This window comes from Stenotrophomonas sp. TWI377, assembly GCF_039674525.1.
Lineage (GTDB): Bacteria > Pseudomonadota > Gammaproteobacteria > Xanthomonadales > Xanthomonadaceae > Stenotrophomonas.
In genome coordinates, this window is record NZ_JBDJNT010000001.1 from 346,030 (window position 1) to 403,700 (window position 57,671).

Here is a 57,671-nt window from a genome sequence, read left to right on the forward strand (position 1 = left end):
GTTCGCCCTGCGACATCCAATTAGTTGCAAATATGGCGTGGCTGCCTGCCCTGATTGCGACGACAACCGCCCCTATCGCGAGAGACGGGGGGCCAGCCGCGGTCTACGCTTGCCTCCCGTCCGCTCCCGTGATGCCCATGCGGCTGATACCACACGCATCGGCACCCTCCCGTTCCCGATCCCGGCCCATGACCCCTGAAACCGCTGCCCCGCCCGTCATCCCCACCGAACCGCTCACCCCCGCCCCCCACCAGGGCTTTGCAATCCGCATCGTCGGTGCCGCAGCGTTCGCGCACCTGCTCAACGACATGATCCAGGCGGTGCTGCCGGCGGTGTATCCGATGTTCAAGAGCGAGTTTTCGCTCACCTTCGGCCAGATCGGCATCATCGGCCTGGTGTACCAGGTCACCGCCTCGCTGTTGCAGCCGTGGGTGGGCATGTACACCGACAAACGGCCGCTGCCGTATCTGCTGCCGTCGGGCATGATCGCCACCTTCGTCGGCATCGCCCTGATGGCGATGGCCACGAGTTACGAAATGCTGCTCATCGCCGCGGCCATCGTCGGGATCGGTTCGGCCACCTTCCATCCGGAAGCCTCGCGCGTGGCGCGGATGGCCTCGGGCGGTCGCTTCGGTACCGCACAATCCACGTTCCAGGTCGGTGGCAATACCGGCTCGGCGATCGGGCCGCTGCTCGCCGCCGTCATCGTGATTCCGCATGGGCAGCGTGCCATCGCCTGGTTCATGCTGGCGGCCGCGTTGGCCATCACCGTGCTGTTCCGCCTCACCGGTTGGACCGTGCAGCATGGCCAGGCCAAGATGAAGAGCCTGGCCAAGAGCCATGGCGTCGGGCTGAGCCGTGGCAAGGTGATCCAGGCCATCGCGGTGATCGCGGTGCTGATGTTCGCCAAGTTCGTGTATATCGCCTCGTTCACCAATTACTTCACCTTCTACCTGATCGAGCGCTTCGGCCTGAGCGTGCAGCAGAGCCAGATGTACCTCTTCATCTTCCTGGCCTCGGTCGCGCTGGGCACCTTCATCGGTGGCCCGGTCGGGGACCGGATCGGGCGCAAGGCGGTGATCTGGATTTCCTTCCTGGGCGTGGCGCCGTTCGCGCTCGCCCTGCCCTACGCCAACCTGATGGGCACGGCGGTGCTGGCGGTGGTGATCGGGCTGGTGATGTCCTCGGCGTTCGCTGCGCTGGTGGTGTATGCGCAGGAGGCCGTGCCGGGCCGCGTGGGCATGGTGTCGGGCCTGATGTTCGGCCTGATGTTCGGCATCGGCGGTATCGGTGCGGCCGGGCTGGGCAACCTGGCCGACGTGCATGGCATCGTATGGGTCTACCACTTCACCTCGTACCTGCCGCTGCTCGGGCTGGCGACGGCGTTCCTGCCGAAGACGACGATGCACTGAGGCGTTTGCCTCAGTGGAAGAACTGGCTCGGCAACTGGCCGAAGCGCTTCTTGAACATCGCGGTGAAGGCGCTCGGACTGGCATAGCCCAGCGCGAGCGCCACGTCGATCACCTTTTCGCCGTGCGCCAACTGTTCCAATGCACGCAGCAGGCGCGCCTGTTGCCGCCATTGCCCGAAGGTCATGCCCAGCTCGCGTGCGCACAGCCGCTGGATGGTCTTGACATCCACGCCGAGGCGGCCGGCCCAGTCCTGCAGGGTGGACGGATCGTCCGGCGTGGATTCCAGCTGCCGGCCAATCGCCTGCAGGCGTGGATCGGCAGGCTGCGGCAGGTGCAACGGCACTACCGGCAGCATCTGCAGCTCATCCAGGATCAACTGCATCAGCCGCCCGTCGCGCGACTGCGCTCGGTATGGCGTCGGTACGTCCATCGCTGCGTGGATCAAGGCGGCCAGCAGTGGTGTCACCGAGACCGTCGATGCGCTGGCCGGCGGCTGGGCGATCGCCCCCGGCAGGATGTACAGGCTGCGCATGCCGACCGCGCCGATGCAGCTGACCTTGTGGCCCGTACCGGCCGGGATCCAGATCGCGCGCGTGCTCGGGACGACCCAGCGCCCTGTCCCGGCCTGGACCACCAGCACGCCGGTTTCGGCATACACCAGCTGATGACGGTCCGGATGGTGATGCAGCGCGATGATCGTGCCGGCGCGATATTCGCGCGCCCGGCAGAATACGGGCGTCTCCGGGCCTACCGGCAGGCGTTTACCTTCGCCGAGACCCGGGGCGATGTCCCTTTTCCGATATGGCATGGCAATACCCTCGCAAACAACCTGCCGGGGGACTCTAGCGCGTCCGGCGTGTTTTCGATATCGGGCCGGCGCGGTTATCGGGGCTTGGAAGGCGCCACCACCTCGATCCACGTGGGCGCGTGGTCGCTGGGCTTCTCCAATGCGCGCACCCACCTGTCCACGCCGGCATCTTTCAGGCCGGGAGCAAGGACCGGATTGAGCAGCAGATGGTCGATCCTCAATCCACGGTCACGGGCGAAGTGCTCACGGAAGTAGTCCCAGAAGGTGAAGATCTGTGCGTCGCCGTGCACCGCACGCAGGCTGTCGGTCCAGCCTTGGGCGAGCAGTGCCTGGTAGGCCTCGCGCACCTCCGGCTGCAGCAGCGCGTCCTTCCGCCAGGACTTGGGCTCGTAGATGTCCGCATCGGTCGGGACAACGTTGAAATCGCCGATCAGTGCGACGGGATGCGGCAGCGCGACCAGGCTCTTGGCGTGTTTTTGCAGGCGCTGCATCCACTTCAGCTTGTAATCGAACTTCGGGCCGGGCTGCGGATTCCCATTGGGCAGGTACAGCCCGCCCACGATCACCCCGTGCGCGGCCGCCTCCAGATAACGGCTCTGGTCATCGTTCGGGTCGCCGGGCAAGCCGCGCCGGCTCTCGATCGGGTCCTGGCCGCGCGCCAGCAGCGCGACGCCATTCCATGAGCGCTGGCCGTGCCAGATGCAGCCGTATCCCGCATCGCGGATCGCTGTCTCCGGGAAGGCCTCTTGGGTCGCCTTGAGTTCCTGCAGTGCCACGATGTCCGGTTGTTCGCGCGCCAGCCACGCGAGCAGATGCGGCAGCCGGGTCAGCACGCCGTTGACATTGAAGGTCGCGATTTTCAGGCGCTTTCTGGCAGGCATGGTGCGTGCTGCATGGCGGCGGAGACAGGCCTCGAGGATTGCCCCGCGTCAATCAATCTGCCGCGAATGCCGGGCGAGCGTGGCGTGACGATGGCGGCGTTGATCGTGCATTGACCCTGGTCGCGTCACAGTAGGCGCTCGTTTCGGACTGGCAAAGGGTATCCATTGCGTGGAGGGTCATGAAAACGTGGACGGTTCTGCCGCGGCGTTTTTACCAGCGCCACCCGACCGAGGTGGCGCCCGAGCTGCTGAACAAGCTGCTGGTGCGCGATGACGGTCGCGCTGGGCGCATCGTGGAGGTGGAAGCATACGCAGGTGACCAGGACCCGGCGGCGCATTCGTATCGCGGTATGACCGCGCGCACCGCCACGATGTTCGGTGAAGCCGGTCATCTCTACGTGTATTTCAGCTACGGCATGCACTGGGGCTCGAACGCGGTGTGTGGCGAGATCGGTCAAGGCTGGGGCGTGCTGCTGCGGGCATTGGAGCCGGTGGCCGGACTGACGTTGATCCAGGAAGCGCGGCCGGCGATCAAGCGCGCGCGCGATCTGGCCAGTGGCCCCGGTCGGCTGTCGCAGGCGATGGGCATCACCAAGGCCTTGGACGGCGCGGATCTGGTGCGCAATGACCGCGGCATCCGCATCGTGTCCGATGGGATGGCGCCACCGCAGGACCCGGTGGTCGGGCCCCGGATCGGCATCAGCAAGGCAATCGAATTTCCGTGGCGGTGGCACGTGCCGGCGCATGTGCATGTGTCGGGACGCACGGCGGCTAAGAAGACGGGCGGGACAACACCGTGAGCTTTTCGCCGCCCGCCCCCTCCCCGGCCCGCCGCGTACGACGCTGGCTGGTGCGGCTGTTCATCCTTGTCGTCTGCATCGTAGTGGCAGGGGTGGTGTGGAACAGCCCCATCGCCGAATCACCGCGGGCACTCTGGCGCCTGTCACAGATGCCTGCACCCACCGCGCTGCCCGTCCCCGTGGCGGGCGTGGCCGCACGCCAGGTGGCCAATACGTTCGGCGCACCGCGTGGACGCGACCGCACGCACGCCGGCGTGGACATCTTCGCCAAGCGGGGCACCGAGGTGCGCAGCGCCACCCCGGGAATCGTTGCCGATATCCGCGAGAGCGGTCTGGGCGGGCGTCAGGTCTGGGTGATGGGGCCGGCACGCGAGCGCTATTACTACGCCCATCTGGATGACTGGCGCGAAGGCCTGGCGCGTGGCGACATCATCGAGCAGGGCGACGTGCTGGGCTACGTCGGCGATACCGGCAACGCGAAGGGCACGCCGCCGCATCTGCACTGGGGCATCTACGGTGCCGACGGCGCTTACGATCCGCTGCCCCTGCTGAAGGCGTGGCCCGACGCGCCCTGAGCGCGCGTGCAGGGGCCCTTCACAACAAAGCGCACCGGACTAACACCCACGCGCCTAGCGTCGGACACTCAAACCCACCGGCAGCACCTCCATGGCGATCAAGACCGCAGAAGACCTGTTCATCCACGAGCTCTCGGATATCTACAGTGCAGAGAAGCAGCTGACCAAGGCGCTGCCCCGACTGGCGCGCGCCGCCTCCAGTCCTGACCTGGCCGCCGCGTTCACGACGCACCTGGAAGAGACCCAGGGCCAGATCGAGCGCATCGACCAGGTGGTGGAACTGCTGGGGATCCGGCTCAAGCGCATCAAATGCGCCGCGATGGAAGGCCTGGTCGAGGAAGGCAAAGAGGCGATCGACGGTATCGAGGAGGGCCCGGTCCGCGATGCTGCACTGATTGGTGGCGCGCAGAAGGTCGAGCATTACGAAATCGCCTCCTACGGCACCATTGCCGCACTGGCCAAACAGCTGGGCTACAAGGCAGCCGTGCCACTGCTGCTGGAAACGCTCAAGGAGGAGAAGGACACCGACGAGAAGCTGACGCTGCTGGCCCTGGCCGGCGGCGGCAATGCCAAGGCCGCCGCGGCCTGACCTTCCCGTTTCCCCTCCGGCATTGCATTGTGCGGGGAGCCGTCCTCCCCGCGCAGCGCGTTGCCCTTTCCGCGCTTGATCGCCGCCGTTGATCACAACAGGAGCCTGCATGTCACTGCCCCCACCCGTTCTTTACCACGCCTCGCTCGAGCATGCCGACGAAGATGAGGCGACGCATATCCGTGAGTTGACCGAGGTGTTTGCGCGCATGGCGCTGACGGTGGCCGAGCAGGAAGGCCACGCCCACCGCGCGGTGCACGCCAAGGGCCAAGGGTTGTTGAAGGGCCGGCTGCGCGTACTGGACGGGTTGCCGGCCGAGCTGCGCCACGGCCTGTTTGCGCGGCCCGGCAGCTACGACGCGCGGGTGCGATTGTCCTCGCCGCCGGCCGAGCAGCTTCCCGATTCGGTCTCCACCCCGCGCGCGATGGCGCTCAAGGTGATCGGCGTGGACGGCGCGCGTGCGGAAGGCGCCGAGGAGCAGCACACGCAGGACTTCCTGATGGTCAACGGCCCCGCGTTCAACACGCCCGGTGTGGCCGGCTTCCTGCGCTCGGCCAAGCTGCTTGCCGCGACCACCGAACGGATGCCGCGTACCAAACGGATGATTTCCGCCACGCTGCGGGGTGCGGAGGCGGCGCTGGAGGCGGTCGGTGGCCAGAGCGCCCTGCTCAAAGGCATGGGCGGGGAGCCGCAGCACCATCCGCTGGGGGAGACCTTCTTCAGCCAGGTGCCGTTTCTCTACGGTCCGTACATGGCCAAGTTTTCGTTGGCACCGGTCTCACCTGCCCTGCTCGCACTGACCGGCGACAAAATCGGCTCGGACGAGGATGCGCAGCGCGACGCGGTGGTGGCCTTCTTCACCGACCTGCCCAATCCGGTCGAATGGGAGCTGCGCGTGCAGCTGTGCCGCGATGTGGAGCGCATGCCGATCGAAGATGCGTCGGTTGCCTGGGCCGAGGCGGACAGCCCGTTCCTGCCGGTTGCACGCCTGAGCGTGGCGCAGCAGGAGGCGTGGCAGCCTGACACCTCGCCGGGCGTCGAGGATGCGCTCGCGTTCGCGCCGTGGCACGCGCTGGCCGAGCATCGTCCTCTCGGCGGACTGAATCGTGCACGCCGCGTGGTGATGGCCGCCTCGCGTCAGTTCCGCTCCCGATTCAATGGATGCCCGATCCACGAGCCCGTCGGCTGAAACGCGCCGGCCCCGTTACGGATCGCGGAGCACCTTGCCTGCCGCGTCCCGCATGGCAGCCGTGATGCCCTGAAGCGTGGTCGAGCGGATCGCGGCGTGCTGCCAGTACAGCGGCACGTCGATCCAGCGCGCTGGATCAAGCTCGACCACGGCGTTTCTCTGCAGCGCAGTGGAGGCGAGCGACTCGGGCACCAGGCACCAGCCCAGCCCAAGTGCAGCGGCCTCGACAAAACCCGTCGACGTAGGCAGGTAGTGCACCGGCGGGGACAGCGTGGCGCGCGTAACGGTGCGTAGATACCGCGCCTGCAGCCGGTCCTTGCGGTTGAAGACGATCATCGGGGCAGTGGCCAGGGATGCCGCGCTCACGCCCACACCGAAATACGCCGCTTTGAATGCCGGCGCCGCGATCGCCAGATAGCGCATCGTGCCCAGCGGATGGACATTGCAGCCCTGCAGGGCCTTGGCATCCGCCGTCACCGCGCCCAGTGCCGAGCCGTCTCGCAGCAGATCCAGCGTGTGGTCCTGGTCGTCCACGCGCAGGTCGAAGGTATAGCCATGCGCAGCATGCAACGCGGCCAGCGCGGGAAGAAACCAGGTTTCGAGCGAGTCGTCGTTGACCGCCAGGCAGACGTTGCGATGCTGCACCTCCGCATCCGGCAGGAAATCGGCGAGCACCTCTTCTTCCAGGGTCTGCATCGGACGTACCCGGCGCAGCAGCTGCTCACCGGCAGGTGTGGGGCGGCACGGTGCCTGGCGCACGATCAGGACCTGGCCGAGACGGTCCTCCAGCGCCTTGATCCGCTGGGAGGCAGCCAGCTGCCGCCCTCGCCGGATTTCTCACAGGCGCCGGTCTCATCATCGCCATCGGCGCCCAGAACGCCTTCGTGCTCCGCCAGGGCCTGAAACAGCAGCGCGTCGCGCTGGTGGTCGCGGTCTGCGCAGCCGGCGACATCGCCCTGATACTGCTGGGGGTGGCCGGCATCGGCGCAGCCGTGGCGCGTTTCCCATTGCTGCTCGAGGTCCTGCGCTTCGGTGGGGCGGCCTTTCTCGCGGTATACGGCCTTATGGCAGCGCGCCGGGCCTGGTCCGGCGGTGGCGGGCTCGATGCAGCTTCTGACATGCAGGCGGGATGGCGGCGCACGCTGCTGGTCTGCCTGGCATTCACCTTCCTCAATCCGCACGTCTACCTGGACACGATGGTGCTGCTCGGCAGCCTCTCGACCCGCTACCCGGGCGACGCCCGCTGGCTGTTCGCGGCAGGCGCGTGCCTGGCCAGCGTGTCGTGGTTCACCCTGCTGGGCGTCGGGGCGCGCTGGCTGCAACCGTGGTTCGCGCATGCCAGGGCGTGGCGCTGGCTGGACGCGGGCATCGCGGTCTTCATGCTGACGCTGAGCGTGCTGTTGCTGCTCCGGCCCCTGCAGTAACGCTTACGCAGGGGTATGCAGCTCCATGGCCCGCATCACGATCGGCTTGGCCCAGTCCGGGGTCTGCAGCAGCTCGATCGCCGAGGCAGGATAGTGCAGCCCGTTGCGATCCAGCTGCAGCACCGGCAGCGGTTCGGCGCCATCGGCATCGGCCGGGGCGCTGTTGTCGTAGACATGCAGCTCGGCCAAGTGCGGCAGCAGGGCCAGCAGGTTTTCGCGCGAGGAATCGTAGCGGGCACGGATCTTGTCGGCGGGGATGTCATGCCCGCCGCGGCTGACCCGGGCCGCGACACGTTCCATGTGCAGCTCCACGCTCTGCAGGCCGCAGAACCAGATCGCCACGTCGTGCTGCTCGCACGCCTCACGCAGCAGACGCGGGATTGTGTTGCCGCCCAGCGTGGTTTCGAACGCGAAGTCGGTGCCCTCGTCGATCGCCTGCCGCAGCCGGCGCGCGCCTTCATTCCAGGCCGCAGCGTTGGCCTCGCCCAACGACCACCCCGTCTGCACCAGGCGGCGGGTGAACGTATCCGGGTTGAACCATGTCAGGCCTTCTTCTTCCAGCCACATGCCCAGCAGCGAACTCTTGCCGGCGCCATTGACACCGGCCAGCACCAGAATCCGTCCCATTGGTCAGAGCGGACTGCCGAGGGCGACCTTGCGGCCGCGTCGGATCGGCTGCCCCAGTACCTTGCCCAGCCCACCATCGCGGCCCAGGCTGGCGAGGGTGGTATCGAACGCGGCGCGCAGGCGTTCCAGCTCGCCCATGCGCTCATCGAGGTCGCCGCCGGCGGCCTTGGCCAGCAGTTCCTGGTAGGTCTTGATGTCCACTATCACCGCTTCGGGATGATTGTGGTTGGTGATCACCAGGGCCTGCTTTTCGCGAACGGTGCGCATCAGGCTGGGCCAACCGCGGGTTTTCACCGACGAGGCCGTGGCCTTCTCAAGGCCGGGCAGATCCAGTGGCAGGGTCATGGCACGCTCCAGGACGGGATGGGCCCACTATACCCCTTCTGGCCAAATTGGACATAAATCCCATTTTGGCCAGAAGGAGGGTCCAGAGGCTCGTCAGCGGGACATCGAGTACGGCTGCTCGGCGCCCTGCCCCGGCCAAGCCATGTTCGGCTCGGCCTGGAGCGTGAAGCGCAGCTCGCCGCCGGCCAGGATCTCGTCGTGGCGCAGGAAGGTGCGCTGCAGCGGGTGGCCATTGAGGGTCACCGAGCCGACGTAGTCATGGCCCTTGCCCAGCCCGTCGGTGACGATGGTGAAGGTCTTGCCGTTAGGCAGGTGCAGTGCCGCCTTGGGCAGGAACGGACGGCCGATGATGTATTCGCCGCTGCCCGGGGCCACCGGGTAGAAGCCCAGTGCGGTGAACACGTACCAGGCCGACATCTGGCCCAGGTCGTCATTGCCGGCCAAGCCATCGGGACGGTCGGCGTACTGGGTGTCCATGATCTGCTTCAGGCGCGCCTGGGTGCGCCACGGCTGCCCGGCATGGGCATACAGATAGGCCACGTGGTGGCTGGGCTCGTTGCCGTGCGCGTACCAGCCGATCAGGCCGGTGATGTCTTCCATATGCTCGAAGATCGAGGGGTCGACATTGGCCTCGAACACCTGGTCCAGACGGGCCAGCAGCGCGTCGCTGCCCCCGTGCGCGGCGGCCAGGCCGGCCACGTCGTGCGGCACATACCAGGAGTACTGCCAGGCGTTGCCTTCGGTGTAATCCGTGCCGTAGCCGCTGGCGCTCGGGTCGAACGGCGTGCGGAAGCTGCCATCGCGCTTGCGCGCCCGCATGAAGCCGGTGTCCTTGTCATAGGCATTGCGCCAGTTCGTGGCGCGCTTCTCGAACTCCCCGGCAACCTTCGTGTTGCCCATGGCCTTGGCCATGCGCGCGATGGTCCAGTCGTCGAACGCATATTCCAGTGTCTTGCTGGCGGCCTCGCCTTCTTCATCGATCGGCACCCAGCCCAGCTCGCGGTACTGCGCGATGCCATCGTACGGGCCGTAATTGGCGGTAGCCACCATCGCCGCCAACGCCTTGTTCTCATCGAACCCGCGGATGCCCTTGAGGTAGGCATCGGCGATCACCGGCACGGCGTGGTAGCCGATCATGCACCAGGTCTCCTGGCCGTGGAACGCCCATACCGGCAGCATCCCGTAGGCGCTGTTGTGCTGGTGCGCGAGCAGCGAATTGATGAAATCGCTGTTGCGCTTCTCCGGCTGCACCAGGGTCAGCAGTGGATGCAGGGCGCGGTAGGTGTCCCACAGCGAGAACGTCGAGTAGTTGGTATAGCCCTCGGCGCGGTGCACGGCATTGTCCGAGCCGCGGTACTGGCCATCGCTGTCCATGAACACGGTCGGCCCGAGCAGGCTGTGGTACAGCGCGGTGTAGGCGCTGCGGCGGTCGTGCTCGGGGCCGTCGATATCCAGTACCGACAGTGCCTGCGTCCACTGCGCTTTCGCCTCGGCGCGGACACGGTCGAAATCGAAGCCGGGCACTTCGCTTTCCAGGTTGGCGATCGCACCGGCCTCGCTGACCGAGGAAATCGCCACCGTCACCACCAGCGGCGTGTCCAGCGTGCCGAAATCAAACGTGCCGACCAGCTGGCGCCCTTCAATCTGCGCACGCTGCGCGGGGCTCTGGTGCCCCGGCGGCGGGAAGCCCTTGTAGGCGATGTCGGTCTCGGTGTTGTGGAATGCGTGACCGGTCAGCGGCCGCGAGAAGCGCATCGCGAAATACAGCTGCCGGCCCGGTGCCCAGCCGCGGGTCTCGCGGAAGCCGGTGATGGTGCCGTCCTCGCGGGCGCGCAGGCGTGACCACATGATCTTGCCCGGGTAGTCGTACAGACTGGTGCGCAGGTCCAGCAGCACGCGTGCGGGCTGGTTGGCCGGATAGGTATAGCGATGCACGCCGACGCGGGTGCTGGTGGTCAGCTCGGCGCGCACCTTCGGATCATCCAGGGTGACGGCGTAGTAGCCTGGTTCGGCGCGCTCGTCGTCGTGGCGGAAGCGCGAGGTATAGCCGCTGCCGGGTTTGTCGGGGTCGCCCCGCTCCAGGCTGGCATCGGTGCGCACCGGCATCAGCAGCACATCGCCCAGATCGGAATGGCCGCTGCCGGAGAAGTGCGTGTGCGAGAAGCCGACGATGCTGGTGTCGTCATGCCTGTAGCCGGCGGCCCAGCCATAGGCCTTCTCGCGCGGCTGGATACGGGTGTCCGGACTGAGCTGCACCATGCCGAACGGAACGGTCGCGCCGGGATAGGTGTGCCCCTCCCCGGCCGTGCCGATGAACGGATCGACCGCCGCATAAGCGCGTTCGCCGACCTTGGCCGGTGCCGCTGTGGCAGTGCTGGCCACCAACATCGCCCCTACCGCGAGCCCCAACCACCGCACCGTCCCCGTTTTTGTCATGGCGTTGAATTTAGATCGATTCAGGTGAAGTCGATCCTAGCACTGGCCGAGCGGGCTGACATGTTGCGGTGCGGGTGTTGCCGGCGCCGGGCCGATCGCCCGGCGCCATTGGTGCGCCGTTGATGATGGACGCGGACCGGCGTTACGCCGGACGCGCGTCCTCCGGCACGGCGGCCACCGGCAGCGTCGGCTGGGTCGCATCCACCGTGACCGGCTCGTCGCTGTGCATCAGCGCACGGGCTTCGGCCTCGCTGGCCACCGCCGGCGGCGAACCACGCAGCGGCATCCCGGCCGTCTCACGCACGAACAGCATGGTGATCACGCCGATCACCGCCGCGCCCATCAGGTAGTACGCCGGCACCAGCGGATCGCCGGTGCGCTCCACCAGCCAGGCGGTCACCAACGGCGTGGTGCCACCGAACAGCGAAACCGATACATTGAACGCGATCGACAGCGCGCTGTAGCGCACCGGCGTATAGAACAGCGCCGGCAGCGTGGACGGCATCGAGCTGGTGAAGCACACCAGCGCCACGCCGAGCAGCATCAGCCCGAGGAAGATCAGCCAGTCATTGCCACTGCCGACCAGCTTCAGGCACGGGATCGCGAGCAGGAACAGCGCGATGCAGGCACCGATGATCATCGGGCGGCGGCCCAGGCGATCGCTGAACAGCCCGCCCAGCACATTGAGCGGCATCATTACCAGCATCACGATGATGATCAGCAGCAGGCCTTTGCTCTCGGCATAGCCCATCGTGACGCTGAGATAGCTGGGCATGTAGGTGAGCAGCATGTAATCGGTGACGTTGAACACCAGCACCAGGCCGACACAGATCAGCAGCTGGGCCCAATGCACACGGAACAGCGCGCCCAGGCCGGGGCGTTCGTGATCGCGCTTCTCGGCCTCTTCGGCATACGCGCGGAACGCCGGCGTCTCTTCGAGCTTCATGCGCATGTACAGGCCAAGCAGACCCAGCGGACCGGCGACGAGGAACGGGATGCGCCAGCCCCAGTCCAGCATCTGCGTGCTGCTCAGGGCCATGTGCAGCGCGGTGACCGTGCCGGCACCGGCGATGTAGCCGCCCAGCGTACCGAACTCCAGCCAGCTACCCATGAGGCCACGATTGCGGTCGGTCGAATACTCGGCGATGAACGTTGCCGCGCCGCCATACTCACCGCCGGTGGAGAACCCCTGCACGATGCGGGCAAGCAGCAGCAGCGCCGGCGCCCAGATCCCGATGCGGTCGTACGAGGGAATCAGGCCGATGCTGAAGGTACCGGCGGCCATCAGGATCATGGTGGCCGCGAGCACCTTCTGCCGCCCGTACTTGTCGCCCAGCGGCCCGAACACCAGCCCGCCCAGCGGGCGCACCAGGAAGGCGACGGTAAAGGTGGCGAAGGTGGCGATCAGCTGTGCGGTCGGGCTGCTGTCGGGGAAGAACACCTGGCCAAGGGTCACGGCGAGGTAGCCGTAGACGCCGAAATCGAACCACTCCATCGCGTTGCCGAGTGCGGCGGCGCCAACGGCCTTCTTCAACATGGGACGATCAACGACGGTGACTTCGTCGACATGCATCTGGCGGCGGCGTTTGAACCAGCCGAAATGAGCGTGTGCGGCAGGCAGGTCCTGCATCTGCTTTCTCCTGGAAGCAGGCCATCACGGCGCCCGAGGTCCCGCGCACGGCACAGGAAATACCGCCTCTGATGACACAGCGCGATGCGCGAAGAGGGGTTGCAACAGACGATCCCGGACGGCCGCGTGGACTCAGCGACGCTGCGGGATGGATGACCAGGAAGCGGGCAATGGCCCGGGGGTGATCAAGCGAGCCATGTTACTACATTTGGCCAGCGCGAGCCCCGTACTGCCCTGTCTGGCAGCGTGGAACAGCGTGTTTCAAGCTGTTTGGGTACGCTTTTCACGCGATGCATACACGCCTGCGCAACGCGGGAAATGGATTGTACTGACTGTGATCGCACGGCGGTTGAGAGTGGGCCGTGTGTTACTGCCCGCTCTCAAGCGCATCGATCAGTGGCGCCAGATCCTCGCGCTCATGCGGTCGCACCGCCCGCGCGATTTCGTGGCCGTCGCGCAGCAGGATCACGGTCGGCCACAGCTTCACGGCAAAGGAGCGGCCCAGTGGCCGCCCCTTCCCGTCCTCGACCTTCAGGTGTGTCGCGTCGTAGCCACCCAGAAACTTCTGCAGCAGGGGCTGGGCGGCACTGCAATGGCCGCACCAACCGGTACCGAATTCCAGGAGCACCCATCCGCTGCCCGCATCGATGTCGGCACGGGTGATGTCCGATGGGCTGTACTCACGAACGAAGGTCATGGGCGATTCTCAGGACAGCGCGCGCTGGATATCCTCCAGCGGCGCGTTGGTGAAGTCCTTGGCCAGATCCTTGAGCAGACGCTCCTGGGTTTCCTTGTGCAGCAGCGGGCGGATACGGCCCAGGGTCTGCGGGTCGGCGATCAGGATCAGGTGCGCGTAGCGGTTCTTCAACGCGTCTTCGTTCAACTGCGCCGCCACCTGCTTGGCAAACGTCGCCTCGTTGAGCTGGGAAATCGACATTTCCTGGGGCACCGAGCCGGACGGCCCCTGCCCGGATGCGCCGGTATCGCTCACGGCCTGCAGCTGCAGTTCCCCCTCCTGCTTGAGTTGCAGCTTGTGCGCGGTGCCAACGTTGGTGAACACGCGGGCCGAGCCGCCATCGGCTACAACGACCAGGGTACCTTCGGGAATCTGCTGACTCATCATCTACTCCTTATGGGGAAAACCGAGCGCGGGTGCACTAGGGTTCCACCGTAGGCAACGGCATGTAAGCACCGTGCATACGGATGTATGCACAGCGTATGCAGGCCCTGTGCGCCCTACTCCCCCGGGGATGCCGGCAGCGGCATCTGCAGGTGCCTGGCGAAGAAGCGCGCCATCACCCGGTAGGCCTGCTGGCTTTCCGGCAAGCGCGCGTCCAGGTGGAAGGCGTGGCCCAGGCCGTCCCAGACGTGCAGGTCCGACTCGCGGCCGAGGTCCACCAGTCGGGAATGGGTGTAGGCGACGTTGCTCATTTCGGCCGCGCGGGTGGCGGTGATGAACAGCGTGGGCGGAAACCGGGCCAGTACCGCATCGGAAAACACCGGCGACACCAGTGGATCCCGGAAATCGACCTTGCCGTAGTACAGATCTTCCATGATCGGCAGCGTGCCATCGGCATGCGGCAGCAGGGCGTCGGTCACCGCTGCGGCCACATAGCGCGAGTCGCCGCCGTAACGGGCATCGCCGCCGGCGCAGAACAACCCGGCCGCGGCCGGCATCGGCAGCTTCTCCTTGTCGAACCACGCCAGCGATTCACCGGTCAGCACGCCGCCGGCCGAGCAGCCGAACAGGGCGATGTGCTGCGCGGGCATTTTCTCCAACGCGGCGCGATATACCGCCGCGACATCCTCGCTGGCGGCCGGAAAGTGGTGCTCGGGCCCCTGCCGATATTCCACCGCCACCACCGTGGCACCGGTCATTGCCGCCACCGGGATCGCCTCGAGCAGGCCGAGACTGTCGGCACGCCCGAAGACGAAGGCGCCGCCATGCAGCTCGATCAGCAGCCGCCGCTGCGCCGGGTCGGCGGGTGCACTGTGCGGCTCGACCCGCACCACCGGCACCCCGTTCCAGCGTTCATGGTGCAGCTCAACCGGATAGCGCTCGCGCAGCGCCTGGATTTCTCCGTAGGCCCACGCGTCCGCGCCCTTGCGGATCGCTGCCAATTCCTTGAGCACGGTGGCGTTGTCCATCTTTGCGACGGGATCACCGTTGACCACCGCGCTGCGCATCGCCGCCTGTGCTTCAGGGCTCAGATAGGGCGAGAGCGGTAAGGCAAAACCGGGGACGTTCCGCACGCCCTCCGCGGCTGAAGGTGCGGGCGTGGCCGCCATGACGGTCCCGCTGGCGGCCAACCACAGCGCCATCGGCGCGATCTTCCCGGTCCAACCCATCTTCCGCACTCCCCTGTGAGATCGGGTCACAGAGTAATCGTTGCCTCACCGCAGACGCTACGCAGCCGGGCCGGGATCCTTGCGCCCAGGGCAACTGTCTTTCGCCGCTGGACGGGTGTTTGCGGACCAACGCCGCGCGCAGACTGCCTGGCCTGCAACCTCGGACCCCACCGCATGCGCATTGATCTCCCCGGCCGCGTCGGCTTCGGCACCGCCCCTCTGGGCAACATGTACCGCGCCATCCCCGAACAGGAGGCACTGGACACCGTGCACGCCGCCTGGGACCACGGCATCCGCTACTTCGACGCCGCCCCCATGTACGGCGCCGGCCTGGCCGAACTGCGCCTAGGCGAAGCGCTGCAACACTATCCGCGCGATGCCTATGTGCTCAGCACCAAGGTCGGCCGTCGCCTGCTGGATGAAACCGAAGACACCGCCCAGCGTGATCTGGGTGAGAAAGGAGGCCTGTTCGAGCACGGACTGCCCAACAGAATCGTCTACGACTACAGCGCCGACGGCACGCTGCGCGCGATCGAAGAGAGCCTGAAGCGCCTGAAGACCGACCGCCTCGACATCGTCTGGATCCATGACCCGGCCAAGGATTTCCATGGCGATGACTGGCGCGCCGTGTTCCACCAGGCCATGTCCGGTGCCGCGACCGCGCTGACCCGGCTGCGCGAGGAAGGTGTCATCAAGGGTTGGGGCCTGGGCGTCAACCGCGTCGAGCCCTGCGTGATGGCGCTGCAGCAGGCCGACCCGGATGGCTTCGTGCTCGCCGGGCGCTACACCCTGCTGGATCACCACGAAGCGCTGGCCAATCTGATGCCGGCGGCCGAAGCGCGTGGTGCCAGCGTCGTGGTCGGTGGTCCCTACAACTCCGGCATTCTCGCCGGCGGCGCGCACTATGAGTACCAGAAAGCCGGCGCCGAGGTGCTGCATCGCGTGGGGCGCCTGCAGCAGGTGTGCGCGCAGTTCGGCGTGGATATCCGTGCCGCAGCGCTGCAGTTCTCGCTCGCCCATCCGGCGGTCGCGGCGGTGATCCCGGGCGCCAGCCAGCCCAGCCGTATCGCGGAGAATCTGGCGTTGGCCGAGGTCGCGATTCCGCCGGCATTCTGGAGCGCGCTGCGCGAGCAGGGCTTGGTCTCCCCGCACGCGCCGTTGCCGTGACTACAACTTCTGGCACCCGCATTCGGTCCTGCAGCCTGCCACCCTGCGCGAAACACCGTGTGCGCAGGAGCCGTAATGAACAGGATGTTGGTCGTGGGTGTGGTATTGGCAATGCTGTCGTTGCCTGCAAAGAGCGCGCCGCCTGAAACAGCAACACAGGTGATCGTGCTGGGCGTGGACCATGCCGCGCAGCTCGTGGCGCGTGAGGATCGACCCGCGGTGCTGGCGGCGTTCCTCGATCGCGCTGCGCCCGATGCCATCTGCATAGAGCGATCGCCGGAGGCATTTGCACGTAACGATTTCTATGAGTTCACCTACGAAGTGCAGGACGTGGTGGTGCCGTTCGCCCGGGAGCGCAACATTGACGTGTGCCCCTTCGACTGGCATCCCTCGACGGAAGACGCCCAACTGGGCTTCGGCATGGATCTGGAGGCGATTCCTGAAATCCGGCCGATCCGGGGCTTCCAACAGTTCCTGACCTTCCCCGAGCCGGCGCAATTGCACCGAACGCTTTTCCATGCCGACGATCCCCACAATGTGACGCGCTCCACGCAATGGAGCCTCACCCCAGCGGCACGTACCGCACAGGACCTGCCACGTCGCCTGTTCCTGTATCGCACCTTCCTGCAGGCCAAGCGCATCGCGGCCGCCGCGCGGGCGCATCCAGGCGGCACCGTGGTCGTGGTGGTCGGTGAGTTCCACAAGCGCGACATCGATGCTGTGCTGGCCGATGAGCCCGGCATCGTGGTGGTGCAACCGTCGAGCCTGGGTGCCCCGAACGATGCGGATGTCCACCAACGGGAACTGCCGGCGTACCGCTTCGCGGTCGCCAGCTTCAACCTGCTCGGCAGACAGGCAGAAACAGGCAACCGCGACGACGCATTCCTGCGCGAAACGGTGGACGCCCTGTCCGGGAGTGGTGCTGCCGCTGAGGTGCAGTTGCTGGCGACACGACTGGACCTGCTGCAGGGCCGCATCAGTCGCGCCGAGGCGATCGGGCGTTACAGACAGATTGCGGCCATCGCCGGCGAGGCACGATTCACCTGGACCGGGGTGAAGGATATCCGCCGTCTGGATTCCTGGTTCGACCCCTTCGGTAACCTCAGCGTGCGCCAACGCGCCCACCTGGAGCTGGCGCGTGAATCGATTCGGGCCGGCCGCCGCGCTGAAGCAGACCGGCTCAGGACGGCGCTGGGCGGTGAACTCACCGCCCGCCAGCGCAGGCAACTGGACGGTTACTGGCCCCTGCTGGCGAAGTGAGGGCCGGCCGAGCCTGAACCCCGGCGCCGGGCGGCTACCGGTCATTACGGTGTAAAATTCATCGTTTTAACCGGAACAATGGCCAAAACCGCGCAACGGACGCCTGTCCCGGGCCCGGCCTTCATCCGGCTGCTGGCCCGCCTCGCTGAGAGCAACCTGTCCTCGACGGGCCCTGCCCTGTCAGACCGGCTCAGCGAGTGGGTGGACTGGACGCGGGCGGTGACGTTGTCCAAGGCGCTCGATGGCCGGCTGCCGGCCGCGGTCGAGGGGCCGGACTTCGATGCCGACGAGGACGCCGAGTGCCAACGCCTTCGCGCGGCGCTGGAGGCGAGTATTGTTCAGGAACCTGAGACCACCAAGCCGCCTCGCCGGGTGGTTGACGCCGACGGTGCTGCCGCCGCTATCGAATACACCGTGTACGGCGAGCGCTATCTCACCCTCCAGCGCGCCATGCTCAGCGCCACCAGCCGTCTGCGCGGGCGCCTGCGCGACATGTTGACCCGCCGCTCGCCCGAGATGGCGCGGCTGGCCGAGGTGGACGCGCTGATGGAGCAGACCCTGAGCGCGCGGGAGTACAGCCTGCTGGCCAAGGTGCCGGTGCTGCTGAGGGTGCATTTCGAACGCCTGCGCGAGGCCGGCAGCGACGATGCCTGGCGCGAGGTGTTCCGCCGCGACATGCAGAGCCTGCTGTTGGCCGAGCTGGATATCCGTTTTCAACCGATCGAAGGCCTGCTTGCAGCGCTTCGCACCCACTAACCGGGACGTCATGTTCAGAACCAGTCTTCACTACGTTGTTTTCCTGCTTGGCCTTGTGGCGGTGTGCTGGATCGGGGCGGGCTATGCCAGCACCAATCCGGTCGGTTTCGCTGTCGCCGCGCTGATCGCCGTCTGCTACCTCGCCGGTGGCCTCGAGCTGTATCGCTACCGGCTGGCGACCGCCTCGCTGGCGGCGGCCAGCGCCAGTGCGGGCGCCGCCAGCGCCGGGCTCGCCACCTGGTTGGGCCAGCTGCATCCCAGCCTGCGCAATGCCGTGCGCCTGCGCGTGGAAGGCGAGCGCGTCGCCCTGCCCGGCCCGGTGCTGACGCCGTACCTGGTCGGCCTGCTGGTGCTGCTGGGCATGCTCGGCACGCTGCTCGGCATGATGGCGACGCTGCGCGGCACCGGACTGGCGCTGGAAAGCGCGACCGACCTGCAGGCGATCCGCGGCTCGCTGGGTGCGCCGGTGGAAGGCCTTGCGGTCGCCTTCGGCACCTCGATTGCCGGTGTCGCCACCTCCGCCATGCTGGGCCTGCTCTCGGCGCTGTGCCGGCGTGAACGGCTGGAAGCGGTGCAGCGGCTGGACGTGGAGATCGCCACCACCCTGCACACCCATTCCCAGTCCTGGCAGCGCAATGAAGCCTTCCGGCTGCTGCAGCAGCAGGCCGAGCTCATGCCCGCGCTGGTGGATCGGCTGCAGGCCATGACGGCCGCGATCGAGCAGCAGAGCAGCGCCTCGGGCGAGCGGCTGCTGACCAACCAGCAGAACTTCCATGCCAAGGCCGACGAAGAATACGCGCGCCTGACCGCCGCGATCGAGCAGTCACTCAAGGACAGCGTCGCCGAAAGCGCACGCACGGTTGGCGCGGCCTTGCAGCCGGTGATGGACACCACCCTGGCCGGCATCGCCCGCGCCAACGCCGCCATGCACGAGACGGTGACCGAGGCAGTACAGCGCCAGCTGGCCGGCCTGACCGAGGGCTTCGACGCCAGCCGCGTCGCGACCGCCGCGACCTGGCAGGCCGCACTGGACAGCCAGCAGCAGACCAACACCGCATTGACCGCCGACCTGCGCGTCGCGCTGGACGGATTCGCCGCGCAGCACGATCAACGCGCGCTTGGCCTGCTCGATGCGGTCTCCGCGAAGCTGGTCAGCACCGCTGACGGTTGGCAGGCGGCCCAGTCCGCACAGCAGCAGACCAATGAAGCCATGGCGACCGAGCTGCGCAATGCGCTGGCCACGTTCGCCGAGCAGCATGGCGAGCGCTCCAGCGCCTTGCTTGAGGCGGTCTCGGCCGAGCTCAACACGACCGCGACGCGCTGGCAGGATGCCCAGGCCGCGCAGCAGCAGACCCATGCTGCGCTGACTGCCGACCTGCGCAGCGCGCTGTCCCGCTTCACCGAAACGCATGACGCCCGGGCCGCCGGCCTGATCGACGCGGTCGGCAGCCGCATGGAGGCCACCACCGCGCAGATTGCCGATGCTTGGCAGCAGGCGCTGGCCCGCCAGGATGCCGCTGCGACCGCAGTGAGCGCGCGTCACCAGCACGCGCTGGATGCTGCCGCCGCGACGCTGCAGGCCCAGGCGGTGTCGCTCGGCGAGGCGATGCAGCAGTCCCATGCCCAGCTCCAGGACGCCTTGGAAGCGCGCGATCAGCAGCGTCTGACCGCGTGGACCGAGGCCTTCACCGGCATGAGCGCCAGCCTCGGCGAACGCTGGGAGCAGACCGGCGCCAGTGTCGCCAGCCGTCAGCAGGAGATCTGCGACACCCTCGCCCGCACCGCCAACGACATCACCCAGCAGGCACAGGCGCACGCCAGCGAGACGATCAGCGAGATCTCGCGCCTGGTCCAGGCGGCGTCGGAAGCGCCCAAGGCCGCGGCCGATGTGGTCGCCGAACTGCGCAGCAAACTGTCCGACAGTCTGGTCCGCGACACCGCCACGCTGGAAGAACGCAGCCGTCTGCTGGCGACCGTGGAGACCCTGCTGGATGCGGTCAACCACGCCGCCAACGAGCAGCGCGTCGCCGTGGATGCCCTGGTCTCGACCTCGGCCGAGCTGATGGACCGCGTTGGCACGCGCTTCACCGACCACATCGAAGCCGAGACCGGCAAACTCGGCAGCGTGGCCGCGCAGGTCACCGGCAGTGCGGTGGAAGTAGCGAGCCTGGCCGATGCGCTCGGCAGCGCCGTGCAGTCCTTCGGCACTGCCAGCGACGGCCTCAACGAGCGCCTGGCCCAGATCGCCGCCTCGCTGGATGGTTCGCTGGCCCGCAGTGACGAGCAGCTGGCCTATTACGTGGCCCAGGCGCGTGAGGTGATCGACCTCAGCGTGCTGTCGCAGAAGCAGATCATCGATGAACTGCAGCAGCTGGCGGGCCGCCGCAGCAGCAAGGCCGGGGCCGCCTCGGCATGAGCGACGAGATCGAAGTCGAGGCCGACGGAGGCGCGCCGATCTGGGCCGCCTTCGGCGACCTGATGTCGGTGCTGCTCGGCGCGTTCGTACTGATCCTGGTCGGCGTGGTCGCGCTGCAGTTGGAGCTGACCAACCGGCTGGATGAAGAGGTCAAGCAGCGCCAGGCCGAAGTGCAGCGCCGCCAGACGCTGGAGCAGGCCTTGGCCGGCCCGCTCGCGGCCGGGCGTGTGACGCTGGTGGATGGCCGCATCGGCATCCGCGGCAATGTGCTGTTCGCGTTGAACTCGGATCAGCTGCAGCCGGAAGGTGCCGACGTCCTCAAGAGTCTGGCCGGGCCGTTGAAAGGCTACCTGGCCGCGCGCGAGGAGATCCTGATGGTCAGTGGCTTCACCGACGACCAGCAGGTGCGCGATGGCAACTGGCGCTTCGCCGACAACTGGGAACTCTCCGCCGAGCGTGCATTGACCGTGACCCGCACCCTGATCGCCGAAGGCGTGCCGTCGGATGCGGTGTTTGCCGCAGCGTTTGGCTCGGAGCAGCCGGTGAGTTCCAACGCCGACGGGGATGGCCGCGCCAAGAACCGCCGCGTCGAAATCGCCCCGATCCCGAAACCCAAGGCGAGCAAGGCCGCGGATGCCCCGTAACCCTGTCGCAACCGCTGAGATTCTCGAGAACTGGCGAGCGGACAAGCTCGACGGGCTGGACCGCACGCGTTTTGCGATGATCGAGGCGTTGCATGCCCGCATGCAAGCGCATGACGGTGAGGTGCGGGCGCTGTTGCAACGGAAGCTGGATGCGTTGGTCGCGGGTTACGCCGAGCGGGTTGCCGAGGCGTCGGCATCGGTAGTGACCGCGCCGGGCCTGTCATCGGGACGCATCGGTCTGCAGGCGCTGGTCACGGAATTGACCGGGAAGCACAATGCTGCGTATCCGGATTTGCCGGTGCTGGGTGAGGTCCGGGCGACGTGGGCCAGGCTTCGCAATGCCAGCCAGCTCAAGCAATCGCTGGCCCAGATGCCCACCAATGGTGGGCCGTTGAACTCCGGTGTACTGGTCCATCGCGCCCTGACGCTGATGAAAGAGACCTCGCCCGGCTACCTGACGCATTTCATGGCGTACCTGGATGCGCTGTCGGGCATGGAGCACCTGCATCAGTGGGGCGTGCTGGTGGCGACGCCGAAAGTGGTGCCGCGGGGGGCGAAGCCGCGGCGGCCGCGTGCGGGAAAGGGAGCGGGCTGATCCAGGCGTTCCATCTGCGTGCCTTGATGGCCGCACGACATTGCCCCGAGCAACGCTGAGCCGAGGTCGCGCCAGCAAGGTATTGCCCGCTTTGAACAAACATGCCTGCGCGTTCGCCAGCCATCCCGCTCAGCAACGATGCCGCGACGCTCGGCGCATTGACGCTGAGGATGGCCAGGGGAGTCGGCTCTAACTGAATACGACAGGCCCAGAACTGGCCTCATCAGGCCTCTTGCCCCGGCCAAACTCGGGTGATAGCTTTGTAATTACAGCGTAATTATGAAGAGGCGGCAGATGGCTCGAGACTGGAACACGCTAGCGGATCGCCGCCAGGCAAGGCTGCAGCGGGCCGCCGATGCCGGGCTCGGGCGCTTGCTGCCCCATGCCGAGGTTCCCCGCCTGCTGCATACCGTGCTCGAACCCGGCGACCGGGTCTGCCTGGAAGGCAACAACCAGAAGCAGGCCGATTTCCTCGCCGAGTGCCTGGCCCAGCTCGATCCCGCGCAGGTCCACGGCCTGCACATGGTCCAATCCGTGCTCTCCCTGCCCTCGCACCTGGACGTCTTCGAGCGCGGGATCGCCCAGCGCCTGGACTTCTCCTTCTCGGGTCCGCAGAGCGGCCGGCTGGCCAATCTCGTCGCCGAGGGCCGGATCGAGATCGGGGCGATCCACACCTATCTCGAACTGTTCGGCCGCTACTTCATCGATCTCACCCCGCAGGTCGCACTGATCGCCGCCCAGGCCGCCGACCGTCACGGCAACCTCTATACCGGCCCGAATACCGAAGACACCCCCGTGATCGTCGAGGCCACCGCGTTCCGGGGCGGCATCGTGATCGCACAGGTCAACGAAATCGTCGACACCCTCCCCCGCGTCGACATCCCGGCCGATTGGGTCAACTTCGTCACCGAGGCGCCGCGCCCCAATTACATCGAGCCGTTGTTCACCCGCGACCCGGCGCAGATCTCCGAGATCCAGGTGCTGATGGCGATGATGGCCATCAAGGGCATCTACGCCGAGTACGGCGTGCAGCGCCTCAACCACGGCATCGGTTTCGATACCGCGGCGATTGAGCTGCTGCTGCCCACGTATGCCGAATCACTGGGGCTGAAGGGCAAGATAGGCACGCACTGGGCACTCAATCCGCATCCGGCACTGATCCCGGCGATTGAATCGGGCTTCGTCCAGTCCGTGCATTCGTTCGGCTCGGAGCTGGGCATGGAGCGCTACATCGAAGCGCGCTCGGATGTGTTCTTCACCGGCAGCGACGGCAGCATGCGCTCCAACCGCGCGTTCTCGCAGACCGCCGGTCTGTACGCCTGCGACATGTTCATCGGCTCCACGCTGCAGATCGATCTGCAGGGCAACAGTTCCACCGCCACCCGTGATCGCATCGCCGGCTTCGGCGGCGCGCCCAACATGGGCTCGGATGCCCGCGGCCGCCGCCATGCCAGCCCGGCCTGGCTCAAGGCCGGCCAAGAGGCGGCGCTGCCCGGGCAGATGCCACGCGGGCGCAAGCTGGTCGTGCAGATGGTGGAAACCTTCCGCGAGCACATGGCGCCGGCCTTCGTCGACCGCCTCGATGCCTGGGAGCTGGCCGAGCGCGCGCAGATGCCGCTGCCGCCGGTGATGATCTACGGCGATGACGTCACCCACGTACTGACCGAAGAAGGCATCGCCAATCTGCTGCTGTGCCGCAGCCCGGAGGAACGCGAACAGGCGATCCGCGGCGTGGCCGGCTACACCGCGGTCGGCCTGGGCCGTGACCGCGCGATGGTCGAGAACCTGCGCGACCGCGGCATCATCCGCCGCCCGGAAGACCTCGGCATCCGCACCCGCGACGCCAGCCGCGACCTGCTTGCCGCGCGCTCGGTCAAGGATCTCGTGCGTTGGTCCGGTGGGTTGTACAACCCGCCCAAACGCTTCCGCAACTGGTAAGGGGCACGCCATGGAAACCCTGCATTATCGCTTCCCCGGACAGCACGATCTCACCGAGCGCGACCATCTCGCGCTGGTCGGCGTGGTCGGCTCGGGCAATCTGGAAGTGCTGATCGAACCCACCCCGCTGGACGGTGCGATGGAGATCGAGGTGATCACCTCGGCCACCGGCTTCGACACCATCTGGCAGGCCGTGCTGGCCGACTTTGCCGCGCGCCACCCGCTGCGCAACGTGCGGTTGTCGATCAACGATGCCGGCGCGACACCGGCAGTGGTCAGCCTGCGGCTGCAGCAGGCGCTGGAAACCCTGCAGGAAGGAGACGCCGCGTGAGCAGTCACAGCTTTTACGAGGCCGATGCCCGCGAGCGTATCCACGGACTGCTCGATGCCGGCAGCTTCAGCGAGTTCGTGGGCCCGGCCCGCCGCATCATCAGCCCACACCTGGCCCAGCTGGATCAGCCCGGTGCCTTCGATGACGGCATCGTGGTCGGCACGGGCAGCTTGAGCGGTCGTCATGTCCTGATCGCTGCGCAGCAGGGCCAGTTCATGGGGGGTGGCGTCGGCGAAGTGCACGGCGCCAAGCTCACCGGGCTGCTGGAGCGTGCCGTTGCGGTGCGCCCGGAGGCGGTGCTGCTGCTGCTCGACAGTGGCGGCGTGCGGCTGCATGAAGCCAACGCCGGCCTGGTCGCCATCTCCGAGATCATGCGGGCGGTATTGGCCACCCGTGCCGCCGGGATTCCCGTGTTCGCCCTGATCGGCAGCGGCAACGGGGCATTCGGTGGGATGGGCATCGTTGCCCGCTGCTGCACGGCGGTGGTGATGTCCGAAGAAGGCCGTCTCTCGTTGTCCGGCCCGGAAGTGATCGAGACCGTACGCGGCGTGGAAGAGTTCGACTCGCGCGACCGTGCCTTGGTGTGGCGCGTGACCGGCGGCAAACACCGCTATCTGATCGGCGACGCGGTGCAGTTGGTGCCGGATCGCATCGAGGCCTTTGCCGATGCCGCAACGGCGCTGATGGTCTTACATGCCGAGGCGCAGGATCCGCTGGACGCGCTGGAACAGGCGCACGCCCGGCTCGGTGCACGGATCAACGCCTATGGCGGCTGCCGCGATGGCCTGGAGGTCTGGCGCCTGCAGGGCATTGCCGATGCCGACCAGCTGCCCGTGCTTGACACCGCTGACTTCCTTGACGCCGTCAAGAGCCGGAGCCTGCCATGGAACTGACGCCGCTGCTCGATGCCCTGTTCCCGCTCGGCCACGCGGTCACCCGCGAGGACGATGTACTGGGCGGCACCGCCACCACCGCCGCCGGCGACGTCACCGTCATCGGCACCGCCAACAAGCTGGAGGTGGGTGTCGATCACGCACTGGCGCTGGCCGCCACCGTGCTGGCCAGCACGCGCGCACATCCGCAGCGACCGATCGTGATGCTCGTCGATACCGCCGGTCAGCGTTTGGCGCGCCGCGATGAGATGCTCGGCATCAACAGCTACTTCGCGCACCTGGCGCGTACGCTGGATCTGGCCCGCCGCCGCGGTGCGCCGCTGGTCAGCCTGGTCTACGGTGAATCCGTCAGCGGCGGTTTCCTGTCGTTCGGGCTGATGGCCGACCGCATCTATGCCCTGCCCGAAGCGCAGGTGCGCGTGATGGATCTGCGCGCGATGGCACGCGTCACCAAACAGCCGCTTGAGAAACTGCAGGCGCTGAGCCAGAGCTCGCCTGTGTTCGCGCCGGGCGTGGAGAACTACGTACGCATGGGCGCGGTGGAGGCCGTCTGGGAGGGCGATCTGGCGCAGGCCCTGGTCGATGCGCTCCACGCGCCTGTCTCCGGCGATCAGCGTCGCGCCCGTGGCGCCGAGCGTGGTGGCCGCCTGTTGGCGCGCGATGTCGCCGCTGCCGTGGCCGCAGGCGAGGCCTGAACCATGCGCCGTCACGACCTGGTCTGGCTCGCTCCGCAGGCACCGTGGCAGGTGCTGACCCCGGGCGCGGATGCGCGCCTGCGGGCGTGGGCCCAAGCGCGCCTGCCCTTTGTCGTGGCGCGACGCGATCCGGTCACTGATGGCGATCAGCTGCGGCTGGGCGTGCCGTTGCCCTTGGTCGAGCGGCGCCAGCGGCTGTCTCTGCGGGTCGAACGCATCCACGTGCAGCGCACCGCACCGCCGCCGTTGCTGGCCGAGGTCGCCGAAGCACTCTCCGCCCCCTGGCGCCATGCACTGCTTCCTTTGCTGGCCGACCTGCTTGAACCCACCCGACCGCCCCGCGTGTTCGGCAGCTTCGCCTGGCAGAGCCTGACCGGCGTGCCGTATCTGCACGCCGGCTCCGATCTGGACCTGCTCTGGGAGATCACCGATCACGCGCATGCTGCGGCGCTCACCGAACGCATGCGGCGCTGGGAACGCGAGCACGGCCTGCGCATCGATGGCGAGCTGCGCTTGCCCGCCGGGCGTTCCGTGAGCTGGCGCGAGTACACCGGCGATGCCGCCCGCCTCCTCGTCAAATCGGATGACGCCTGCTGGTTGTCCACACGCGATGCCCTGCTCACGCAGCCGGTGGCCGCATGAACGCCGTGCCCCGCCCCGCCCCGTTGCCACCGCCCTCCCCCACGGCGGCTGCGCATCGGCTGGCCCGGATGGCGATCACCAGCCTGCATGCCGAACTGGCCTGCGCCCCCAAACCCGGGCTGGTCACGCCATGGAGCCGCGGCAGCCACGATGACATGGACGCGGCCACCTTCCTGCGCAGCCTGTTCGCGCTGCGTGGCTACTTCGTGGCGGTCGCCGCCGCCGGTGCGCACAGCGCGGCGTTCGATCATCTGCGCATGCTCGGCATCGAGGCGGAAACGGCAATGCTGCGGGCGACGGGTGGCATCAACACCCATCGCGGCGCGATTTTCAGTCTCGGCCTGCTGGTCGCCGCGTCCGCGCGTCTGCGTCATGTCGTGCATGCTGCGCCTCAAGGCACTGCGGTCTGTCATGCGGTACGCGGGTACTGGGCGCCCGCGCTGCTCGCCGCACCGTTGAACAGCGCCAGCCCTGGCCAGCGCGCCCGCCAGCGGCATGGCGTGCCCGGTGTGCGCGAACAGGCGGCGCAGGGATTCCCGCTGCTGCGCGAGGTCGCCCTGCCCACCCTGCAGGCCACCCTGCGCGCCACCGCTGACCGGCAGGCCGCGATGGTGCAGACACTGATGTCGCTCGTCGCGGTCACTACCGATCTCAACCTCCTGCATCGCGGCGGTGAACGCGGGCTGGCCTTTGCACAGCAGCAGGCACGTCGCTTCCTCGCCGAGGGCGGCGCGCTGGAATCCGGCTGGCGGGCACGGCTGGGGCCGGTGTGCGACGCATTCCAAGCACGTCGGCTCAGCCCGGGCGGCAGTGCCGATCTGCTGGCCTGCGCGTGGTTCCTGCACCTGCAGGAGCGCGCATGAGCCTGGTCCTGCTCTGTCCCGGTCAAGGCGGCCAGCATCCGGATATGTTCAAGCGGGTGCGCGGGAATCCGCAGGCGCAGCCGGTGCTCGATCTGGCCAGCGCGCTCCTCGGCGCACCGGTCGAACCATTGGCGGCCGACCCATCGCGCTTCCACAACGCAGTGGCCCAGCCGCTGGTCTGCGCCGCGGCGCTGGCACATTGGGCGGCGCTGCAGACGCAGCTGCCGCCCATCACCGCCGTCGCCGGCTACAGCGCCGGCGAGCTGGCCGCGCACGCGGTGGCGGGCAGCGTCGACACGGCCACCTGTCTGGCCCTGTCGCGCGAGCGTGCCCGGTTGATGGACGCTGCAGCGCCGGCCGATGCCGGCCTGCTGGCGATGATCGGGCTGGACGAACGTCGCATCGCACGTCTGTGCGCGACGCACGGGGTGTTCCTGGCCATCGTCAATGGGCCCGATCACGTGGTCCTCGGCGGCCTGCGGCCTGCGCTGGAGGCCGTCGCCGCTGACGTGGCTGCCCACGGTGCCCGGACCGTCCCGCTGCCGGTGGACGTGCCCGCGCATACCCCGTTGCTGGCCGCAGCGGCGCTGGGCTTTGAGAAGCCGTTGCGCGCACTCCCACTGCACGCACCCCGGCTGCGCCTGCTGGCCGGCATCGATGGCCGCCTGGTCAGTGACGTCAGCCGTGTCGTGGCGACGTTGTCGGCGCAGATCGCCCAGCCGGTGCAATGGCAGGACGTGCTGCAGCAGGCGGTCGAGCGCGGCGGGCGCGTCTTCCTGGAGCTGGGCCCGGGCGCGGCGCTCAGCCGCCGGGTTCGCGAACTGCACCCGCAGCAGGAGGCGCGTTCCGTCGAGGATTTCCAGACGCTGGAGGGCGTCCTGGAGTGGGTGGACCGCGCATGCGCACGCGCATGAGGGTCCGCCGGTAACCGTTGCACCCTGTAACCCTCGATGGCGGGTCGCCATCATGCTGCACGCGTATCAAGTGTCTCGGGAGGGCGCATGAGTCCGCAAATCGCAACGATCATCGGCTTGGTGATCATGTTCATCGTGGCCACGGCCCTGCCCATCAACATGGGTGCCGTGGCATTCGCGCTGGCCTTCATCATCGGCGGCCTGTTCGTCGGGATGGAGGGCAAGGAGGTGTTGGCCGGCTTCCCGGGCGACCTGTTCCTGACCCTGGTCGGCATCACCTACCTGTTCGCCATCGCGCAGAAGAACGGCACCATCGATCTGCTCGTGCACTGGGCGGTCAAGGCGGTGCGCGGGCATATCGTCGCCATTCCGTGGGTGATGTTCGTCGTCACCGCGGTGCTGACCGCCTTCGGTGCGCTCGGCCCGGCCGCAGTGGCCATCATCGGCCCGGTCGCGCTGCGCTTTGCCAAGCAGTACAAGATCAACCCGCTGATGATGGGCCTGCTGGTGATCCACGGCGCGCAGGCAGGTGGCTTCTCGCCGATCAGCGTGTATGGCGGCATCACCAACCAGGTGGTGCAGAAAGCTGGCCTGGAAGTCACGGAAATGGCCGTGTTCCTGACCAGCCTGGGCTTCAACCTGCTGATGGGGATCATCTGCTTCTTCGCCTTTGGCGGGCTGGCCCTGATGCGTCGCGCACCAACCGCGACCGAGCCGTTGATCGCCGGCAGCCAGGCGTCCTCGCGCCAGTTTGCGATCGAAGGCCACGGCGCCCTGGTCTCGGCGGGCGGTGGCACGCTCTCCAATGATCCGGATGCGCTGGATGACGTGCGCATCAACCGCGAGCGCGTGTTCACCCTGATCGGCCTGCTCGGGCTGGGCATCGCGGCCCTGGTCTACAACCTCAACGTCGGCCTGGTCTCGATCACCGTCGCGGTGGTGCTGGCCCTGCTCTCGCCGAACTCGCAGAAGGGCGCGGTGGATGGCATCAGCTGGTCGACCGTGCTGCTGATCAGCGGCGTGGTTACCTACGTGGCCGTACTGCAGCAGGCCGGCGCGGTGGACTACATCGGCCATGGCGTGGGTGCGATCGGCATCCCGCTGCTGGGCGCGCTGCTGGTCTGCTACGTCGGTGGCATCGTCTCGGCGTTCGCCTCCTCGGCGGCGGTGCTGGGCGCCACGATTCCACTGGCGGTGCCGTTCCTGATGCAGGGGCATCTCAGCGCTGCCGGTGTGATCTGCGCACTGGCGATCTCCTCCACCGTGGTGGATGTCAGCCCGTTCTCGACCAACGGCGCACTGGTGGTTGCCTCGGCGGCGAAGGAAGAGCGCGAAGCCCTGTTCCGTCGCTTCCTGGTCTACAGCGGCCTGGTGGTGGCCTTCGGTCCGCTGCTGGCATGGCTGCTGTTCGTCGTGCCGGGCTGGATGTAAGCGCACGGCGGGTCTGCACCGGCAGGCCCGCCATGACCCGGTAGAATGCTGCACACCTTCCCATGAAGCCCTGCCATGCCCCTGGCCCCTGGTCCCCGCCTGTCCAAGAAACGCGTGCCGCTTTATGAAGAAGTGGCCGAGCGGCTGCGCCAGAAGATCTACGACTACGAGCTGCCACCGGGTGAATGGATCGACGAGCCGCTGCTCGCCGAAGAACTGGGCATCAGCCGCACCCCGCTGCGCGAGAGCCTGAAGCTACTGGCTGCTGAAGGCCTGGTGCAGCTCGATGCGGGCCGCGGCAGCCGGGTCACCCGGCTGACCCTGGAAGACCTCAACCAGCTTTTTCCGGTGATGGCGATGCTGGAAGGCCGCTGCGTGCATGAGGCGGTCAAGCGCATCGATGAAGCGGGCGTGGTCCAGCTGCAGGCGCTGCACGATGCCATGGAAGTCGCCGCGGCCGCGGGCGACCTGGCCGAGTACTACCGCAACAACTATCTGATCCACGAAAGCCTGCAGACCCATGCCGGCAACCCGTGGCTGATCCGCGTCACCCACGACCTGCACCGCATCCTGAAGATGCATCGCGGCCGGCAGTTGCTCACGCCGGGCCGCATGGCCCAGTCACTGGCCGAGCATCGCGCCCTGATGGCCTGCATCCGCAACCGCGATGCCGAAGCCGCCGAGCAGATGATGAACCGCCATCTGCTCAGTCAAGGCGAAGCACTCGCGGCCTATGTGGCCGCCGGTGGCCAGCTGAACGTGCCTGCGCCGCTGCCTCGCCAGGGCGGGATCTGAGCGCTCAGGCCAGCTCCACCGTCAGCCGCGTCAATGATTGCCCCAGCAGGTGAAGCCGGATCTGGTCCAGGCTGGTGAAGTAGCACGCCGTATCGGCGCCGGCCAAGCGGTAGATGCCGCGCTTGCCGCCCAATAGAACGAATTTTTCCTGGTCCACCAGGTACTGGGCGACCGGCGGCACACCCTGTGCCTTGAGCGCATCGATATCGATGGGTTCAAGGGCGTCCAGATCATGTAGTGCTGTGGTCATGGGAAAAGAAACTTCGCGACGGGAATGCCAGCTTAGGTGGCGCACACGCAGCAACGCGTGGAACGATCGTGAGGACGGTGCGAGTGTCCAAGGTGATGCAGGCAGCTGACCGATCGCATCGTCGCCAGCTGCGCGATGCACGTTGATGAGCTTCGACTGCCATGCCGATCGAGCCAATCGCCGTGAAGGGCGCGTGGAGGCCTGCGAGACGCACTGCGCAGACCGAGCGCCTCGTGCCGGATACGACACCCCATCGTCGGAAACGCACATTGAGCGCCTCCTGGTGTCGTGCAAGGCTGGATTCGTGGCTGCGCGCACCAGCTTCCACAGCACCGTCGGCGCCTTGCCGGTGCCGTTCTTGTGCGTGGATCGGGTGCGAGCGTACTTACATGAAAAACATCGCGGGTAAACGTCGGGTCGCGTTGCAGGCCAGCCTGCTGGCGACCATCCTCCTCGCCGCCGGGGCGCTGCTGCTTACGCTGTTCCCCGCTCATTCGGATCGGCAGCCGCCCTTCGTGCTGGCCGCCGGCCCGCAGTTGGGCGGCCCGTACGGGCTGGGCGGGCCTTCCTCGCTGGGCGGTGCACGTGCCTACGTGGAGGCGGTGGAGGCACTCTCAGGCATCAAGATCCAGGTGGCCGGCGCCACCACCTTCAGCGACGCACTCGGCCTGCTTGCGCAGCAGGAGGTGGACGGGCTGGCGTTCGCGCTGCCGGGCACCACGGCACTGTTGCCCAGGGCCACGGTGATTTCACCGGTCTTCTATGCCGGCGACTCGGTCCTGCTCACCCGCAGCAGCTCCCCCGTGCGGGCCCTGTCTTCCCTGGAGGGCAAGCGTGTCACCGTGATCGGCAACGGGGAGTACCACGGCTATCTCGCCGCTCACCACCCCGCGATCGAGGTGATTCCTCTGCCTGCCGCGGCAGACATGGTGGCCGCGGTGGACAGCGGCACCGTGGACGCGGCGCTGGGCATGGACGCTATCCTGATTCCGCTCGCACGACGGGGCAACAGCACCACGCTGGCGGTGCATCCGGCCAGCGATGGCCCCTCCGTGCGAATCCGGGTCGCCTCCCATCCTGCGCGTGCCGCCGAGATGGACCGGGCCCATCAGGCGTTCCGCTCGTTGCCACTGGACACCCAGCAGGATCTGGTCGGCCGGTGGATGGATGCCCTGTATCGCTCGCCTCCCACTCTCCATGCCGTCCTCTCTTTCTATCGCACACCGATCATCGTGCTGGTGCTGTCCATCCTTGGTGCGGCCTTCGTGATCATCCAGGCCTACCGCAATGCGCGGGCGACCGCGGCGCTGCAGGCCAGCACGGCGCGCATGTTGACCCTGGTCAATCACGAAGTGCGCAATGGCGTGGCCTCGGTCATTTCCGCCATCGACCTGATTGAATCCACCGTCCCCACCCCGGCCGCCGCGCCCGTGATCGCATCCGCCCGCGCGGCCACCTCTTCCCTGCACCACACCCTGGCCAATGCGCTGGAATTCATGTTCCTGGATCGCCACAGCCATGCACCCGTGGAGTGGCAGCCCGGCGCGGCCACCGTACTGGCCGGCTGCCTGAGCGCATCCCGGCCGGTGGCCGCGGCCAAGGGCACCGCCCTGCTGTTCGATCTCGACCAGCCGGTGCTGGAGCACGCGAGCTGCGACACCCGCGCCCTGCGCCACATCGCCAGCAATCTGATTTCCAACGCCGTGAAGTTCTGCGATGCCGGAACCGTGTCGGTGCGCCTGAGATTCGAGGCGGGCGTGGGCGAGCGCGGCCGGATGGTGCTGCGTGTGAGCGATACCGGCGAAGGCATCAGCGCCGAAGATCTGAACGACATCTTCGGCGCCTTCAGCACCACCCGTGACGGCCGGCAGCGCGGCGGGACCGGGCTGGGGCTGTCCCTGTGTCGCCGCATCGCCACGGCGCAGGGCGGGCAGATCACCGTGCGCAGCCAACCAGGCGTGGGGTCCACCTTCACCGCCACCCTGCCCGCGCAGCGGCGCACGGAGCCGGCGCCGGCCCTGCCCGGCCACCTGTCCGACCACAACGGCCGGCCCGCGCGCGCCCTGGTCATCGAAGACCAGCCACTGATCGCCGACGTCATCAGCCACCGGCTGCGCGAGCGCGGGTTCGAGGTGCGCTGCGCCACCAGTCGCCATGAGGCACTGCAGCAACTGGCGCAGGCCGGCCCCTTCGACCTGATCACCCTGGACGATGCACTGCCGGATGCCAGCGGCCTGGAAACAATCGAGGCGATCCGCGCCCTGGAGCGGACGCGCGCGTGGCTGGGCGCCCGAGTGGTCTCGATCTCGGCATCACCCGACGTCACCCGTCCACTCCGCTACCGGGCCGCGGGCATCGCAGCGACGTTGTGCAAGCCCATCGACTGGCCTGCGTTTGATGTGGCCACGCACTGCACGGCGATGAATCCGGCCAGGGCCCTGCGGCCGGCGGCGGCGACGCCGTTGGATGTGCTGGCGGTGTATCGCACGCAGATCCCCCAGGATGTTGCCGCACTGCGCGAGGCCATCGTGGCCCACGAATGGCGGCGGGCGCTGGGGATGAGCCACCGCATCCGCGGGGCGGCCTCGATGGTCGGGGATGCGGCCACGCTGGTCACGCTGGACCAGATCGACGGCTGCTTGAAGCACCATGCCATCAACGGCGACCCGGGCGCCGCGGACCTGGACGAGATCGACCGCCTGCTGGCGCAGATGGACCCAGGCACCTGAGCCCACGGCGGCGTGGCACCTGCCCGCCCGGGCCCGCACGGCACGACACAAAAAGAAACTCCCCGGTCCGCAATGACGGACCGGGGAGCGCCGGTGTATCCCTGCAATGGGCCGGGAGGATTACCAGCCGATGCCTACACCCAGGCCCACGCTCTGCTCACCGCTGTTGGTGAACGCCCCGTTGAGGCTGAAGGTGGCCGAGCCACGCTCGTTGAGCACCCGCTGATAGCCGACCGCCAGTGCCGACTCGCCATCGCTGTAGCCCACGCCAGCGCCCAGGCGGTTGTACGTCGCCAGGCCCGCCGTGTTCATCGCCATCGCGCTCTGCGCACTGCTCATCGCCGCCATGCGGTTGAAGCGCTTGTCCATCTTGTCCAGGCGGCGTTCGAAATTGCTGATCGCCCCATCGGTGTACTCGTTGGCGCGGGCCAGCATCTTCTCCAGATCGGCGGTGTTCACCTGTGGGGTCGGCGCCGGCGCGTCGGCCGGCGCAGGCGAGCCACCACCATCAGCACTGGCGATGCCGCCACCGGCACGGCCTGCGGAAGCCGCCGCCGGTTCACCCGATGCACCGGCAGGGCCCTCGGCCTCCGGCGCAGCCGGCGGCGTGGGTGCACTGGCCGACGCCAGCGCCCTGCCCTCCGGCGTGGCATCAACGCGCTGCTCCAGCCCATCGATGCGACCGTCCAGGCGCTGCTCCATGGCATGCAGCTGACCGCCGTTGACCGCATCGCGGCTGCCCGGGGCAATCAGGCCGTTGGCCACGTTGCCCAGCACCATGCCGTTGGCGCCGGCGAGGTTGAGCTGGCCCAGACCATCGCTGCGGGTTGCGGGGCTTTCCTGGAACGCCGAGCGCAGTTGGTCTTCGACCCGATCAACCCGGGTGCCAGCGGTGAGCACCGCGCCGTCGAGAACATTAAGGGCGTCTTCAACGTTGTTCTGGCTTCCGCCCTGCATTCTGTAGGTTGGAAGGATAATGTTTCCGCCCGGATCAATGGCCGCCCCCCCTCCCAGTGCTGTTAATGAGTCACCGAGCTGCCCCACAGTGACGGCGTCTTCAGCCCCCCGCCCTCGAGCCAGATTGACGATTCGTCGCTTCCTAGTCAGGTTTCCAACAGAAACCACATTCTCTTCGGTCGCGGTCGATGATGCGCCCAATGCAACTGAATACTCTGCACCCGCCTCAATTCTTGCAAATCCGCCAAGCGCTACGCCTTCATTGCTATGAACCGATGACCCGATACCCAGAGCGAACCCATTTTCGGCAGAGCTATCGACGAACGACGCGCGCCCTAAGGCGACAGATCCCTTTCCTCTAGCTCTAGAGAAAGCTCCTATAGCAGTTGCTCCATCAGTGCCTTCACCAGCCTCAGCGCCATCACCAATGGCTACTGAAAACTCTCCTGCCTTGGCGTCAATACTTTCGTCATCCTGCCCGATAGCTATGTACCTAGCCGTCTCTTCAACCTGTGACAGGCGCTGATTGGTGACGAACAACTGCCCACCGTTCACAGCATCGGTGCTCCCCGCCGAACTGATATCGCCCGCTGCCACGCCGCGTACCTTGCCGCCGTCCATATCGATCGAACCGTCGGCTGCGTAACGGACCACGCCTTCCAGATCGGGATCGAAGTTGTCAAACTCGGTACGCAGGTCATCCAGATCCCGCCGGTTGCCGGCGATACGCGCCTCGTGTCCAGTCAGCTCGGTGGCGTGGCTGGCCAGCAGAGACTGATTCGCAGTGACCTTCTGATCGACGGCGAATACCTGTTTGCCCGTTACTGCATCGGTGCTGGTGCTGCTCAACGTGGCATCAGCCACGTTCACGAGCTTGCGCTTCAGTGTTGCGTTGCCAATGGAGACCTGATTGGTGCCACCGGTCACCGACTTTTCGCCCAATGCCACCGCATTTTCGTGCGTCGCCTTCGCGTTTCCACCCAGTGCAAGCGCGAACTGGCCCGTCGCACCGGAGGCGCTACCGATCGAGATCGCATTGGTGCCAACGGCATTGGCGTTGTTGCCCACGGCAACGGTCGCCACGCCATTGGCCTTGGCGACATTGCCCATGGCCATGGCCAGGTGCCCCGTCGCGGTGGCCTTGTTCGCGTCGCTCACCTCAGCGGCAGTGGCCACTGCGTTGCCCGTGGCGCGAGCTTTGGCGAAGGCGCTGTCCGCGGTCGTCTGCGCAACGTTTGCGCTGGTCTGGGCGTTGGCGGCGGCACTTCGAACCGAGGCCACTTCCGTGTTCGTGGCATTGAGCTGCTTGCCGCTCACCGCTTCGGTGCTGCTGGCGCTGAGCGTGGCTTCAGCAACGCCGGTGACCTTGCGGTTGGCGTTGGACTTGTTGCGCACATCCACCATGGTGCCGGTGTTCTCTCCGCCCAGACGTACGTTGCTGGTGGCCGAGGTCTGACTGACCAGACCGCCGAGCGCATTGGCCTTGGCCAGTGCATTGTCGGCGGCGGTCTTCGCAGCGCCCGCCGTCGTCTGCGCGCTGGTGGCCGTGGTCCGGACCGAGGCCACTTCCACGTTCGTCGCGTTGAGCTGCTTGCCGCTCACCGCTTCGGTGCTGCTGGCGCTGAGCGTGGCTTCAGCGACGCCGGTGACCTTGCGATTGGCGTTGGATTTGTTGCGCACATCCACCATGGTGCCGGTGTTCTCTCCGCCCAAGCGTACGTTGCTGGTGGCCGAGGTCTGACTGACCAGTCCGCCGAGCGCATTGGCCTTGGCCAGTGCATTGTCGGCGGCGGTCTTTGCAGCCCCAGCAGTCGTCTGCGCGCTGGTGGCCGTGGTGCGGACCGAGGCCACTTCCACGTTCGTGGCGTTGAGCTGCTGACCTGTCACCGCATCCGTGCTGCCGGTGCTCAGTACGCCATTAGCGATGTTCTGGATGCGGCGCTTCGTCCCTCCGGCGTTCGCCACGTCGATCACCGTACCGGTGTTCTCCGCGCCCATGCGGATGGCACTGCTGGGTGAACTCTGGGTCACCAGACGTGCTCCCGCTGCGGCCTCATCTGCCGTCCTTTGTGCGCGGGTAACGTTCTCGTTGGTGACAAACAATTGTCCACCCGTCACGGCATGGTCGCTGCCACGGAAAAGGCCGCCGTCCTCCATGCCGACGATACGACGCTTCCGGCTGCTGCTGCCAACGGCGACCTGCCAGTTGCCGGTGGTGACCGAGCCGCTGCCCAGGGCAATGGAGCTCAAATGCTGGGTGTTGGCGCCGCGGCCGATGGCAATCGAATCCTGGGCGAATGCGTCGGTGATCCGGGCGCCCTGCCCGATGGCAATGGAGCCCGTGGCCGCGGTCTGGGCATCGCGACCGACGGCAAGCGACGAGGCTGTCTGCGCTTTCGCCCCCTTGCCCATCGCCAGCGCATTGGCGGCGGTGGCCTGGGCACCACGGCCCATTGCCAAGGCACCTTCTGCGGTTGAGCGGGCCTCGTGCCCGACGGCTACCGCATCGTATTCCGCACGGCTGTTACCGCCCAGCGCTACTGCGCCAGACCACCCGGCCGTGCCTGCATATGCATTGCCACCGATGGCGATCCGGGACACGCCAGCACTGCTGTTGACCGTGTTGGCACCGCTGCCGACGGCAATCGAGTTCTCCGAATAGGCTTTCGCGTTGTTGCCGAGCACCGTGGTGCCGACACCAGACGCTACCGACTGTGCACCAACCGCCGTTGCGTAGCCACCATTGGTGATCTGCACGTTGTAGCCAATGGCAGTGTTGTTGGTCCCCCGGCTGGTGATCACGCTTCCGTAGGCCACAGAGCGGCTGCCGCTCAGCGCTGATCGCGAGCCCAGCACGGTCAGCAGGTCTCCATCAACAGTGGAGTCCCGATAGTAGTGATCTGTCGTCAGCGCGACCTGCCCTATGATCCGCTCAGCCAGCGCGTCTGCGAACGGCGCAGCACCTGCACCGCTGATGGCCGCCCGGCTTCCAAACGCGGCCTGCAATGCCCACGCGTCCAGCACTGGAACATCCACCGACTCATCGACCGAATCCTCCTCGGCAGCCCAGGCACCTGGAGATGACAGGGTAAGCGCCAAGGCGAGTGCACCGGCACCGACCAACTGGCTGGACTTGCCTCTGGCGGCGCTCAGTTCACTGGCCACCACCCAGCATTGCCGTGCGGTGGACCATAGGCGACGGTAGATCTTGTTCATCGAACTCTCCTTAACAGCGATGTCAACAACGCACCCGCCACGGAAATCTGCGTAGCGGGCGTGGAAAAATCAGGGCGTGAGGGTGGTCACGTGTTCCCGATAGCCATCGCGCGTGAGCCGATAGCGCAGCTGCACGGTATGGCCGGGCACCACCGTGAAGGGCAGCGCAAGGGAACTGCCGGGATACAGGCTGTGGGATACGTCATGGGCGGTGCAGCGGCTGCCCTCGCAATCGGCGATGCTGGTGATGCCGAGGCGCAGCGTGCCGTCGTTGTACAGCGCATCGCCCTGCACCCGCGGCTGCACGGTGCCTTCGGCCGGCAGCACATTGACCAGCGCACCCCAGACCAGATTCACACCGATACTGGCCTGCGCACCGTCACCGCCCTCGATGCTGGTTTCCTCGGGCCCACGCACGCCCTCGAAGTAGACGCGGTAGGCTGTCTCGGCCTCCACGGGCTGCAGCGGAATCAACCGGATCAACCGGTTGCCGCCGCCCGCCAGTGCGAACTTCCCGGGTGTGATGGCAATGGCCGCCTCGCCCGGCTCGACCTCCACCTCGTGCTCCTGGTCGCTGGCCGGATCTACGATGCGCCGCAACGAGGCCTGGATGTACTGCGGTTGGGTGGACTGTGAATAGATGCGCATCTGGGTGCTGCGCTTGCCATCCACCGAGGCGCGCATTGGATGCACGGTGAGATTGGCCTGGGCCGGCAATGCCAGCAGCAGCGTCAACGGGATGAGGCAGGCGGCGAGTCGTTTCATGCGGCTTCCTGGGGGGATCAGGGGGTGGTGGTGGGCACACGCAGCTCCACCTGCAGCTCGCCGAAATAAGTGCCGGCCTGCTGGGCGGAAATGGGGACGCGGGGAATATCGAAGGTGATCGGCGTGGGCACACAGAACACCGGCTGGCTCATGCCCGGCAGGATCACCAGCCGCAGCTGGGCGCTGTCGATGCCGTGCAGTTGCTGTTCCACGCCGTTGGGCATCCGCACCGTCGCGCCGCTATGGGCGAGGCTGACGGTGTAGTCCAGGCGCCGCGTGTCGTCGGTACCGCCATCGGTGTGCCAGAGCGAGTAGCCGCTGGGACCAGGGGGATGCCCGCCACGATCGCGAACCGTCACGCCGAGATACTGCGCCTGTGAACCGAGACCGTCGTACAGGCACATCTCCAGCACCGTGCGTCCACCCACGGTCTGCCCGATGGGATCATAGGCAGCGTTGAGCTGTACCAGCGGACTAACGTTGTGAAATGCGGGGAAGTAGATCGAGACGGCGTTTCGATCAGTGATAGTGAAGTCGAAGTTAAAGCGATAGGTCGCGACTGAACCCCCATCAGGTTCGTCATGCAAGGTCATCACTAAAACGGCGTCCCAGTGACCAGCCACCAGCCGAGAAAGCTCGTTCTCCGGCAAGACCAAACCAACGCGTGTTCCAACTGTGGGGTCGCCCCCGCAGGCATCTCCCACTGCTATCCAAGGCGGACGAATGGGTGAAAGCCAGTACGTTCCGCATACACGCGTATCCATCGCGCGATTAATCCACCCGCGCACGCTTATGTTCGTGGTCATGCCCGAGCGCCGTTCCCGCGCTTGAACGGAGATGAGCCCTGCGCCGTCGCCAATGGCGGATATCCCGCTTGTAGGGCACGCACCCGTGGCGGAGTCGCTGGACGACGCGCATGTGAGATGAAGTTGTCCGTACTTCAGTGACCTATCCACGCTGTAACCGAGAACGAATTCCGGAAGCCAGATCGACATGTCCCCAGGCATCGCCGAGCGATCCCACGTCATCACGATGTTCTGCGTGGCACTCACCGGATGGGTTTCCGGCGGCCGCTGCCCCCACGCCTTCGGCATCACCAGCAGCAACGCCAGCACCAGCATCACCGCCCATACGCCACGCCGGTTCATGGCGTACCTCCAGCGGCGGCGGTCTGCGGCACGGCGGCGATCAGCGCCTGTTCCTGCAGCAGGCGGGTGACCCGTGCCTGCTGGCGGATATCGGCGGGCAGCTGGGCCACGCTCAATGGCGCGCACTCCACCTGGCCCACCAGCATCACGACATTGCGGCGCTCGCGAACCTCCAGCGGGCACTGCAGCAGGCTGTCGTCCTGCAGCAGGTACAGCGTGCGTTCGCGGCGCGGGAAATCGGCGACGAAGCCGCCGTTGGCGCCGGTACCGGGCACCGGCGCGTTGAGGATGCGGGCGCCGCGCAGTGGCGCGCCGGCGATGTCGCGGGCGCTGCCGATGAAGGTGTAGGTCACCTCGATCGGTACCGGCACCTGCACCAGCCGGCCGGGAGAGAGGAACAACGGCCGTGCGCCGCCCACCCCGGTCACGCGGATGGCGGCATCGCTGGTCAGCGCGCTGGCATCCTGCACTTCGGCACGGTGGGTCTGGTAGGCCGGCAGCGGCAGCAGGCGGCGCTCGCCCAGCGCCAGGCGCTGCCGGCGCAATCCGCCCACCTGCAGCTCGGCGGCCACGCCGGTCAGTTCCAGGTCGTCGGTGTCATCCACCTGTACGGCCAGGCCGGCCTCGGCGCCCAGGCCGCCGCCCCAGTAGAAGCCACGGCGGCCCAGCGCCAGCCCGGAGCTGTGCGTGGCGCTGTAGGCCATCTCGTTGCCGCCGCGCTGCTGGTAGTGCGCCAAGGTGGCGCCGGTGTGGCCGATGCTGTTCTGCAGCTGGGCACTGAGCGCGGCGCTGTAGCGGTCGTTGTTGTTGCCGCGCACATCCAGCGAGGCCTCACGGTATTGCGTATCCACTTCCTGGCGCACGGTCTGGCCGGCGCTGTAGTTGATGTCCGGCCGCAGGTGCTGCGGCTGCCGGTAGTCGATGCCATAGCGGCGTTGCGAACTACCCCGGTTGCCGCGTTGCAGCCGGGTCAGGCTGACGTTGAGGTAGATGCCGCGGTCGCGACCGACACGCAGGCTGCTGCGCGTATCCTGCTGCCACAGGCCGAGCCGGGTGGACACGCTGAACTCCTGCCAGCGCTGCACGCGGCTGTAGCTGGCCTGCCAGGTGCGGCTGAGCTGCGGCTCGCGCGTGTAGCGCTGCTGCCACGGGGGCAGCAGCGGGTCGAGCCCGGCCATCGGATCGTCGATGTCGCCCGGCAGCAGCGAGCCACGGCCCCAGGTCTGGCGGCGGGTATAGGCCATGTAGGCGCTGCCACCGGCAACCGGCAGCGCAACCGATGCGCTCAGCGAATCGGCGCAGCCCAGGCGGTCGCGCGCATCATCCTCGAACACACAGGCCTTGCCGCGTACCCGCTGCTGATAGAGATTCCACGAGGCGTGGCGGCGATAGGACACCTGATGCTGCTGGCCGCTGCTGCCATCACTGCCCAGCAGGCCGCTGAAGGTGGCACGGATATCCTGGGTGTCGAAGGCATGGCGCAGGTCCACACGCAGTTCGCCATAGCTGAAGCCGCCGAGGTCGGCGACGCCCGCGGTGACCGCCGTGGCGCGGCCCAGTGGCACGCGCAGGCCGGCCATGGCGGCCATCTCGCCGTCGAAGCGGTCGCTGCGGCGCTCGTTGCGGCGGCCGCCCTGCAGGAACCACTGCACGCTGCTGTCGGTCCAGTCGCCGCCCTTATCGAACGGCGCGTCCTCGCTGCGCACCAGCTGGCCATCTTCGTAGACGCGCAGGGTGACGGTGTAGTTGCCGAACGGGAACCGGCGGGTGTCGAGCTGGTTGATGCCGGCCGGCAGGTAAAAGGTCTGCAGCAGGCGCTCGCCATCGAAGGCGTCCACCCGTGCATCGCGCGCCAGCAGCACGGTCAGTGGCAGCGCCTGCACGGCGGCATCGGCATCCACGTAGGCCTGGGTGGTACCCACGCGCAGGCCGGCGAAGCGATCCATCGGCAGCATGCTGAAACTGAAAGTGCCGCCCTGCGGGCTGGACAGGTTCCGGCGGTCCATGCGCCCGGCCTGCAGATAATGCTGCTGGCCCAGGTCATGGCGGTAATAGGCGCTGTCGAACTGGAAATCATCGTGGCGGCGGCCACCGCGGTACTGCTGGCTGTTGAAGTTCCAGTCCACGGCAATGTGGCCACGCTGCAGCACGCCCAGCGCACCCGCGCCTTGGGCGGTCAGTGCCTGGTAGCCGCGGCCGCCACTGAAATTGAGGGTCTGCTGGTGCAGGAACGCGTTCTCGGCGTTGGTGCTGACCTGATGGAAGCGCTCGGCGGCCGGCTCGGCCGCGATCCACTGGCGGGCGACGAACAGGCGCACGGCGCCCTCGCCTTCGTCATACAGGGCACGCACGGTGTTGGAGTCCTCGGGGGGATCGAGATAGCCACAGCCCGCACTGCCCCCGCCATAGCGGCAGGCGAGATGGCTGTTGCGCGGCAACGGCTGCGACAGCGCGGGCAGCAACGCCGCCTGCGCCTCGGGGGAAAGCTCCAGCGCCTGCAGCACCTGTGCCGGATCCTCCAGCTGCACGTGCTCCAGGGTCACGCGCACGGGCGACAGTCCGGCTGAAAGGCCGAACAGACGTACGTCGAGTTGTTCGATCTGGCCTTCGGCCAGTTCCTCGAAACCGACTGGAACGCCACGTGCCGTGGCCAGCGGGGTGGCCAATGACAAGGCAAGCGCGATCGCCAGCCGGGTGATGGCGGGTGCGTGAGCTTTCATGGGGGTTACTACCTGAAGCGGCCGGCCCGGGTGCCGGGCCGGCGCAGGGTGTTACGGGGTGCCGGTCTTCTGCACCATGGCGATGCTGACAATGCCCTCGTACTCGCCTGCCACGGTGATCGGCGCACGGGTGGCCTGGCCGATCTGCAGATCCATCACCACCGAGGCCCCCGGCAGCGCGCCGTCGTAGATATCCGAGGCGAGGAAGTCCTGTGCGGCAACCGTCAGGCGCTTCTTGTTGAGGCTGACTGCCAGCGGGATGGGCGTGCCGCCGCCGCTCCGCAGCACCAGCGACGGATCCGCGGTCAGGCGGACTGCGATGTCCTTGTCTTCATCGTTGGTGTAAATACGCACACGTTCGGTGTGGGCGTTCAAGCCCTGCCCCGGAATATGGGCAAGGGTGATCAGGTCCGGCAAGGCGCTGCCGTCAGCCTTCATCAGCGCCAGCGTGGTGTCCACATTGGTGTAGACCTTGATGTGGGATTCGGCGGCGTTGGCCGACAGCGAGACGGTGGCCAGCGCGGCGGCCAGGGACAGCTTCCTGAGCAGAGTCATTGCGATCTTTCCTTGCGTAATAAGTAATGAGACTGACCGCAGGCAAGGGAGGCCGAACGTCGGCGCCTGCGGACAGGACGCAACAGTAAAGATGCAAGCTGCGTTGCACCATGCAACAACTTGACAAAAATGGAATGCGTGCAGCATTGGACGATCGACTGGAAAAATGGGTGCAACCGCGTGCGCCGATCGCCCGCAGATCGACAGTGTCGCCGGGTCTCATCAGCGGCATTCCGGATGCACACCTGCTGCCACAACAGCGGCTCACTGCCCGCCGGGAGACAATCCAATGGACTTTGCGTAGTCGAGCAGCTCATAGTCCGAGCGCAGGCCCAGCCGACGCATCGCCGCGCCTTTCTGGCGGCTGATGGTACTGATCGTTCGCCGGTGCACATCGGCGATTTCCTTGACACTCAGCCCGTGCGCGAGCAGCCGGATGACTTCGCTCTCGCGCGAGCTGGGCCCGGTGCGGTTGCGACCGGAGCGCAAGCGTTGGGCAAGATCGCCGGAGAAATAGCTACGGCCGCCGAGGACGCAGTCCACTGCGGCCAGCAGGTCGGACAGGCCGCCGGTTTTCTCCAGGATGCCCTCCACGCCCAGCCGCACCACCGCTCGAAGCACCTGCAGGTTGGCGAAGGAGGTGACGACGATCAAGCGCACATGGCCGTGATCACGGCGGATGCTCTCCAGCATGCGCACGCCATCGGGGCGACCACCCCACGGCATGGACAGGTCGGTGATGACCAGGTCGCACGTCTTTTCCGCCAGCAGGGCTTCGAGTTGCCCGGGATCCGCTGCTTCGCCGATGACCCGTACCCCGGGGTGCCGGGCGAGCAGGCACTGGAGGCCCACGCGTACCACTGGATGATCGTCCGCAATCAGTATGTTTTTCATGCAAGAGCCCGTGAATTGAAGTTACACGCGCACGGCGCATGGCCTCGCCACACTGGGCGATGACGAATACGTTCTGAAACTCTCGCTCAACGGCCTGCCGGCAGGAACGCGGCAGGCCGTTGTGATTGTTTCGGGTGAACCTTAGGCGAAGCGCTGCACCCCAAACTATGAATCAACTTGCATAAACGTGAATCTGCGGCGTAGTTCCGTTCTGGCCGCCGTTCAACCGCGCAGCGTTGCGCCACCGTCGACGTAGAGATCGCTCATCGCGATATGACCGGCCTGGTCGGAGAGAAGAAACATGACCCCGTACACGATGTCATTCGGGCGAGCGATTTTCTGCAGGGGAATGCCTACCTTGTATGTTTCCAAACTCCCTTCAATCACGCGCTGCTCGCCCTCGGGTCCGGCCCACATCCCGGTCTGCATCGGGGTCAGGGTTGAGCCGGGCGCCACGATGTTGCAGCGGATGCCGAGCGGTGCCAGTTCCAGGCCGAGGCAACGGGTAAACATGGTCGCGGCCGCTTTGGATGCGGCATAGGCGGCCATGCCGTGCCGGGGTACGCCCGCGGCATTGGAGCTGACCGTGACGATGGCGCCTTTCCGCCGCGGCGACATCACCCGTGCGACGGCACGCGAGACGTGGAACACGCCATCGGTATTGACCGCGAAGACGCGGCGCCATTGCGCGTCATCCGTCTCCACGACCGTACCGGTCTGCAGGACACCGGCCACATTGATGGCAAAGCCGATCGCACCGATCCTGGCTTCGATCCAGGTAACCAGTGCCTCCACCGCAACTGGATCACTCACGTCGAGCGCGCAGGCGTGGATGCGCGGCTGCCCTGCCCGCGCGGCGAACACGGGGGCCTCAAGATCCGTCGCGATCACGGTGCAGCCGCTGTCGTGAAGGTGCTCGGCCAGTGCCGCGCCAATGCCGCCGCCCGCGCCAGTGACCAAGGCGATGGTGCCGTCGAATCCGGTGAGTTTCATGCGGGTGTCCTGATCGTTTCAGAGCGCTGAAGCTGCGCATCGAGCCATGGCGCGATCTGCGCCACGGCATCGCGGCCGGTGAGTTCAGCGTGCAGGAAAGGAAGTTCAATCGCTTCGACGCTGGCGGCATGCGCCTGCCACAGGGCCGATTGCAGCTGCGGGCGGTCGAGATGGTCGCGGCCGGCACGGACGTGCAGCAGCGGACCGTCGTAACGTGTGTGGTGATGGGCGCGGATCAGCCGGTTGGTGCCGGTGACCGCACGCACCACGCCATCGAGGACCACATCGGGGAGGTTGCCCAGCGCGCTGTCGCCCCGGCGCAGGAACGCCAGGATCCGCTCACGGCTGTCCAGCTCGGGATGCGCCTCCGGGTCATGGCCGGCGATGGCCAGCAGGGCGCGCAGCGCGGCGATCGGGTCCGGCTCGGGTTCGGCACGCCAGCACTCGCTGGGATAGGCATCCAGCAGCGCCAGTACCCCGACCTCGTGGCCGAGCGCGCGCAGGTGCACCGCCATCGCCTGGGCAAGGATGCCGCCGACCGACCAGCCAAGCAGATGCACCGGGCCGGGCCGGCCCAGCGCGAGGATGCGCTCGGCATAGCTGGCCGCCAGTGCCTCGATGCTGGCCGGCAGTGGCTGGGCAGGATCAAGCACGGGCGACTGCAGGCCCTGCACCTCGCGGGCCGGGGCGAGCGCCCGGGCCAGGTCACGATAATTCCAGGCGATACCACCGGCCGGGTGGATCACGAACAGCGGCGCCAGCGCCGGGTCACCCGCGGCCAGCTGGATCATCGGCGCCAGCCCGTGATCGGTAGCCGCTGGCGGTGCGTCGATACGGGCGGCCAGCGCCGCAACCGTGGGGGCAGCGAACACCGCGCCGAGGCCTAGATCGCAGCGCCAGCGCTGCTGGATCGCCAGCAGCAGGTGCACGGCGCCGAGCGAGTCACCGCCCAGGGCGAAAAAGTCGGCGTCGGCACCGACCGCCCTGCCCAGCCCCAGGGTCTCGGCGAACAGCTGCGCCAGCGCCTGTTCGGTGCCGGTGCGCGGCGCCACACCCTCGGATACACGCTGCGCCGGGGCGGGCAGCGCGGCACGATCCAGCTTGCCGTTGGCGGTGACCGGCCAGTGCTCCAGTACAACGAATGCGCTGGGCACCATGTAATCCGGCAGGCGGGTGGCCAGGTGGGTGCGCAGCTCATCCGCCTGCGGGCTGCCCGCATTGAGGTAGGCCACCAGCCGCGGCTCGCCGGGGCGATCTTCGCGCAGCAGGACGTCGGCCCGGCTGACGCCGGGTGCCGTGCGCAGGGCGGCGTCGATCTCGCCAAGTTCGATGCGCAGGCCGCGCAGCTTGATCTGATGATCGTTGCGACCGAGGTATTCCACCGCCCCATCCTCACGCCAGCGCGCCACATCGCCGGTGCGATACAGGCGGTTGCCGGGCACGAAGGGATCGGCCAGGAAGCGCTCGGCGGTGAGGTCGTCGCGGCCGAGGTAGCCGCGCGCCAGCTGCACGCCGCCCAGGTACAGATCTCCTGCGACACCGGGTGGCAGCGGCTGCATCCGCGCATCAAGTACGTACAGCTGCGTATTCCAGACCGGGAAACCGATCGGCACGGGCTGGGAGGCGTCGTCGCGGTTGGCCGGCCACCAGCTCACATCCACGGCAGCTTCGGTCGGCCCATACAGATTGTGCAGCTCGGCCTGGATCGTGGCATGGAAGCGGTCGCGCAAGGCGGCATCCAGCGCTTCGCCACTGGTGAAGACCCGGCGCAGTTGCAGCCCACGGGCCGCTGGCGCGGCCAGGAACGCGGCCAGCATCGACGGCACGAAATGCAGCGTGGTGATCGAGTGCTCGCGGATCAACGCGGCCAGGGCGAGCGGATCGCGGTGCGCCTCGGGCGGTGCGACCACCAGAGTGGCGCCGCTGATCAAGGGCAGGAAGAACTCCCAGACCGAGACATCGAAGGTGGACGGGGTTTTCTGCAGGATGCAATCGTCCGGCTGGATACCGTAATGCGTGCGCATCCATTCCAGGCGATTGACGATGGCGCGGTGCTCGATCAGCACACCCTTGGGCTCGCCCGTGGAGCCGGAGGTGTAGATGACGTAGGCGGCATCGTCCGGCTGCGGCACGGTGCCGAGGGCGCCGTCACTGGCGTGCGGCCACTGCGTCGGCGGGAGCACGGTCATCCCGGGGAACCGGTGGCGGTCCTGCTCCAGCGCCAGTACGCAGACCGGCCCGGCCGAGCGCAGGATCCGCGCCAGGCGCTCATCCGGGTGGGCCAGATCCACCGGCAGATACGCGCCGCCCGCGCGCAGCACGGCGACCAGGGCGATGACCAGTTCAAGCGAGCGCGGCAGTGCCACGACCACCCTCGCCTCGCGGCCGGTGCCCTGCGCCTGCAGGTGCAGCGCCAGCGCCCGGCTGCGTTGCTCCAGCTCGGCGAAGGTCAGCTGCTGCGCGCCGTAGACCACGGCCACGGCGTCGGGCGTGCGCGCCATGCAAGCGGTGATCAGCGCGGCGAGGCTGACCTCGGGCACCGGATGTGCGGTGGCGTTGACCTCGTAGAGATAGCGCTGGGCCTCCTGCGGCGTACACAACGGCACCGAGGCGATGGGGCCACCGGCAGCCTGCACGTCCAGTGCGGCCGACACGAAATGCAGCAGGCGTGCGGCATGGGCCCGCACCTGCGCGCGGGTATACAGCGCCGGGTTGGCCTCGATCTCCAGATCGAGCACGGCGGCGCCATCGCCACGAAAGCCCAGCGTCACGTCGTCAACCGGGCCGGTGGACAGAATCTCCAGTGTCGCGTGCACGCCGTCCAGCTGCAGCGGCCGATAGAACGGCTGCACATTGACCAGCGGGCCATGCAGGCGACGCTGGCCACCGATCAAGCCGAGATCGCGACGCAGTTGTTCACCTCGGTAACGTCCGTGGCGACGGCCGCGCATCAGCCGCAGGGCGACGTCGCGCACGAAGGTGTCCACGCTGCCCTCGCCGGCCGTGACCCGAAGCGGCAACACGTTCATCACCATCGCCGGCACACGGGCCGAGACGCTGCCGAGGCGGCCCATGAAGGGCACGCCGATGATGGCCTCGGCTTCGCCGCTGATCCGGCGGCAGTACTCGGCGCCGAGCGCCGTCAGCAGGTCCGGCCACGGCTGGCCGATCGCGGCCGCGGCACGGTGCAGACGCTCGCGCAGGCCCGGATCAACGGGGTGTACGTGGCGCAGGGCATCCGGCGCGGCGGCAGCGAGACCGGCCTGCAGACCGGTGGCGGCCGGCGCGTCGGCCATGTGCTCATGCCAGTACGCTGCGTCGCGCGTGCGGCGCTCGCCGCCACGGTAGGCGGTGTCTTCATCAAGCGCGGGGGCCAGTGGTGCCAGTGCGGCATGTTGCGGGGTGCCTGCATACAGCGCGCAGACCCGCTCGGTGAGCAGACCCATGCCGTAGCCATCGGTGGCCAGGTGATGCACACGCAGATACCAGACGCTGCGCGCCGGGCCGAGCAGGAACAGGCGCTGCTGACTGAGCCGGTCGCGGGCGGGATCGACGGGGGTGAGCCGGTCACGCCGCATTGCCTCGCACGCGGCGGCGGCCGGGTCCGGCTGATCGCGCAGATCCACCACCTGCACGGTCGGCGCGTGCTGCGGGTCAACCCACTGCTCGGGCAGACCTTGTGCGCTCTCGACGATGCGCAGCGCCAGCGCGTCGGCTTCGCGCGCGGCCTGATCGACCGCGCGGACGAACGCAGCGACCTCAAGCGCACCCTCGATCCACACCGCATGGGCGGTGTTGAACGCCGGATTGTCCGGCGCCAGGCGCTGCGCATACCACAGCCCCGCCTGCGCCTCGCTCAGCCCGCGCACGATGGGCTCGGCCGCACCCGGCACCGCACGGGCATTCATGCGCTGGCCGCAGCCTGTGCCTGCAGGCGTTGCACCACCATCCACCAGCCGCCCAGCGTGGCGTGCTCGGCCAGGTGGCTGAACTCCAGTGCGATGCCGGTGTTGCCCCACGCCAATACCAGTCCCAGCACCCGCATCGAATCCAGCCCGAGGTCCATCAGATTCTCATCGGTGCTGATGTCCTCGGGCGCTTCGCCGATCATCTCGGCGACATCGGCGCGCATGCGCTCCAGGGTAAGTACGGTCATGCCAGTGTCTCCAGCAGGTGATCGGTGGTCATCGCAACGCCGCAGGTACGGGCGATCCAGTGCAGGGCCAGGTCATGATCGGCACGCGAGAAGTCGGCGACGGCATCGGCGGCGATGAAGCTCTCGATGTCGCGCTGGAAGCCCTCGGCGACGGTGGCCGTGCAGCCGATGTGCGCGTACACGCCAGTGACCAGCAGCTGGTCGCGGCCACGGGCGCGCATCATCGTCTCCAGATTGCTGCGCTGGAACGCGCTGTAACGGTGCTTGACCAGCACATGGTCGCCTGGCGCCGGGGCCACGGCCTCGACGATGGCTTCGTGGTCCTCGGTGGCGGACATGCCCGGGCCCCACAGATCGGCCTGCAGGCCACGGTCGCGGCGATCCTGGTTGCCCCGCTGGGCGGTGTAGAACACCGGAATGCCACGGGCGCGGCAATGCACGAGCAGGCGGGCGATGTTGGCCACGGCCGGTGCCAGCGGCGCGGCATCCGGCGCGAAGGCGGCCAGGAAGTAGCGCTGCATGTCATGCACCAGCAGCGCCAGGCGCTCGGTCCGGGGCTGCCAGGCGCCGCGCGGCGTGGGCAGTTCGGCGTGGGTCGGCAGCGGGTACGGTTGGATCCTGGGCAGCGCCATCAGCGCGTTTCTCCTGTCTGTTGCATGAAACGTTCGCGCAGCTGCGCACGCAGCTCGCGGCGGCTGATCTTGCCGACCGCCGTGGTGCCGAAGGCATCGACGAACACGATCTGGTCCGGCACTTTGAACGCGGCCAGGCCGCGGCTGCGCACCCAGGCCTTGAGGCTGGCAGCCTTGGTCGGCTCGCCCTGGGCAATGATGAAGGCGCAGCTGCGCTCGCCAAGGTAGGCGTCGGGAATGGAGACCACCGCCGCATCGAACACGCTCGGGTGCGCCAGCAGATGGTCTTCGATTTCCTCCGCCGAGATCTTCTCGCCCGCACGGTTGATGTGGTCGGTGGCCCTGCCCTGCACCACCAGATAGCCACCGGGGAGGCGCTGCACCCTGTCGCCAGTGCGGTAGAAGCCATCCTCGGTGAAGGCGCGCGCGTTCGCGGCGGGATCGTTGTGATAGCCGCAGATGGTGTACGGGCCGCGGGTAAGCAGATGGCCGGTCTCACCGTCTGCAACCGGGTTGCCGTGGTCGTCGACCACCAGCACTTCGTCGTCTTCGCTGATCGGGCGGCCCTGGGTGGAGACGATGATCTCCTCGCTGTCGTGCAGGCGGGTGTAGTTGACCAGGCCCTCGGCCATGCCGAATACCTGCTGCAGGGTGCAGCCCAGCCCTGCGATCACCCGGCGCGCGGCTTCCGGGACCAGCTTGGCGCCGCCGACCTGCACCACCTGCAGGCTGGAGAGGTCCTGCGTGGTCGTTGCGGCGGCCTGCGCCCACAGCAGCGCCAGCGGCGGTACCAGGCCGACACAGGTCACCCGCTCGCGCGCGATCAGGCCGAACGCGGTCTCCGGGCCGGCGCCCGGGCTCAGCACCACGCGGCCACCGGCGTACAGCGTGCCGAAGAACCCCGGCGAGCTCATCGGGAAGTTGTGCGCGGCAGGCAGCGCCACCAGATAGACGCTGTCCTGGGTGATGCCGCAGATCGCGTTGCTGGCGCGGAAGGAATACAGGTAGTCGTCGTGCGTGCGCGGAATCAGCTTGGACAGACCGGTGCTGCCCCCGGAGATCTGCAGGAACGCAACGGATTGCGGGTCAGGATCCGGCGGCAGCTGTTCGAGATCGCCCGCCAGCACCGCCAGCGCGGTGAACCCGGCCGCGTCACCGGCGATGATGACGTGCTGCACGTCGGGTACCTGCGCCTGCAGTTCGCGCGCAAGGGTGCTGTAATCGAACCCCTCGTAGCTGGAGGCAGCGATATAGGCATTGGCCTCGGCCTTGCGCGCGAAGTGCGCAACCTCGGTGAGGCGATGCGCGGGCAATGCATACACGGGAATCAAACCAGCGCGGAACAACCCGCAGACCACGGTCACGAATTCCGGCACGTTGCCGAGCTGCACCACCACCCGGTCACCCGGGATCAAGCCCTGCGCGAGCAGGCCGGCGCCGATGCGACCGGCCTCCTGCCACAGCTGGGCATAGGTGAGGCGCGTATCGCCGCCGACCACCGCGATATCACCGGCGAAGCGCTCGGCGCGTTCGCGCAGGAAGCCCGGAAAGGTCTCGCCGCGCCAATGGCCGGCCGCGCGATAGCGCGAGACCAGGGCCGGCGGCCATACCTGGCGCAGCGGCACCCGGGAAGAAGAGAAGGATGTGTTCATGGACAGCTCCCGCACATCAGAAAGGACGAACGTCATGGACGCCGAGCGCGGTCAGCAGGGCCATGAACTTGGCAGCCGTTTCGGCCACCTCGAGATCGGGTTGGGACTCGGCGACGATGCCGGCACCGGCATACAGGCGCACCTGCGTGCCCTGCACGCGTGCGCAGCGGATCGCCACGTACCAGTCACCATCGCCCTGCGCCTCGGTCCAGCCGACGGCGCCGGCGTAGAAGCCCCGTGCGACCGGTTCGGCCTGACGGATCAGCGCCAGTGCCTGCGGACGCGGCGTGCCGCAGACCGCCGGGGTGGGATGCAGCAGCGCGACCAGGGCGGCCGAGGACACCGAGGCATCCTTCAGCGTGCCGTGGATGCGGGTCCCGAGATGCCACATGGTGGCGGTGGCGTGCAGTGTCGGGCGCGGCTGTGCCTCGACGTGATGGCACAGCGGGGCCAACGCGGCCACGATGGCCTCGACCACATGGCGGTGCTCGTCATGGTCCTTGGCCGACGCCAGCAGCGTCTGCGCGGCGCGTGCATCCTCGGCGGGATCGGCCGAACGACGCGCTGAGCCGGCCAGTGGATGCGAGAGCACACGATCACCGCGCTTGGAGACCAGCAGCTCCGGGGTGGCGCCGACCAGCCAGGCCGGATCGGCGGCGCCCGCTGCGGGTACCGGCACCACGTAAGTCGCCACGCTGGGGTCTTTCCCCAGGCGCGCGGCCAGCACGCGCGGATGCAGCGGCTGCGCGGTGGTGACCCGCAGGCTGCGTGCAAGCACGACTTTTTCCAACGGGCTGTCGGTGCGCTGCAGTTCCGTGACTGCGGTCGCCACCGCCTCTGCATAGGCCTCCGCGGATGGCTCGGCGAGCACATCGCCGACCAGCGTCGGTGTTTCCACGTGGATCACCGTGGGGTGGCCAGTCACTTGATCCGGCTGATAGAGCGCATCGCCCTGCTCGGGATCAAACGGCACCGCCCCCACCAACAGGCGCGGGCCGGAGCGCGGCGCGGCGAAGAACGCGGCGACGCGCTCGGCCAAGGTGGCGGTGGCACCGGACGGCAGCCGCGCACGCACACCGTGCGCTTCCATCGCCTGCTGCGGGCTGCGCAGCAGGAAGTACGGGGCGTCGGCCGCATCAACGGTGGCGGTCTCGGCCAGCGCATCGACCACGCCGCTGGCGAGCATCTCGTTCATGCCGCACCCCGCGCGCGATGCAGCGCGGCAGAGAGCGCCAGGATCAGCAGCACCGCGCCCACCAGCAGGTACGGTGCGCTCGGCGACCACCGATACAGCAGCGTACCGATCATCGGCCCGACCACCATGCCCATGCCCTGCACCGAGGCGACCGTACCTGCGGCAGCGCCCTGCTCGTGCGCCTCCACCGAATCGGCCGCCAGCGCCTGGAAATTGGGGAACACGAACCCCATGCCGAACGCGGCGATCGCATAACCGGCCAGCAGCTGCCACGGCACGCTGACCAGCGCGACCGACGCAAAGCCCAGCCCGGAGATCAGCGCGCCGACCAGGATCCAGCGCGTCGGGCGGATGTCCTTGAGCTTCATCACCAGGCCCTGCGCGAAGATCAGGCCGACGCCGACGGCGGTCAGGGCCAGCCCGGCCATGCGTGCGCCGTCTGCCGGGGAGAGCTGCAGGCGGTCAATCGCGAAGAAGCCGACCGTCACCTGCGCGATGGTCACCGAGATCATCGCGGCGAAGACCGCCAGCAACGGCAGGCGCAGGCGCGCATCGCCCAGGCCCAGCGTCGGTTTGGGGCCGGTGTGCGTCGGCGCGACGGGCGGCGTGTTCGGTAGTCGCCACCAGATCATCAACAGCGACAGCAGCGGCAGCAACGCGGCGACATACAGCGTGAGCGAGAGATTCTGGTAGGCGATCCAACCGGCAGCGGCCGGACCCAGCACCATGCCCAGCGCATTGGCCGTGCCAAGCTTGGCCATCACGCTGCCGCGCTGCCCCGGGGCGGCCTGGTCGGCGATGATGGCCGCAGCGGTTGGCGGGACGGCGGCGTAGAACAGCCCGACCAGGGCACGCGTGCCGACCAGTGCCAGCACGGATATCCAGACCGCCGGCGGCGAGGTCAGCGCCACATCCACGAACACCGCCAGCGCTACATAGATTACGGCATAGGCCGCCAGTGCGATCAGCAGCACGCGCTTGCGCCCGACGCGATCGCTGAGTGCACCCCAGCGACGTGCCGACAGCATCCACAACACACCCGCCGCGGTGACCGAGAGGCCAGCGTGCCACTCGGCCAGGCCCAACACCCGCACCACCGGGCCGATCACGGACACGAACGCCATCATCGCCATGGTGCCGAGCAGCGCGGCGGAAACGAGGGCGGGCAAACCGGAAACGACAGGACGTGAAGACATTGAACACCACAGCCAATAAGAAGTTGAACCACGCGGTGCGCTGACGCGCGCGGTTCCGCCATCCGGTTGCGAACGCATCACCGCCATGTGATCTATCAAATGATAACGGCTCGCATTTGCGTTTGATAGTGCAATCTGTATGGGATGTTCATGTGTACAGGAGAGCCCCCCTGCGACAAAAAAGCACTACATATCCGGTTGACGATCCACCTTAACCCCACTATGTTGTGCTCATCGGCTCCCCGCTTCCGCCAGGCCCGGTGCATCGTCGCAACGCCGCGTTGCTGTTTGACGCCCCGTTGCGCCCACCTGACCGGCGCCTGGAAGCATGGCCCGTCGCCACCGATGTGAGCCTGCGGCGACGTATTCCTGCACACGCAGGGCCTGCCCACCAATCACGCCTTCTGTCCGGCTGCCGCACGGCGCTGCCGCGCTGCCTGCCGGGCTCTGCGCCATGCATGGAGAACGCATGAACACCGACGACACCGTCGCTTCGACCCTCACCCCGCCCACGGACACCCCCGTTGATGCGGCCCCCGGCAGTGACACGCTGTGGATCACCAAGGAGGGCGGCAATCGACGCATGCCGTTCGACCAGGCGCGGCTGCAGCGCACGGTGCACAGCGTGCATGCCGAGTTCCCCCAGCTGGACGTGGCCGATTACCTGCGCAGCGTGCTGGGGCAGATCGCGCGGCGGCAGCAGCTCAGCGCCGATGAGATGGTGGACCTGCTGATCCGCGAGGCCGAATCGCGCATCGACCTGACCGCGCCGGACTGGGAGCACTTCGCCGCCCGCCTTTACCTGCGGCGGCTGTACAAGCGCGCCAGCAAGAACCGGTTCTACGATGCCACGCTGAAGTACGGCTCGTATGTGGGGCTGCAGGAGAGCCTGGCCGACCGCAACGTCTACTCGATCGACATCCTCAAGGCGTATTCCAAGGACGAACTGGACGAGGCCGGGCAGATGATCGAGCCCGAGCGCGACACCTTGTTCGCCTACAACGGCCTGTACCTTCTGGCCACCCGCTACCTCGCCACCGATCACTCGCGCGCCGTCTACGAGTTGCCGCAGGAGCGCTGGCTGACCATTGCGCTGTACCTGATGCAGCACGAACACGAGCACGGCGACCGCTCGCGGCGGCGGCGCATGCTGCTGGTGCGTGAGGCCTACTGGGCGCTGTCCAACCTGTACATGACCGTGGCGACGCCTACGCTTGCCAATGCCGGCAAGGTGGGCGGCCAGCTGTCGTCGTGCTTCATCGACACGGTGGACGACAGCCTGCAGGGCATCTACGACTCCAACACCGATGTCGCGCGCGTCTCCAAGCACGGCGGCGGCGTGGGCGCCTATCTGGGCTATGTGCGCTCGGCCGGTTCCTCGATCCGCGGGGTGGCCAATTCCTCCGGCGGCGTGGTGCCGTGGATCAAGCAGCTCAACAACACCGCGGTGAGCGTGGACCAGCTCGGCCAGCGCAAGGGCGCGATCGCGGTGTACCTGGATGTCTGGCATCGCGATATCGAGGCCTTCCTCGATCTACGCCTGAACAACGGCGACCAGCGCCTGCGCGCGCACGATGTGTTCACCTCGGTGTGCCTGCCCGACCTGTTCATGGAAGCGGTGGAGCGCCGTGGCGACTGGTATCTGTTCGACCCGTACGAGGTGAAGCGGATCAAGGGCTGGTACCTGCAGGACTTCCATGATGAGCAGCGCGGCCAGGGCAGCTTCCGCGAGAAGTACGAGGAGGTCGTGGCCGACGAACGGATCAGCCGGCGCACCATCAAGGCCATCGACCTGTTCAAGCGGATCATGGTGAGCCAGCTGGAGACCGGCAATCCCTTCATGTTCTACCGGGATGAAGCGAACCGGAAGAACCCGAACAAGCATGCCGGCAGCATCTACTCCAGCAACCTGTGCACGGAGATCCTGCAGAACATGAGCCCCACCCGCATGATCCAGGAGATGATCAGCGGCGACCAGATCGTGACGACAAAACAGGCCGGCGATTTCGTGGTGTGCAACCTGTCCTCGATCAACCTGGGCCGCGCGGTGACGGCCGCACCGGACCTGCTCACCAGTGACGTGCTGGAGCGCCTGGTGCCGATCCAGGTGCGGATGCTGGACAACGTGATCGACCTCAACCAGCTGCCGGTGCCGCAGGCCACCATCACCAACCGCAAGTACCGCGCGATCGGCCTGGGCACGTTCGGCTGGCATCACCTGCTGGCCCTGCAGCAGATCGAGTGGAACGGAGTCCAGGCCGAGGAGTACGCCGATACCCTCTACGAGCGCATCAACTACCTGACCATCCAGGCCAGTATGACGCTGGCCAAGGAAAAGGGGCGCTACAGCGCCTTCGTCGGCAGCGACTGGCAGAACGGCGAGTACTTCCGCGCCCGTGGTTATGACAGCCCGGCCTGGCGTGAACTGGCGGCGCAGGTGGGCGTCAACGGGCTGCGCAACGGCTGGCTGATGGCGGTGGCACCGAACATGAGCACCGCCCAGATCGCCGGCTCCACGGCCTCGATCGATCCGGTGTACGGCGCCTTCTACTACGAGGAGAAGAAGGACTTCCGCCGCCCCGTCGCTGCGCCGGGCCTGTCGCTGGAGACCTATCCGTACTACGAGAAAGGCGCCTACCGGGTCGACCAGTTCGCCAGCATCCGCCAGAACGCCCGCCGCCAGCGCCACGTGGACCAGTCGATCAGCTTCAACCTGTACGTGCCCAGCACCATCCGCGCCAGCACCCTGCTCGCGCTGCACATGAGTGCCTGGCGCGAGGGACTGAAGACGACCTACTACGTGCGCTCCAACGATATCGACATAAGCGAGTGCGAATGGTGCAGCAGCTGACGCACGTCAGCCCCTTGACCTGTAGTGCCGGCCGTTGGCCGGCAACTCGCACTGCCCGAAGAGAAACAAGGACACACCCCGATGGCCATCCCCCTCGAACGCATCAAGATCCTCGAACCGCGCCACCCCAACCGCTCCACCGGCATCATCAATGGCCGCACCAGCGGCATCCTCAACTGGAACGACATCCCCTACCCGTCCTTCTACCGGGCGTACAAGGAGCTCTCGACCAACTTCTGGATTCCCGACGAAGTCGACATGAAGGGCGACGCGCGCCAGTACGGCGAGCTCAATGCGCGCGAGAAGAACGCCTACGACTCGATCATCGGCCTGCTCGCCACGCTGGACTCGCCGCAGACGCGCTTCATCTACAACGTTGCCGAGTACATCACCGACCCGGCGGCGCACGCCAATGCGGCGATCATCGGCCAGCAGGAAGTGATCCACAACGAAAGCTACAGCTACGTGCTCGCCTCCATCGCCGGGCTGGCCGACCAGAACCGGGTGTTCGAGATCGCCCGCACGCACCCGACCATCCTGGCCCGCAACGCGCCGATCATGCAGTCCTACCATGACTTCATGCGCGAGAAGACCGCCGAGACGCTGATCCGCGCACTGATCCAGTCCTCGATCCTGGAAGGCATCAACTTCTACTCCGGCTTCGCGTTCTTCTACAACCTGGTCCGCCAGAACCGCATGACCGGTACCGGCAAGATCATCAGCTTCATCAACCGCGACGAGCTGGCCCACACCAAGTTCATCAGCGAACTCATCCGCGCCATCATCGGCGAGAACCCGGCGCTGCAGGGCGAGCAGCTGACCGCCTACGTGCATGAGGCCTTCGAGCACGCCATCCAGCTGGAAACGCGCTGGACCGGCGAAGTGCTCGATGGCATCGACGGCATCGACGTGGACGAGATGATCCGCTACGTGAAGTACCGCGCCAACAAGATGGCCGGCATGCTCGGCATCGAGAAGCTGTACAGCGAGACCAATGTCAACGTGATGCCGTGGATCAAGGCCTACGCCGACAACTTCACCGAGACCAAGACCGACTTCTTCGAAATGCGCAACGCCAGTTACAAGAAGACCAACGCGGACAACGGATTCGATGACCTGTAAGGAGGCATGGCGATGCACATTCTGCTGGCCTTCGCCTCGCTGAGCGGCAACACCCGCGAGGTGGCCACGTTGATCCGGGCGCGCTGCGAGGCACTGGGGTACCGGGTGCACTGGGTCGACGTGGATGCCGTTGACGCGGCCGTGGCGCTGGCGGGAGAGCCGCCTGCCCTGTGCCTGGTCGGTTCCTGGACGGACAACGCCGGGCGTACCCCGGCGGAGATGAAGGACTGCGTGG

Annotated in this window: 46 protein-coding genes and 3 pseudogenes (1 of these 49 running past the window's edge); 25 read left to right on the forward strand and 24 right to left on the reverse strand. The window is 67.3% G+C overall.

Annotated elements, in window-relative coordinates:
• Positions 1 to 188 precede the first annotated feature (188 nt).
• Positions 189 to 1,412 (forward strand): MFS transporter, encoded by a 1,224-nt coding sequence (locus tag ABE546_RS01470; RefSeq protein WP_313218466.1) that lies wholly within the window; start codon positions 189 to 191, stop codon positions 1,410 to 1,412.
• Positions 1,413 to 1,422: 10 nt separating this feature from the next.
• Here ABE546_RS01470 and ABE546_RS01475 read toward each other — a convergent pair whose 3' ends face one another.
• Positions 1,423 to 2,220, reverse strand: coding sequence for a helix-turn-helix transcriptional regulator (locus ABE546_RS01475; protein ID WP_346462430.1), 798 nt, complete (start codon positions 2,218 to 2,220; stop codon positions 1,423 to 1,425).
• A 104-nt stretch (positions 2,221 to 2,324) separates the two neighbouring features.
• Positions 2,325 to 3,101: pseudogene (gene xth / locus ABE546_RS01480) on the reverse strand (exodeoxyribonuclease III); the annotation flags it as partial.
• A 179-nt stretch (positions 3,102 to 3,280) separates the two neighbouring features.
• On the opposite strand from xth, the gene ABE546_RS01485 reads away from it, so the two are divergent.
• From ABE546_RS01485 to ABE546_RS01500, 4 genes are all read left to right on the forward strand, one after another.
• Positions 3,281 to 3,901, forward strand: a complete 621-nt coding sequence (locus ABE546_RS01485; RefSeq protein WP_346462432.1) for a DNA-3-methyladenine glycosylase — start codon at positions 3,281 to 3,283, stop codon at positions 3,899 to 3,901.
• The gene (locus tag ABE546_RS01490) at positions 3,898 to 4,476 is read left to right on the forward strand and encodes a M23 family metallopeptidase (protein ID WP_346462434.1); all 579 of its coding nucleotides are present in this window, start codon (positions 3,898 to 3,900) and stop codon (positions 4,474 to 4,476) included. The genes ABE546_RS01485 and ABE546_RS01490 overlap by 4 nt, the downstream gene beginning before the upstream one ends.
• A 91-nt stretch (positions 4,477 to 4,567) precedes the next feature.
• Positions 4,568 to 5,065, forward strand: a complete 498-nt coding sequence (locus ABE546_RS01495; RefSeq protein WP_313209899.1) for a ferritin-like domain-containing protein — start codon at positions 4,568 to 4,570, stop codon at positions 5,063 to 5,065.
• A gap of 109 nt (positions 5,066 to 5,174) precedes the next feature.
• Positions 5,175 to 6,254: a catalase family protein gene (locus ABE546_RS01500; RefSeq protein ID WP_313209901.1), complete on the forward strand. Its 1,080-nt coding sequence runs from the start codon at positions 5,175 to 5,177 to the stop codon at positions 6,252 to 6,254.
• A gap of 15 nt (positions 6,255 to 6,269) precedes the next feature.
• Here the strand turns inward: ABE546_RS01500 and ABE546_RS01505 are convergent.
• Positions 6,270 to 7,061 (reverse strand): annotated as a pseudogene (locus ABE546_RS01505) (ArgP/LysG family DNA-binding transcriptional regulator); the annotation flags it as partial.
• A gap of 47 nt (positions 7,062 to 7,108) precedes the next feature.
• On the opposite strand from ABE546_RS01505, the gene ABE546_RS01510 reads away from it, so the two are divergent.
• Complete coding sequence (locus ABE546_RS01510; protein WP_313209926.1) at positions 7,109 to 7,678, forward strand: LysE/ArgO family amino acid transporter; 570 nt, start codon at positions 7,109 to 7,111, stop codon at positions 7,676 to 7,678.
• 3 nt (positions 7,679 to 7,681) lie between these two features.
• Here ABE546_RS01510 and ABE546_RS01515 read toward each other — a convergent pair whose 3' ends face one another.
• The 7 genes from ABE546_RS01515 to ABE546_RS01545 form a co-directional block, all read right to left on the reverse strand.
• Entirely contained in the window at positions 7,682 to 8,305 is a 624-nt protein-coding gene (locus ABE546_RS01515) for an AAA family ATPase (protein WP_346462436.1), read from the reverse strand.
• Positions 8,306 to 8,308: 3 nt separating this feature from the next.
• Positions 8,309 to 8,650 (reverse strand): type II toxin-antitoxin system prevent-host-death family antitoxin, encoded by a 342-nt coding sequence (locus tag ABE546_RS01520; RefSeq protein ID WP_261996700.1) that lies wholly within the window; start codon positions 8,648 to 8,650, stop codon positions 8,309 to 8,311.
• A gap of 93 nt (positions 8,651 to 8,743) precedes the next feature.
• Positions 8,744 to 11,038, reverse strand: coding sequence for a GH92 family glycosyl hydrolase (locus ABE546_RS01525; protein ID WP_346462438.1), 2,295 nt, complete (start codon positions 11,036 to 11,038; stop codon positions 8,744 to 8,746).
• 190 nt (positions 11,039 to 11,228) lie between these two features.
• Positions 11,229 to 12,716 carry a glycine betaine/L-proline transporter ProP gene (proP, locus tag ABE546_RS01530; protein ID WP_313212147.1) on the reverse strand — a complete coding sequence of 496 codons (1,488 nt, stop codon included), beginning with the start codon at positions 12,714 to 12,716 and terminating at the stop codon, positions 11,229 to 11,231.
• 367 nt (positions 12,717 to 13,083) lie between these two features.
• A complete protein-coding gene (locus tag ABE546_RS01535) occupies positions 13,084 to 13,413 on the reverse strand; it encodes a thioredoxin family protein (protein ID WP_313212148.1) in 330 nt (109 codons plus the stop codon).
• 9 nt (positions 13,414 to 13,422) lie between these two features.
• Positions 13,423 to 13,836: a host attachment family protein gene (locus ABE546_RS01540; protein ID WP_313212149.1), complete on the reverse strand. Its 414-nt coding sequence runs from the start codon at positions 13,834 to 13,836 to the stop codon at positions 13,423 to 13,425.
• A 116-nt stretch (positions 13,837 to 13,952) separates the two neighbouring features.
• Complete coding sequence (locus tag ABE546_RS01545) at positions 13,953 to 15,005, reverse strand: alpha/beta hydrolase fold domain-containing protein (protein ID WP_313212181.1); 1,053 nt, start codon at positions 15,003 to 15,005, stop codon at positions 13,953 to 13,955.
• 234 nt (positions 15,006 to 15,239) lie between these two features.
• On the opposite strand from ABE546_RS01545, the gene ABE546_RS01550 reads away from it, so the two are divergent.
• The 15 genes from ABE546_RS01550 to ABE546_RS01620 all read left to right on the forward strand — a co-directional run bounded on the left by ABE546_RS01550 (position 15,240) and on the right by ABE546_RS01620 (position 30,405).
• The gene (locus ABE546_RS01550) at positions 15,240 to 16,232 is read left to right on the forward strand and encodes an aldo/keto reductase (RefSeq protein ID WP_313212150.1); all 993 of its coding nucleotides are present in this window, start codon (positions 15,240 to 15,242) and stop codon (positions 16,230 to 16,232) included.
• A gap of 75 nt (positions 16,233 to 16,307) precedes the next feature.
• A complete protein-coding gene (locus tag ABE546_RS01555; RefSeq protein ID WP_313212152.1) occupies positions 16,308 to 17,492 on the forward strand; it encodes a hypothetical protein in 1,185 nt (394 codons plus the stop codon).
• A 78-nt stretch (positions 17,493 to 17,570) separates the two neighbouring features.
• Positions 17,571 to 18,248, forward strand: a complete 678-nt coding sequence (locus ABE546_RS01560) for a DUF3348 domain-containing protein (protein WP_313212153.1) — start codon at positions 17,571 to 17,573, stop codon at positions 18,246 to 18,248.
• 10 nt (positions 18,249 to 18,258) lie between these two features.
• On the forward strand, positions 18,259 to 20,664 hold the full coding sequence (locus ABE546_RS01565) for a DUF802 domain-containing protein (protein WP_346462440.1): 2,406 nt from the start codon (positions 18,259 to 18,261) through the stop codon (positions 20,662 to 20,664).
• Positions 20,661 to 21,308 carry an OmpA family protein gene (locus tag ABE546_RS01570; RefSeq protein ID WP_346462442.1) on the forward strand — a complete coding sequence of 216 codons (648 nt, stop codon included), beginning with the start codon at positions 20,661 to 20,663 and terminating at the stop codon, positions 21,306 to 21,308. The genes ABE546_RS01565 and ABE546_RS01570 overlap by 4 nt, the downstream gene beginning before the upstream one ends.
• A complete protein-coding gene (locus tag ABE546_RS01575; RefSeq protein ID WP_313218475.1) occupies positions 21,298 to 21,903 on the forward strand; it encodes a DUF2894 domain-containing protein in 606 nt (201 codons plus the stop codon). Before ABE546_RS01570 ends, ABE546_RS01575 begins: the two co-directional genes overlap by 11 nt.
• A gap of 294 nt (positions 21,904 to 22,197) precedes the next feature.
• Positions 22,198 to 23,841: a malonate decarboxylase subunit alpha gene (gene mdcA / locus ABE546_RS01580; RefSeq protein ID WP_346462444.1), complete on the forward strand. Its 1,644-nt coding sequence runs from the start codon at positions 22,198 to 22,200 to the stop codon at positions 23,839 to 23,841.
• A gap of 10 nt (positions 23,842 to 23,851) precedes the next feature.
• Positions 23,852 to 24,172 (forward strand): malonate decarboxylase acyl carrier protein, encoded by a 321-nt coding sequence (gene mdcC, locus ABE546_RS01585; protein ID WP_346462445.1) that lies wholly within the window; start codon positions 23,852 to 23,854, stop codon positions 24,170 to 24,172.
• Complete coding sequence (locus tag ABE546_RS01590) at positions 24,169 to 25,065, forward strand: biotin-independent malonate decarboxylase subunit beta (RefSeq protein ID WP_313212162.1); 897 nt, start codon at positions 24,169 to 24,171, stop codon at positions 25,063 to 25,065. The genes mdcC and ABE546_RS01590 overlap by 4 nt, the downstream gene beginning before the upstream one ends.
• Complete coding sequence (gene mdcE, locus ABE546_RS01595; RefSeq protein WP_346462447.1) at positions 25,056 to 25,760, forward strand: biotin-independent malonate decarboxylase subunit gamma; 705 nt, start codon at positions 25,056 to 25,058, stop codon at positions 25,758 to 25,760. The genes ABE546_RS01590 and mdcE overlap by 10 nt, the downstream gene beginning before the upstream one ends.
• Before the next feature lie 3 nt (positions 25,761 to 25,763).
• A complete protein-coding gene (mdcG, locus tag ABE546_RS01600) occupies positions 25,764 to 26,402 on the forward strand; it encodes a malonate decarboxylase holo-[acyl-carrier-protein] synthase (RefSeq protein ID WP_346462449.1) in 639 nt (212 codons plus the stop codon).
• Positions 26,399 to 27,265: a triphosphoribosyl-dephospho-CoA synthase MdcB gene (gene mdcB, locus ABE546_RS01605; RefSeq protein ID WP_346462451.1), complete on the forward strand. Its 867-nt coding sequence runs from the start codon at positions 26,399 to 26,401 to the stop codon at positions 27,263 to 27,265. The genes mdcG and mdcB overlap by 4 nt, the downstream gene beginning before the upstream one ends.
• Positions 27,262 to 28,179, forward strand: a complete 918-nt coding sequence (gene mdcH, locus ABE546_RS01610; protein WP_346462453.1) for a malonate decarboxylase subunit epsilon — start codon at positions 27,262 to 27,264, stop codon at positions 28,177 to 28,179. The genes mdcB and mdcH overlap by 4 nt, the downstream gene beginning before the upstream one ends.
• A gap of 87 nt (positions 28,180 to 28,266) precedes the next feature.
• Positions 28,267 to 29,610 (forward strand): SLC13 family permease, encoded by a 1,344-nt coding sequence (locus ABE546_RS01615; RefSeq protein ID WP_123729373.1) that lies wholly within the window; start codon positions 28,267 to 28,269, stop codon positions 29,608 to 29,610.
• Positions 29,611 to 29,685: 75 nt separating this feature from the next.
• A complete protein-coding gene (locus ABE546_RS01620; RefSeq protein ID WP_019184590.1) occupies positions 29,686 to 30,405 on the forward strand; it encodes a GntR family transcriptional regulator in 720 nt (239 codons plus the stop codon).
• A 4-nt stretch (positions 30,406 to 30,409) separates the two neighbouring features.
• Here the strand turns inward: ABE546_RS01620 and ABE546_RS01625 are convergent, their stop codons facing one another.
• Complete coding sequence (locus tag ABE546_RS01625) at positions 30,410 to 30,655, reverse strand: hypothetical protein (protein WP_019184591.1); 246 nt, start codon at positions 30,653 to 30,655, stop codon at positions 30,410 to 30,412.
• Positions 30,656 to 31,044: 389 nt separating this feature from the next.
• Here ABE546_RS01625 and ABE546_RS01630 point away from each other — a divergent pair, with 389 nt between their 5' ends.
• Positions 31,045 to 33,384, forward strand: a complete 2,340-nt coding sequence (locus ABE546_RS01630; protein WP_346462455.1) for an ATP-binding protein — start codon at positions 31,045 to 31,047, stop codon at positions 33,382 to 33,384.
• Between the two features lie 120 nt (positions 33,385 to 33,504).
• Here ABE546_RS01630 and ABE546_RS01635 read toward each other — a convergent pair whose 3' ends face one another.
• From ABE546_RS01635 to ABE546_RS01695, 13 genes are all read right to left on the reverse strand, one after another.
• Complete coding sequence (locus ABE546_RS01635; RefSeq protein ID WP_346462457.1) at positions 33,505 to 37,557, reverse strand: ESPR-type extended signal peptide-containing protein; 4,053 nt, start codon at positions 37,555 to 37,557, stop codon at positions 33,505 to 33,507.
• 69 nt (positions 37,558 to 37,626) lie between these two features.
• Positions 37,627 to 38,322: a giant cable pilus chaperone protein gene (locus tag ABE546_RS01640; protein ID WP_019184595.1), complete on the reverse strand. Its 696-nt coding sequence runs from the start codon at positions 38,320 to 38,322 to the stop codon at positions 37,627 to 37,629.
• Positions 38,323 to 38,339: 17 nt separating this feature from the next.
• Positions 38,340 to 39,470 (reverse strand): CfaE/CblD family pilus tip adhesin, encoded by a 1,131-nt coding sequence (locus tag ABE546_RS01645; protein WP_313212172.1) that lies wholly within the window; start codon positions 39,468 to 39,470, stop codon positions 38,340 to 38,342.
• Positions 39,467 to 42,190 carry a TcfC E-set like domain-containing protein gene (locus ABE546_RS01650; protein WP_346462459.1) on the reverse strand — a complete coding sequence of 908 codons (2,724 nt, stop codon included), beginning with the start codon at positions 42,188 to 42,190 and terminating at the stop codon, positions 39,467 to 39,469. The genes ABE546_RS01645 and ABE546_RS01650 overlap by 4 nt, the downstream gene beginning before the upstream one ends.
• A gap of 51 nt (positions 42,191 to 42,241) precedes the next feature.
• Positions 42,242 to 42,745, reverse strand: a complete 504-nt coding sequence (locus ABE546_RS01655; RefSeq protein ID WP_070425221.1) for a CS1 type fimbrial major subunit — start codon at positions 42,743 to 42,745, stop codon at positions 42,242 to 42,244.
• A 264-nt stretch (positions 42,746 to 43,009) separates the two neighbouring features.
• Positions 43,010 to 43,639 (reverse strand): response regulator transcription factor, encoded by a 630-nt coding sequence (locus tag ABE546_RS01660; RefSeq protein WP_313212175.1) that lies wholly within the window; start codon positions 43,637 to 43,639, stop codon positions 43,010 to 43,012.
• A 222-nt stretch (positions 43,640 to 43,861) separates the two neighbouring features.
• Entirely contained in the window at positions 43,862 to 44,632 is a 771-nt protein-coding gene (locus ABE546_RS01665; RefSeq protein WP_313212176.1) for a 2,3-dihydro-2,3-dihydroxybenzoate dehydrogenase, read from the reverse strand.
• The gene (locus tag ABE546_RS01670; RefSeq protein ID WP_346462461.1) at positions 44,629 to 48,540 is read right to left on the reverse strand and encodes an amino acid adenylation domain-containing protein; all 3,912 of its coding nucleotides are present in this window, start codon (positions 48,538 to 48,540) and stop codon (positions 44,629 to 44,631) included. The genes ABE546_RS01665 and ABE546_RS01670 overlap by 4 nt, the downstream gene beginning before the upstream one ends.
• Entirely contained in the window at positions 48,537 to 48,788 is a 252-nt protein-coding gene (locus tag ABE546_RS01675) for a phosphopantetheine-binding protein (protein WP_313212178.1), read from the reverse strand. Before ABE546_RS01675 ends, ABE546_RS01670 begins: the two co-directional genes overlap by 4 nt.
• Positions 48,785 to 49,420, reverse strand: coding sequence for an isochorismatase family protein (locus ABE546_RS01680; protein ID WP_313212179.1), 636 nt, complete (start codon positions 49,418 to 49,420; stop codon positions 48,785 to 48,787). Before ABE546_RS01680 ends, ABE546_RS01675 begins: the two co-directional genes overlap by 4 nt.
• Entirely contained in the window at positions 49,420 to 51,072 is a 1,653-nt protein-coding gene (locus ABE546_RS01685) for an AMP-binding protein (RefSeq protein WP_346462463.1), read from the reverse strand. Before ABE546_RS01685 ends, ABE546_RS01680 begins: the two co-directional genes overlap by 1 nt.
• A 16-nt stretch (positions 51,073 to 51,088) precedes the next feature.
• Positions 51,089 to 52,267: an isochorismate synthase gene (locus ABE546_RS01690; RefSeq protein ID WP_313211943.1), complete on the reverse strand. Its 1,179-nt coding sequence runs from the start codon at positions 52,265 to 52,267 to the stop codon at positions 51,089 to 51,091.
• Positions 52,264 to 53,463 (reverse strand): MFS transporter, encoded by a 1,200-nt coding sequence (locus ABE546_RS01695; RefSeq protein ID WP_313211944.1) that lies wholly within the window; start codon positions 53,461 to 53,463, stop codon positions 52,264 to 52,266. The genes ABE546_RS01690 and ABE546_RS01695 overlap by 4 nt, the downstream gene beginning before the upstream one ends.
• A 547-nt stretch (positions 53,464 to 54,010) precedes the next feature.
• Between ABE546_RS01695 and ABE546_RS01700 the strand changes: the two are divergent.
• From ABE546_RS01700 to ABE546_RS01710, 3 genes and pseudogenes are all read left to right on the forward strand, one after another.
• Positions 54,011 to 56,314 (forward strand): annotated as a pseudogene (locus tag ABE546_RS01700) (ribonucleoside-diphosphate reductase subunit alpha); the annotation flags it as partial.
• 81 nt (positions 56,315 to 56,395) lie between these two features.
• Positions 56,396 to 57,436: a ribonucleotide-diphosphate reductase subunit beta gene (locus tag ABE546_RS01705; RefSeq protein WP_313211945.1), complete on the forward strand. Its 1,041-nt coding sequence runs from the start codon at positions 56,396 to 56,398 to the stop codon at positions 57,434 to 57,436.
• Positions 57,437 to 57,448: 12 nt separating this feature from the next.
• A protein-coding gene (locus tag ABE546_RS01710) for a flavodoxin (RefSeq protein ID WP_313211946.1) crosses the window boundary here: on the forward strand, positions 57,449 to 57,671 show its start. The gene runs 242 nt beyond the window's last position; only the first 223 of its 465 coding nucleotides appear in the window; its start codon is at positions 57,449 to 57,451; its stop codon lies off the right edge, out of view.

Excerpts from the sequence above, each read along its gene's own strand:
- ABE546_RS01635 (WP_346462457.1), bottom strand. The coding sequence starts at position 37,557 with ATGAACAAGATCTACCGTCGCCTATGGTCCACCGCACGGCAATGCTGG.
- ABE546_RS01670 (WP_346462461.1), bottom strand. The coding sequence starts at position 48,540 with ATGAATGCCCGTGCGGTGCCGGGTGCGGCCGAGCCCATCGTGCGCGGG.
- proP (WP_313212147.1), bottom strand. The coding sequence starts at position 12,716 with ATGCAGGACCTGCCTGCCGCACACGCTCATTTCGGCTGGTTCAAACGC.
- ABE546_RS01695 (WP_313211944.1), bottom strand. The coding sequence starts at position 53,463 with ATGTCTTCACGTCCTGTCGTTTCCGGTTTGCCCGCCCTCGTTTCCGCC.
- ABE546_RS01675 (WP_313212178.1), bottom strand. The coding sequence starts at position 48,788 with ATGACCGTACTTACCCTGGAGCGCATGCGCGCCGATGTCGCCGAGATG.
- ABE546_RS01705 (WP_313211945.1), top strand. The coding sequence starts at position 56,396 with ATGGCCATCCCCCTCGAACGCATCAAGATCCTCGAACCGCGCCACCCC.
- ABE546_RS01650 (WP_346462459.1), bottom strand. The coding sequence starts at position 42,190 with ATGAAAGCTCACGCACCCGCCATCACCCGGCTGGCGATCGCGCTTGCC.
- ABE546_RS01560 (WP_313212153.1), top strand. The coding sequence starts at position 17,571 with ATGGCCAAAACCGCGCAACGGACGCCTGTCCCGGGCCCGGCCTTCATC.
- ABE546_RS01655 (WP_070425221.1), bottom strand. The coding sequence starts at position 42,745 with ATGACTCTGCTCAGGAAGCTGTCCCTGGCCGCCGCGCTGGCCACCGTC.
- ABE546_RS01565 (WP_346462440.1), top strand. The coding sequence starts at position 18,259 with ATGTTCAGAACCAGTCTTCACTACGTTGTTTTCCTGCTTGGCCTTGTG.
- ABE546_RS01540 (WP_313212149.1), bottom strand. The coding sequence starts at position 13,836 with ATGAGTCAGCAGATTCCCGAAGGTACCCTGGTCGTTGTAGCCGATGGC.
- ABE546_RS01620 (WP_019184590.1), top strand. The coding sequence starts at position 29,686 with ATGCCCCTGGCCCCTGGTCCCCGCCTGTCCAAGAAACGCGTGCCGCTT.
- mdcG (WP_346462449.1), top strand. The coding sequence starts at position 25,764 with ATGCGCCGTCACGACCTGGTCTGGCTCGCTCCGCAGGCACCGTGGCAG.
- ABE546_RS01500 (WP_313209901.1), top strand. The coding sequence starts at position 5,175 with ATGTCACTGCCCCCACCCGTTCTTTACCACGCCTCGCTCGAGCATGCC.
- ABE546_RS01555 (WP_313212152.1), top strand. The coding sequence starts at position 16,308 with ATGAACAGGATGTTGGTCGTGGGTGTGGTATTGGCAATGCTGTCGTTG.
- ABE546_RS01550 (WP_313212150.1), top strand. The coding sequence starts at position 15,240 with ATGCGCATTGATCTCCCCGGCCGCGTCGGCTTCGGCACCGCCCCTCTG.
- mdcE (WP_346462447.1), top strand. The coding sequence starts at position 25,056 with ATGGAACTGACGCCGCTGCTCGATGCCCTGTTCCCGCTCGGCCACGCG.
- mdcA (WP_346462444.1), top strand. The coding sequence starts at position 22,198 with ATGGCTCGAGACTGGAACACGCTAGCGGATCGCCGCCAGGCAAGGCTG.
- ABE546_RS01660 (WP_313212175.1), bottom strand. The coding sequence starts at position 43,639 with ATGAAAAACATACTGATTGCGGACGATCATCCAGTGGTACGCGTGGGC.
- ABE546_RS01525 (WP_346462438.1), bottom strand. The coding sequence starts at position 11,038 with ATGTTGGTGGCCAGCACTGCCACAGCGGCACCGGCCAAGGTCGGCGAA.
- ABE546_RS01485 (WP_346462432.1), top strand. The coding sequence starts at position 3,281 with ATGAAAACGTGGACGGTTCTGCCGCGGCGTTTTTACCAGCGCCACCCG.
- ABE546_RS01630 (WP_346462455.1), top strand. The coding sequence starts at position 31,045 with ATGAAAAACATCGCGGGTAAACGTCGGGTCGCGTTGCAGGCCAGCCTG.
- mdcC (WP_346462445.1), top strand. The coding sequence starts at position 23,852 with ATGGAAACCCTGCATTATCGCTTCCCCGGACAGCACGATCTCACCGAG.
- ABE546_RS01570 (WP_346462442.1), top strand. The coding sequence starts at position 20,661 with ATGAGCGACGAGATCGAAGTCGAGGCCGACGGAGGCGCGCCGATCTGG.
- ABE546_RS01535 (WP_313212148.1), bottom strand. The coding sequence starts at position 13,413 with ATGACCTTCGTTCGTGAGTACAGCCCATCGGACATCACCCGTGCCGAC.
- ABE546_RS01645 (WP_313212172.1), bottom strand. The coding sequence starts at position 39,470 with ATGAACCGGCGTGGCGTATGGGCGGTGATGCTGGTGCTGGCGTTGCTG.
- ABE546_RS01665 (WP_313212176.1), bottom strand. The coding sequence starts at position 44,632 with ATGAAACTCACCGGATTCGACGGCACCATCGCCTTGGTCACTGGCGCG.
- ABE546_RS01690 (WP_313211943.1), bottom strand. The coding sequence starts at position 52,267 with ATGAACGAGATGCTCGCCAGCGGCGTGGTCGATGCGCTGGCCGAGACC.
- ABE546_RS01575 (WP_313218475.1), top strand. The coding sequence starts at position 21,298 with ATGCCCCGTAACCCTGTCGCAACCGCTGAGATTCTCGAGAACTGGCGA.
- ABE546_RS01615 (WP_123729373.1), top strand. The coding sequence starts at position 28,267 with ATGAGTCCGCAAATCGCAACGATCATCGGCTTGGTGATCATGTTCATC.
- ABE546_RS01640 (WP_019184595.1), bottom strand. The coding sequence starts at position 38,322 with ATGAAACGACTCGCCGCCTGCCTCATCCCGTTGACGCTGCTGCTGGCA.
- mdcH (WP_346462453.1), top strand. The coding sequence starts at position 27,262 with ATGAGCCTGGTCCTGCTCTGTCCCGGTCAAGGCGGCCAGCATCCGGAT.
- ABE546_RS01475 (WP_346462430.1), bottom strand. The coding sequence starts at position 2,220 with ATGCCATATCGGAAAAGGGACATCGCCCCGGGTCTCGGCGAAGGTAAA.
- ABE546_RS01680 (WP_313212179.1), bottom strand. The coding sequence starts at position 49,420 with ATGGCGCTGCCCAGGATCCAACCGTACCCGCTGCCGACCCACGCCGAA.
- ABE546_RS01545 (WP_313212181.1), bottom strand. The coding sequence starts at position 15,005 with ATGGCGGCCACGCCCGCACCTTCAGCCGCGGAGGGCGTGCGGAACGTC.
- ABE546_RS01515 (WP_346462436.1), bottom strand. The coding sequence starts at position 8,305 with ATGGGACGGATTCTGGTGCTGGCCGGTGTCAATGGCGCCGGCAAGAGT.
- ABE546_RS01495 (WP_313209899.1), top strand. The coding sequence starts at position 4,568 with ATGGCGATCAAGACCGCAGAAGACCTGTTCATCCACGAGCTCTCGGAT.
- ABE546_RS01625 (WP_019184591.1), bottom strand. The coding sequence starts at position 30,655 with ATGACCACAGCACTACATGATCTGGACGCCCTTGAACCCATCGATATC.
- ABE546_RS01685 (WP_346462463.1), bottom strand. The coding sequence starts at position 51,072 with ATGAACACATCCTTCTCTTCTTCCCGGGTGCCGCTGCGCCAGGTATGG.
- ABE546_RS01470 (WP_313218466.1), top strand. The coding sequence starts at position 189 with ATGACCCCTGAAACCGCTGCCCCGCCCGTCATCCCCACCGAACCGCTC.
- mdcB (WP_346462451.1), top strand. The coding sequence starts at position 26,399 with ATGAACGCCGTGCCCCGCCCCGCCCCGTTGCCACCGCCCTCCCCCACG.
- ABE546_RS01520 (WP_261996700.1), bottom strand. The coding sequence starts at position 8,650 with ATGACCCTGCCACTGGATCTGCCCGGCCTTGAGAAGGCCACGGCCTCG.